The following is a 56,588-nucleotide window of genomic DNA, read 5'->3' on the forward strand; positions in this document are numbered from 1 at the left end:
GCGTCATGACTCAGGCGATGGCTCCGGCCATCGCCGCCGAGGACGCCGCGCCAGCGGCGGAAGCGGCGCCGGCCATGGACGCCGCCCCGGCGCTCGCGGCCGCGCCGGCGGCCGAAGCCGCTCCCGCCCGGGAGGCCGTCGCGGCCGCGCCCGCTCTGTCGCCCCTGACCCCGATGGCTCCCGCGGCGGCGGCGGCGGCGTCCCCGCCCTTGGCCGCGCTCGCGCCCATGGCGCCGACGCGGGTGCGCGCGGGACCTAACCCGAACCCACGGCCTGATCCGCATCCCGATCCCCATCCCGACCCACACCCGAACCCGCGCCCCAATCCCCAGCCCAATCCTCGCCCCAAGTCGAAGCTGACCGGCCTCGAGTTCCGGGCCGACAGCCAGGAGACCTCGCTCAAGGAAGACAAGGTGGTCTTCATCGGCGACGTCGAGGTGCGGGGCCGGCTGGACCCGGTGAACGTGGTCGTCAGGGTCAACGGCGCGACGGCCTCGCCCGGGTTCCAGCCCGCCGACCTGCGCGTGGGCGTCATCCAGCGCGTGGAAGTGACCAACGCCAAGTCCGGCAATCCGACCGTCAACGTCGTTCTGAACGACCCGCTGAAATAGATCTCGAGCTCGTGGAGTGATCCCATGAACGCGCTCTTCGCCTCCGCCGCCCTCGGCCTGGCCGCCGCCTGGCCGGCCAGCGGCCTGGGCTGGGTGCTCGGCAAGGCCGCCGACAAGCTGACCGGCGATCCCCTGACCCGGGTCAAGGCCTGGAACCGGGCGGTGGCCCTGCCGCCGACGGTGCTGGCCCTGATGGTCGGCGTCTCGGCCCTGCCCCAGGAGACCACCGATCCGGTCTATCAGGTCGCCATGACCACCCGCGCCGCGGCCACCGCCGGCGCCGTGGTCCATGACCTGTCGACTCGCGCCCTGCCGGCGGTCAATACCGGCGAGATGCTGGGCACAGTGCTGATCCTGGGCGCGCTGGGCGGCCTGGCCGTCGCGGGCGCCCGCCAGATCGCCGGCCGCGCCAAGCTCGAGCGCATCGTCCGCGACGCCCGTCCCGTCTCACAGGAGCTGGCCCTGGCCGTCCGCGCCGCCGCCCGCCGGCTGGACACCGGCCGGCCCGAGGTGAAGGTCAGCGACGTGATCGACCAGCCCCTGCTGGCCGGCCTGACGACGCCGGTCATCCTGCTGCCCGCTGAGTTGGTCGAACGGCTGGACGTCCACCGCCTCGTGCCGATCTGCGCCCACGAGCTGGCTCATCTGAAACGTGGCGACAATTGGCGGCTGCTGGCCGAGCACCTGCTGGGCGGGCTGTTCTGGATGGTCCCGCCGTTCGCCGCCATCCGCGCCCGCGCCGCCGCCACCCGCGAGGAGCTGAGCGACGCCCTGGCCCTGGACGGCGCCAGCCCCGCCGACCGCCACGGCTATGCCGAGGCCCTGATCGCGGTGTTGCGCGGCCGCGCCGCACCCGCCCTGCATCCCGCCTTCACCGGCAAAGGACGAAAGCCGACCGCCATGCGCCTGCGAGCCATCACCCATCCCCAGGACCCCGCCAGCTTCACCCGCCGCGCCCTGCTGGGCCTGGCCAGCCTGCTCGCCATGGCCTTGATCGCCGGCGGCTCGATCGCCCTGGCCCAGCAAGGCGAGAACCAGCGCGGCAGCCGGACCGTCATCAGCGACAACGGCAGCGGCCAGTATGTCGAGATCCGCTCGGACATGGTCCGCGTCAGCAACGCCGAGATCGTCAAGGGCAGGCTGAAGGTTCCGGACGGCCAGGTCTCGACCTATCACGGCCACGTCCAGGTTCGCGGCCGGCTCAGGGCCCCCGAGACGACGGTGCTGCTGAACGGCGACACCCCGCCGGCCGGCTTCGATCCCACCACCCTGCCCGACGGGGCGATCGAGCGGCTGGACGTCGTCAACCACTCGACCGGCGGCAAGTCGCGCGTGACCCTGAACGTCTTCCTCAAGCCTGGCGTCTAGCGCCGCGAAGGCGCACGGCTAGGCGGCGGAGGTCGCGCCCCCGCCGCCGGCGCCGAGCCGTGTCAGGCCGGGCTGAGGACCTTGAAGTCGGCCTTGGCGCGAGCGGCGTCACCGGTCTTCACGGTGAAATCGTAGTCGCTCCAGTAGATCGCGATGATGTTGGGCGAGCTGCTGTTGAACGACACGGTGTGGGACTCACGCCGTGAGGAGTAGATGCTCAGATAGTAGACGTCGTGCGTCTCGTCCTCGAAGGCCAGGTACATCGAGCCGCTGAAGGCGCCGCTGGGCCCTTGGGCGTCGACGCGAACCTGGTAGCTGTAGAAACCGGCGTTCGACAGGAGCTCGATCCCGAACACCGTCCCCTTGTCGTTGGCCACGACGCAGTTCTGCGGCGAGTTGCCGTTCACCGTCGCCGACTGCCCCACCTGCATGCCGCCGGGACAGGTCGCCTTGTGGTACTTGCCCCGGTCGGAGCATTCGCCGCAATCACCCGCAAAGTTCGCCACACCACTGGTCATTTGCTTCTCCCATCGGTTTTTCGTGAGTGATCGGCGCGTCCCATTCCGGGGATCGACGCCGAGCGCCAAGGTACCAGCCACCCCTCAAAATACAATCTATAAGGTTTTTCAAATCTAATTCTATTCAAACGAGCATTTGAGCTTGAGTGTTAAGCCCGGCGGCTTTGCCCAGCCCGACGTTTCCGCTAAACCCCCCGCCATGTCGCACAACACCTTCGGTCACCTGTTCCGCGTCACCACCTGGGGCGAAAGCCACGGCCCGGCGCTCGGCTGCGTCGTCGACGGCGTGCCGCCCGGCATCGCCCTGACCGCCGAGATGATCCAGGCGTTCCTCGACAAGCGCCGCCCAGGCAATGGCAAGTTCGTCACCCAGCGCCAGGAGCCGGACGCCGTGCGCATCCTGTCGGGCGTGTTCGAGGACGAGCGCACCGACGGCCAGCGCACGACCGGCACGCCGATCAGCCTGATGATCGAGAACACCGACCAGCGCTCCAAGGACTATGGCGAGATCGCCCAGGCCTTCCGCCCGGGCCACGCCGACTATCCCTATTTCGCCAAGTACGGCGTGCGCGACTATCGCGGCGGCGGGCGCAGTTCGGCACGCGAGACGGCGGCGCGGGTGGCGGCCGGCGCGGTGGCCCGGCTGGTGATCCCCGGCGTGACCATCCGCGCCGCCCTGGTGCAGATCGGTCCGCACGCGATCAACCGCGACAACTGGGACTGGAGCCAGACCGAGCAGAATCCCTACTGGTCGCCAGACGCCGAGATCATTCCCGTCTGGGAAGAGCACCTGGAGACGATCCGCAAGGCCGGCTCCTCGACCGGGGCCGTGGTCGAGGTCGAGGCCGTCGGCGTGCCCGCCGGCTGGGGCGCGCCGCTCTACGGCAAGCTGGACGCCGAACTGGCCGCCGCCCTGATGTCGATCAACGCCGCCAAGGGCGTCGAGATCGGCGAGGGCTTCGCCAGCGCCGCCCTGACCGGCGAGGACAACGCCGACGCCATGCGGCTGGGCGACAACGGTGAGCCGGTATTCCTGTCCAACCACGCCGGCGGCGTGCTGGGCGGCATCTCGACCGGCCAGCCGGTGGTGGCGCGCGTGGCCTTCAAGCCGACCTCGTCGATCCTGATCCCGCGCCAGACCCTCAACGAGGCCGGCCAGGAGATCGACCTGCGCACCAAGGGCCGCCACGATCCGTGCGTCGGCATCCGCGGCGTACCGGTGGTCGAGGCCATGACCGCCTGCGTGCTGGCCGACGCCTTCCTGCGCCATCGGGGCCAGACGGGCGGCCACGTGTTCGCGCCCGGCGCGAGCCGCTAATAAGAGTGACCAAAGGTCGAAAACCACGATTTCCGAGCCCTGGTCACTGATTAGGCTCAGCTTTTCGGGTTGACGTGCATACGATTGCAAAGGTATGGCTCAATACGCGTATCCCCTGGCGCGCGAACGACACACGCCATGGTTGTGATACGTTAGGCGAGGACGGGGGGGCTCGGCGCGTGCGGTTCGATCTCCTGAAAATCCTGCTGGTCGACGACAACCAGCACATGCGGATGTTGCTGATCGAGATCCTGCGGGCGATCGGCGTGCGCTATGTGTTCGAGGCCATGGACGGCGCCGAGGCGCTGGCGATCCTGCGCTCCACCGCGATCGACGTGGTGTTCACCGACCTGTCGATGAACGGCCTGGACGGCATCGATTTCGTCCAGCTGGTCCGCCAGTCGCCCGACAGCCCCAACCCGTTCGTGCCGATCGTGATGATCACCGGCCACTCGACCGAGCGCCGGGTGCATGAGGCCCGCGACGCCGGGGTCAACGAGTTCCTGACCAAGCCGGTCACGGCGCGCGGGGTCATCCACCGCCTGACCCTGCTGATCGAGAACCCCCGCCCGTTCGTCCGCGCGGGCGACTATTTCGGCCCTGACCGTCGCCGCCGCGCCGATCCGCGCTACCGGGGCGAGCGCAGGCGCGAAGACGACAAGCGGGCGCTCTATGTGGACGACGCCGAGGCGGGTCGCGGCCATCCGACGCGGAGAATTTAAACCTTTGGCCGGCTAGAACGTGGTGAACAGCGTTTTGCGAGCTTCACCATGACCCTTCGCCGCCTGGCTCCGCCTTCCCGCGTCGCGCCCCTGGCCGCCATCCTGACGATGGTCGCGCTCTCTCAGACCGGCTGCCTCGCCGCGGCCGCTGTCGGGACCGTGGCCGGTACGGCGATCGGCGTCACCGGCGCGGTCGTCGGCGGCGCGGGCAAGGCGGTCGTCGCCACCGGCAAGGCGGTGATCCCGGGCGACGGCAAGAAGGACCGCGATCGCGACGACTATCGCCGCTAGCGCTAAGGCCTAGGGCAGGCCCAGATACTTGTGCGTCTGGACGCTCAGGCGCCATTGCGGGTGCGCCAGGCAATAGGCGACCGCCAGCTGGGTGTTCCGGTCGCGATCCGGACCGTCCATCGGCTGCAGGTAGAACCGCTCGAAATCCAGACCCGCGAAGCGCTCCGGCATGGCCTTGTCCTGCGGGAAGACCAGCTTCAGCTCCTGGCCCGAGGTCTGGACCACCGGCGCGTCGGCCTTGGGGCTGATACAGATCCAGTCGATCCCCGCCGGGGCCTCCAGCGTGCCGTTGCTCTCGCAGGCGATCTGGAAACCGCGCGCGTGCAGCGCCGCGATGACGGCGTCATCCAGTTGCAGGAACGGCTCGCCGCCGGTGCAGACCACCAGCCGGTCGTCCGGTCCGCCGGTCCACTGGGCCTCGACGGCGGCGGCCAGGGCCTCGGCCGTGGCGAACTTGCCGCCGTTCTCGCCGTCGGTTCCGACGAAGTCGGTGTCGCAGAAGGTGCAGACGGCCTTGGCGCGGTCCTGCTCGCGGCCGCTCCACAGGTTGCAGCCGGCGAAACGGCAGAACACCGCCGCCTTGCCCGCCTGGCCGCCCTCGCCCTGCAGGGTCAGGAAGATTTCCTTGACGGAGTAAGTCATGCGCCGACCGCCTTGGCCCGTCCTCGTCCTTCGACAAGCTCAGGATGAGGACTATTGCGGACGGTCAGGCTGAGAACCTCATCCTGAGCCTGTCGAAGGACGAGGTTCTCACGCACCGAGCGCCTCGCGTCCCGCCGCGACCCACTCGACATAGCCCTTCTCGCGCAGCTCGCACGCCGGGCAGGTCCCGCAGCCATGGCCCCAGGCGTGGAGTTCGCCACGTTCGCCCTGGTAGCAGGTGTGGCTTTCCTCGATGATCAGCTGAACAAGGTCTTCGCCGCCCAGCGCCTTGGCCAGGGCCCAGGTCTGGGCCTTGGTCAGCCACATCAGCGGGGTCTCGACCCGGAAGTCGCGGTCCATGCCCAGGTTCAAGGCGTTCTGCTGGGCGTCCAAGGTGTCGCGTCGGCAGTCGGGATAGCCCGAGAAGTCGGTCTCGCACATGCCGCCGACCAGGGCCTCGATGCCCCGACGGTCGGCCAGGGCGGCGGCGTAGATCAGGAACACCAGGTTGCGGCCCGGCACGAAGGTCGAGGGCAGGCCGCGCTCGGTCATCTCGATGGCGCGGTCGGCGGTCAGGGCCGATTGGGCCACGGCGCCGAAGCTCCGGATGTCCAGCACGTGATCCTCGCCCAGGCGATCGGCCCATTGCGGGAAGCGGGCGGCGACCTCGCGGCGCACGGCCTGGCGGGCCTCCATCTCGACGACGTGGCGCTGGCCGTAGTCGAAGCCGACCGTCTCGACGCGCTCATAGCGTTCGAGGGCCCAGGCCAGGCAGACGCTGCTGTCCTGGCCGCCGGAGAACAGAACGAGCGCGCCAGTGGACGTATTCGGGCTCATGCGAGCCTCTCAAGGTGGAAAAGGGGGAACATGGCCCCTCCTCTACACGAGGCAAGGCCAAGCCGGAACCGCCAGGGGCGGCATCGGGAGCGCGCCAGGCCGACTCATGCGATACTCAATCGACGAATGAGAGCGAGATCTTTTACCCGCCAAACCCAGTCATATCTCGCCATTGCGAGATATATTGGCGCCCCTTGGCGCCGAGTTCCGTTACGGAAACACCAAACTTGATCTTCTAATCAATCAAAACGCACCCGTACCGGGAGAACGCCGCCTCCTGGAAAGTGAAAAGGCGTAACCTATCGCTGTTCACTTACGAACGCGCCAGTTGACAGCTTTCAAACGCAAGTATGCAATCTCGGAATGCTGCGATGGGTTCGCCGTACGCCCGCGTGGTGAGAACAGTACGGCGCCGAGGAAACATCGGCCCTCGCAGGCTCCATTCATAAGGCGCCGCCCGGGTCCAGGGAGGGAATTCAATGTCGCAAACTCTGCGTATGCGGAGCCTATTGGTCATGGGCGCTTCGGCGGTCGCGATCTCCGGCTTCGCCGTCCCCGCGTTCGCCCAGCAGGCCGCCAAGCCGGCGCAGCAGAACACCACCGTCATCGAAGAGCTGGTCGTCACCGCCCAGAAGAAGGAAGAAGCGCTCCAGGACGTGCCGATCGCCGTGTCGGCGTTCAGCCAGGACTCCCTCGAAGCGCAGAAGATCGACGGCGGTCCGAACCTTCAGCAGGCGATTCCGAACGTCAGCTTCGCCAAGAGCAACTTCACCAACAGCTTCAACTTCCAGATCCGCGGCATCGGGGCCAAGGCCGTCGGCGCCTCGGCCGACCAGGGCGTCGGCGTCCACCTGAACAACGCCCCGATGCAGTCGGGCAACCTGTTCGAGGCCGAGTTCTACGACGTGGAGCGCGTGGAAGTGCTGCGCGGCCCGCAGGGCACCCTCTACGGCCGCAACGCCACCGGCGGCGTGGTCAACGTCATCACCGCCAAGCCGACCGACCAGTTCGAGGCCAATATCCGCGCCGAGTACGGCAACTACAATTCGGTCAAGCTGCGCGGCATGGTCAACGTGCCGATCTTCGGCGACAAGCTGGCCGTCCGCCTATCGGGCGCCTCGCTGAAGCGCGACGGCTTCGTTACCAACACCTTCAACAACCACGTCGTCGACGATCGGGACCTCTACTCGACCCGCGTCCAGGTGATGTTCAATCCGACCGACAAGCTGCGCACCAACTTCCTGTGGGAACGCTTCCACGAGAACGACAACCGCGCGCGGACCGGCAAGCAGCTCTGCACCAAGGACAACGGCCCGGCCACGGTCGGCGGCGTGCCGACGGGCGCGGCGCGCGGCTTCCTGACCCAGGGCTGTCTGCCGGCCTCGCTGTACGGCTCCAGCGCCTATGGCACGGTCAACACCTCGGGCACGCTGACGGGCCTTCTGGGCAACATCTTCGGCTTCACCTCGGGCGATACGAACCTGGGCGACACCACCTCGACGAACCTGCGCGAGATCGAGACGGCGCTGGATCCGCTCTACCGGTCGGGCTCGAACGTCTATCAGCTCACCCTGGCCTACGACCTGACCGACGCCCTGACGGCCACCTCGATGACCGCCTACAGCAAGGGCAGCGTCTATACGAAGCAGGACTACAACCGGAACGTCTCGCCGGTCCCCTTCAACAACACGCCCTTCACGCCGGGCGGGTTCTTCAACGACCCGCAGGTGGGCAATACCAACAAGTTCACGACCATCGACGTCTCGTCGGGCCGTTCGGAACAGTTCAGCCAGGAACTTCGCTTGCAGTCGGCCTTCGACGGCCCGCTGAACTTCACCGTCGGCGCCATCCACTTCACCTATCGGACGCTGACCGACTACTACGTGATCGGCAACTCGCTGACCCTGTCGTCGCTGGCCCTGAACTTCTCCAAGACCGGCAATCCGAACTGCAACCCGGCGACCACCGCCAACTGCATCGGCATCGACACGGCGGCCGACCCGACCGGCGACGGCCACAACTACTATGACAACCGCACGCCCTATACCCTGGTGTCGGACGCGGTGATGGGCGAGCTCTACTATCAGGCCAGCGAGGACCTGAAGTTCACCCTGGGTCTGCGCCAGACCCGCGACAAAAAGGCGGTCAAGAACTACTCGACCGTCCTGCTGGCCCCCGGCTACGGCCTGACCTTGAACCCGACCAACCCGGACCAGCGCGCCCGCTTCAACGAGACCACGGGCCGCATCGGCGTGGACTACAAGGCCCACCTGGGCTTCACCGACGACACCCTGCTCTATGCCTTCTATTCCAAGGGCTACAAGGGCGGCGGCATCAATCCCGGCGTCCCGGCCGGGGCGGTGGGCATCCGCCAGACCTTCGACCCGGAGTTCGTCAACGCCATCGAGATCGGCGCCAAGAACACCCTGGCCGGCGGCAGCGTGCTGATCAACGCCACGGGCTTCTCGTACGACTACAAGGGCTATCAGATCTCCAAGATCGTGAACCGCACCTCGGTGAACGAGAACGTCGACGCCAAGGTCTACGGCTTCGAACTGGAAAGCATCTGGTCGCCGGTGCGGAACCTGAAGCTGAACGCCAATATCGGCTATCTGCACACCAAGATCGGCGACGGGGTCACCTCGATCGACACGATGAACCGCACCCAGTCCAACCCGGCCTATACGGTCGTGAAGGTGGGTCCGAACTCGTCGGCCGTCGGCGCCAACTGCGTGCTGGCCACCGCCGGGGTCGCCACCATCCTGGGCGCCGGCGCCGGGGCCACCCTGCCTTGGGCTTGCTCGGGGGCGGCGGCCTATCAGGCGTTCCTGTCGACCCCGGCCGCGCTCGGCGGCGCGGGCCTCCCCGCGCCCACGGCCGCCTTCCTGGCCAACGCCACCGGGCTCTACACCTATGGGGCCGGCTACTCGATCGAAGGCGCGGCGGCGAACCTGTCGGGCAATGAGCTGCCGAACTCGCCGCACTGGACCACCTCGCTCGGCGCCCAGTACACCTTCGAGCTGCCCTCCGGCTGGTCGGCCACCCTGCGCGGCGACTACTACCGCCAGAGCCAGCAGTTCGCTCGCGTGTACAACACCGAGTACGACCGCCTGAAGTCGTGGGACAACGGCAACATCACCCTGAAGGTGGAAAAGCCGGAATGGGGCGTCTCGATCGACGCCTATGTGAAGAACATCGGCAACAAGACGCCGATCGTCGACGCCTACACCACCGACGACAGCTCGGGCCTGTTCACCAACGTGATCACCGCCGAGCCGCGCCTCTATGGGGTGTCGATCACCAAGTCCTGGTAGGTCTGGTTACGCAAGAAAATGGAGGGGACGGCGGGTCATCCGCCGTCCCTTTTTCGTCGGAGCTCCGGAGGCTCGGCGGAAAGGTGAGCGATTTCCCACGATTACCGCGCCGCGACCGCGCCCAACTTAACGACTCCGCAAGGCCGGCTAGGGCAAGCTGTCCTTCCAAATCCCAGCGAAACGCCGCATGGAAACGCTTTACCGTCTGATCGATCTGAGCGACCCGATCGCGCCCGGCACGTCCTGCGCCGAGGCGGCCGCGATGTTCGACGCCGATCCGGCCGTGCCGGCGCTGGCGATCGTCGACGCCGGCCGCGCGCCGGTCGGCCTGGTGTATCGCGACGTTCTGCAGGGCATGATGCGGGTCGCCGAGGAAGCTATCGCCGGCAAGCCGATTTCCGAGGTCATGGACACCGCGCCGCGTATCGTCGCGGCCCAGACCGACGCCAGCAGCTTCGTCAACACCCTGGCCGACAGCCCCACGCCCGTCTTCCGCACCGCCTATATCGCCGTGGACGCCGCCGGCCGCTATGTGGGCGTCGGCGGCCTGGGTTCGCTGCTCGCCTCTCACCGTCGGCGTCAACGCGACGCCCGCGACGCCATGGGCATGGCCGAGCGCATGGCCGTCGACATCGGCGCCCACCTGGACGGCGTGCTGGCCATCACCGAACGCCTCGAGCAGCAGCGTCTGACGCCGGACGCCTCGGCGTTCGTGCGCGCCATCGGCGACACCAGCCGCGACATGGGCGCGACGGTGAACCGCGCCATCGACCTGCACCGCTCGTCCCGCGGCCAACTGACCTTCGCCCCCACCCCCACCCGCCTGCGCGACCTGGCCGACGCGATCGAGGCCCGCTGGGCCGAACGCGCTCACGAGGGCGGCTCCACCCTGTTGGTCTCCTACAACGGCGATCCGGAATGCGGGGTCGAGGTCGACGGCGAGCGCCTGCTGCAGGTGTTCGACATCCTGATCGAGAACGCCCTGGCCGCCGGCCGCGGCATGATCGAGACCCGCCTGACGGCCCGCGCCGAGGGCGACCAGATCCGTCTGGAAGGCCTGGTGCGCGACAACACCGAGGGCCACGCCGACGAGCGCCTGGCCCGGATCAACGACCCGCTGGGCCCGTCCAGCCTGCAAGACCGCAACGAGATGGCCCTGGGCGTGGGCATGGCCCTGGCTCACCGCGTCCTGCGCGCCATGGGCGGTCCCTTGCACGCCGAGGCCAATCGCGGCGCCGGCCTGACCGTCGGCTTCGGCCTGACGCTCGCGGCGGCCGCCGCCGAGGCCGAGATCCACGAGGAGCAGGCCGTCGCCTCCCGCGCCGCCCACATCCTGATCGTCGACGACAACGCCACCAACCGCATGGTCGCCGAGGCGCTGTGCGACATGTTCGAGTGCACCTCCGAGCAGGCCGTCGATGGCGTCGACGCCGTCGAGATGGCCAAGGGCGGCCGCTTCGATCTGATCCTGATGGACATCAAGATGCCGCGCATGGACGGCATCGCCGCCACCCGCGCCATCCGCGAGATCGGCGGCCGCGCTGGCGGCGTGCCGATCGTGGCCCTGACCGCCAACGCCGATCCGGCCGACGTCCAGACCTACATCGCCGCGGGCATGCAGGACGTGGTCGAAAAGCCGATCAAGCCCGAGCGCCTGGCCACCGTGCTGAGCGCCCTGTTGGGCGAGGACGAAGACGGCGAAGAAGCCGCCGCCTAGAAACCAGATCAACAGGCTCTAATTCATAGACTTAGAGCGCGGTCGAGCGGTTTACCCGTTCACACCTAAACCTAACGCGCTCTAGCCGCGCCCGCGCATCCGGCGACAATTGGACGCCGCTTTCCGACGCTACCCTGGATAGCACACGCTTGGCGCCGAGGCGTATCCCAGCCTAGCTTCGCTCTCAGCGTGAGTACGGAGCGTCTCGAGTGCTGAATACGGCGGAACAACAGGCCTGGGCGTTTCTCAGCCAGGCGCCGCACCTGGGCTCGGCCCATGAGGTGGAAACCCATTTCGCCCAGGCGATCGGGGCCTTCGGTTACGACAAGTTCTGCGCCACCCTGGTCAATGCCGAGCACTATGGCAAGGAGCCGCCGACGCTGAGCCGCCGCGACTTCGAGGGCTGGGACCAGCGCTATTGGAGCGAACGCTACGTCGTCCACGATCCGTGCGTGAAGCTCCTCCTGAAGTCGCCGCGCTCGTTCGCCTGGACCGACGCCAAGCCGCTGGGCGACGGCCGCGCCCAGTCCATGTGGGGCGAGGCTTCCGAGCTGGGCATGAACGACGGCTATGTCGTGCGCGTCTTCGGCCCGGCCGGCCAGGAAGTGCTGATCCGCATGTCGACCGAGGCCCCCACCACCGACCCGACCGCGCGCGCGGTCATCGACAGCCTGGCCACGGTGTTCGGCGCGATCATGCTGAAGCACTGGGAAATGCAGGACGACAATCCCGACTACGGGGTCATCTCCGAGCGCCAGGCCCAGTGCCTGTACTGGGCCAGCCGCGGCAAGACCGACTGGGAGATCGGCGCGATCCTGCAGTTGTCGCCGCGCACGGTCCATCACCACATCGAGGCCGCCAAGAAGCGGCTGGGCGTGGTCAAACGCCAGGAAGCCGTGCTCAAGGCGGGTGAGCTGGGGTTGCTCTCAAAACTCTAACCCAGACCCCCGCGGCCCTGACAAGCACCCTCCGCGCGCAAGGCTTAGGCCGTTTGGCCTATCGTCCGTTCGCCGGATCATGCCCCCTAATGCAGGCCGTTCCTGTTTTCGCCAGCTTTGGGGGCCGGCCATGATCCACATCATCACTTCCGAGAACCGTCATCTGTACGGCCCGCAGCTCTGGGCCATGCACGAAGAACGCCGGCGCCAGTGCGTCGAGAAGAACGGCTGGGTCGACCTCGTCGTCCTGGATGGCGGCGAGGTCGACGACTATGACGACCACCGCGCCATCTATCTGCTGGGCTTCAACGACGCCCTCGAGCTGGAAGTCGGCCTGCGCCTGCGGCCCACCGACGACCGCTGCATGCTGGCCGATAAGTTCGCTCACCTTATCGCGCCCAGCGAAACGCCCAAGAAGGGCGCCGACATCTGGGAGGCCTCGCGCCTTTTCACCACCGAGGCCTATCGCCGGCGCAAGGGCCCCGGCCGGGGCGAGCGCGTGTTCGAGTGCTGGGCCGCCGCCTTCGAACTGGCCCTGCGCCGGGGCGTGACCCGCTTCGTGGGCATGATCGACATGCAGCTCTATCCGGGCATTCTCAACTCGCCGATCGACACTCGTCTGGTCGGTATTCCGCGCCCCTATGCGTACGGCGTGGTGGCGGGCTCCGAGATCGCCGTCTCGCAGGCTCTGCTGGACCGCGTGCTGGAGGCGATCGGCCGTGAATCGCCGATCGGCTACGAGATCGACGCCCTGGACATGATGGCGTTCGGCGATCTGGCCTCGGTGCAGCGCCAGGTCACCCGCGCCATGACGCCGCAGCTGACCGCCGGCGCCCCGCGCGACGAGACCCTGGCGGCCGAGACCCTGTTCCGCCTGCACGACAGCACCGGCGAGGCGCGGCGCATCTGGGAGGGCCGCGCCGACGGGTCGCCCCTTCACGCATAAGAATTTGCGGCGTGCGGTTCGTTCCGATAGGAACGGGCCGCACACGGACTTTGGCCACTCGCGCTGGGCGGCAGCGGATCGCCCTTCGGTTGGCGGCGAATCGTCTCCTTGGCGGCTAACTTCCTCGGATCGGGGAGGCCAGCTGGACCATCGCGACGTAACGCCGCGCTATGAACGCCCCAGCTTCCGCCGACGTCACGGTCGTGTCATTTTCTCCGAACAACCGTTGGAGGCGGAAAACAGATGAGCGAAGAAACAGAAGGCCGACGCCCCAACCCTGTCGACCTGCACGTGGGCGGCCGTGTCCGCATGCGTCGCAAGCTGCTGGGCGTGAGCCAGGAACAGCTGGCCGACAGCCTGGGCCTGACCTTCCAGCAGGTGCAGAAGTACGAGCGCGGCGCCAATCGCGTCAGCGCCAGCAAGCTCTACGAGATCGCCAAGACCCTGCAGGTCCCGGTGTCGTTCTTCTTCGACGGCCTGGCCGATCCGATGAGCGGCGCGCAAGTCGACGACGCCGCCCAGCACGCCGAAAAGGTGGTTCAGGAGTTCCTGACCACGCCGGAAGGCCTGGAGCTGGCCGAGGTGTTCCCACGCATCGGTCGCGGCCGCGTTCGTCGTCAGGTTCTGGACCTGGTGCGTGCGATGGCCGACGAAGCCTCTCGCGAAACCGCCTGAGGCCGGAGCCCTTTAGCTCTAGATGGAACCATCTTGAGCATTCAAAAGGGCTCTAAACGTTTGATTCTACAGCCTGTTTATCCCGTTTAGACGGATCCATCCAAACGGGACAGGCTCTAGGTGCGCTCCGCTCAAGCGCGCCCCGCTCTAGCGAAAAATGAGAAGACCTCGGCTCGCGGGCCGAGGTCTTTTTCATATTTACCCTGTCGAGACACCGGATTGCGAGGCCAGCCAGATCCGCTTGGCGGCGCCCGCGATGGCGGGGGTGAGGCCGCGAAGGTCGTAGGTGCGGACGATGCGCATGCCCACCTCGCGATCGCGCTGCCAGGCCACGGTCACGTCGTGGGCCAGGCCAGCGACAAGATCGACCAGCTGCGCCTTTCCCGGCGGGGCGGCGCCGGACAGCATCTGGATGCGCGCGCCGCTGCTCGACAGGTCGCGGATCACGCAATCCCATGCGAAGGCGCCACACAGGATCTTGCCGGATCTCTGAGTCTGAATACGGACGGCTGTCCGTCGATCGTGATCGCCGCCTGACGCGTACTTCGCCATGCGGGGATAAACGCACGCCGCGGTTAATCGGCCGTCTAAATTTAGGATTTAGTCGTGAAGGTTAACGCGGCAGGAGCGGGAGGCGGGGTTTGACTTTGGTGGTGACAACCCTGTCATAACGCCGTTCTTCAGGGATATCGCCATTTGCCGGTCCATGTTACCGGTACAACAGAGTTCACCGAAGCCGGACAGAAGATCCGGCCGTACGAGGAAACGACATGGCTAAGGGATCGGTCTTGCTGGCCGACGTGAACGGGCGCGACCTGGCGTTGGCGGTCGTGCGTCCTGGCGATCCGCCCCGCGCGCACCAGGAATTGGCCTGCGGGTCCCTGCGCGAACTGGAGCTGCACCTGGCCACCGCCCTCGCCAAGGGCGGCCATGGCGAGTTGATCGGCGCGGCGGTCTGCGGCGCGGGTCCGGAGATCGACGGCGCGATCGCTCTGACGGCTGGCGACTTCACGGTGACCCAGTCGTGGCTGAGAGCGGTGCTCAAGACCCCACGCGTGACCCTGCTCAACGATTTCGCCGCCTGCGCGCTGGGCGCGCCGCGACTGGCGAACACCGCCATGACCCTGATCCACGCCGGCAAGCCGGCCAAGAACGCGCCGATCGCGGTGATCGGCCCCAATCTTGGCCTCGGTGTCGCGGGCCTGTCGCCACATCGCAACGACGGCTGGGTCCCGGTGGTCAGCGAAGGCGGCCACATCGACTTCACGCCCGGCGAGGCGCGCGAGGTCCCGGTCTTCTCGGCCCTGCAGATCAAGTACGGCCGGGTCTCGGCCGAACACTTCCTGTCGCAGCAGGGACTGGCGGACATCCATATGGCGCTGGGCGGCGATACCGACAGCGACGATGTGATCCTGTCCCGCGCCCGCGACGGCGACGCGCGGGCCCGCGAGGCGGTGTCGATCTTCAGCGCCCTGCTCGGCGCCTTCGCCGGCGACGCGGCCCTGATGTTCGCCGCCCGCGGCGGCGTCTACATCAACAGCCCGCTGATGGAGCGCTTCGGTGACCTGCTGGACCGCGCGGCGTTCGCCAGACGGTTCTCCGACAAGGGCCGGATGGGCGCGTATGTGCAGGGGATTCCGGTGTACCTGGCCGTCGGCCGCTGCACCCTGCTGGGCTTGTCCGGGCTCTTCAGCGCCAGCGACATGAGGTACGCGGCCGACGAGGTGAAGTTCCTGGACTGCTGAGATCGCCCCCTGCGTCAGGCGGAGACGGCGCCCTCGGTCGGCCTCGGGGGCAGGTCCCCCGGCGGGGGAGCGGCAATCGCCAGCGCTCCTTCCAGATCGCCCAGAATATCCGCCACGTCCTCCAGCCCGACCGACAGCCGCACCAGCCCCTCGCCGATGCCCGCCGCCGCCCGCTCCTCGGGCGAATAGGGCGAGTGGGTCATGCTGGCCGGGTGCTGGATCAGGGTCTCGGCGTCGCCCAGCGACACCGCCCGGCGGATCATCGTCAGCCGGTTCATCATCGCCACACCCGCCGCGTGGCCGCCCTTCAGCTCGAAGGCGATCATGCCGCCGCCGCCGGCCATCTGGCGTTCGGCCAGGGCGTGCTGCGGAAAGCTCCTCAGGCCCGGATAGAACACCCGCGCGACGGCCGGGTGCGCCTCCAGCCAGCGGGCGACGGCCTCCCCGCTCTGGCTGTGGCGGGCCATGCGCAGCGCCAGGGTCTTCAGGCCCCGCATGACCAGAAAGGCGGTGAACGGCGACATCACCGCCCCGGTCATGTCCTTCACGCCGACCAGGCGCACGCGGCCCATGTCCTCGACGCCGCCGACCGCGACGCCGCCCACGAGGTCGCCGTGGCCGCCCAGATACTTGGTCGCCGAGTGGACGACGATGTCCGCGCCCAGGCTCAGCGGCCGGGTCAGGACCGGCGTGGCGTAGGTGTTGTCGACCACCACCTTGGCGCCGGCGTCGCGGGCGATCCGGCTGATCGCGGCGATGTCCACCAGGCGCATGTTCGGATTGGCCGGAGTCTCGAAATAGACGATCCGGGTCTTGTTCGAGATCGCGTCGGCCAGGGCTTCGGGCCGGGTCATGTCGACCGTCCGCACCGTCACGCCGAACCGGGTCAGGCCGTCGCGCAGAAAGGCGAAGGTGCAGCCGTAGAGTGTCTGGTCGGTGATAACCTCGTCGCCCGCCCGCAGGAAGCTCCACAGCGTGGCGGTGATCGCCCCCATGCCCGAGGCCGTGGCGACGGCCGCCTCGCCGCCCTCCAGGCTGGCCAGCCGGCGCTCCAGAAGGTCGGTCGTGGGGTTGGAGATCCGCGAGTAGAAGTGCCCCTCCCGCGTGCCAGCGAACATCTCGCCGCCGGCCTCGGCGCTCTCGAACGCGAAGGTCGAGGTCAGGTGCACCGGCGGCGTCAGCGCCCCGTGCTCGTCGGCGGGATCATAGCCCGCGTGGATCGCCCGCGTGGAAAAGCCGCCCTGGTCGTTACGCATGTCTCACTCCCTGTCGGGTGAGAGTGGCGCGAACCTGGACGGCATGGATTGCAAAGTCTGCCATGATGAGCTTCAATTTTGGCAGATTCTGCTCAAGAGGCGCGCATGGACACCAAGGACCGCCAGATCATCCGCGAGCTGCAGAAGGACGGCCGCCTGACCAATCAGGAGCTGGCCGAGCGGGTCAACCTGTCGCCCTCCCCCTGCCTGCGCCGGGTGCGCAACCTGGAGGCCGAGGGGGTCATCACCGGCTATACCGCCCTGGTCGACCAGAAAGCCTACGGCCTGCCGATCACCGTCTTCGTCCGCGTGCGCCTGAACAGTCCCAGCCAGGACCTGATCACCGGCTTCGAGGCCCAGGTGCAGCGCATCGACCAGATCCTGGACTGCTTTCTGCTGGCGGGCAGCGACGACTATCTGTTGCGGGTGATCGTCGACAGCCTGGAGGCCTATGAGGCCTTCATGCGCCGCAAGCTGCACGCCATCCCCGGCATCGCCTCGATCGACACCAGCTTCGCCTATGGCGTGGTCAAGCAGACGCGGGTGTTTCCGGTGGCCAGCTGAGCCCAGTCGCTTCGCCCTGGCAGGTGCGGCAATTCGTCCAACAACCTGTCACGGGAAATTCAGCGCCGGTAGCGACCGAGACCGCTACCATAAGGCGCGATGAGCAACGAAGCGCCGCCCCAGTCCAGGCCTCAAATGGCCGGCTCGCCCAGCGTCACCACGGCGCTGAAGCACGCGCCTTTAGGCATCGCGATCTTCGACAACCAGATGCGCTACCTGGCCGCCTCGCGGCAGTACCTGACCGACCAGCACCTGCCGCCCGACATGCCGCTGATCGGCCGGCGACACTACGACGTCTTCCCCGAGATCCCGCAGAAGTGGCGCGACCTGCACGCCCGGGTCCTGGCCGAGGGCGTCGAGCTGCGCCACGAGGGCGACCCCTACGTCGACCGCGACGGCCGCACCGAATGGATCCGCTGGTCGATGGCGCCGTGGCGCACGGACCCCACTGACGATGGGGGCGGCGAGATCGGCGGCCTGGTGCTCTACACCGAGGTGGTCACCGCCAACGTCGAGGCGCGGCTCAAGCTGGAGGCCGCCGAGGCCCGTTATCGCGCCGTGTTCGACCAGGCGGCCATGGGCGTGGCGCGCCTGACGCCCACCGGCGAGATCCTGGAAGCCAATGACAGCTTCTGCGCTCTGCTGCGGCGCGACCGCGACGCCCTGCTGGGCGTTGCCCTGCAGAGCCTGGTGCATCCGGACATGCTGGATCAGACGCTCCTGTCGAGCGCGGCCCTGCTGTCGGGCGAGATCGAGACCTGCGCGGCCGAGCGGCGGTTCCTGGTCGGCAATGGCGACCTCTGGATCCACCTGACCGCCTCGATGGTCCGCGTCGACGGCCAGCCGGCCTACATCCTGGCGATCATCTCCGACATCAGCGCCCGCAAGGAGGCCGAGGACGCCCAGGCGCGCCACCAGAGCCAGCTGCGCCTGCTGATCAACGAGCTGAACCACCGGGTCAAGAACACCCTGGCCACCGTCCAGTCGATGGCCGCCCAGACCCTGCGCAACGAACCCGACCCGGTCGTGGCCTTCGAGAAGTTCGAGGCGCGGCTGCTCGGCCTGTCGGGGGTGCACGACATCCTGACCCGCGAGAGCTGGCACGGCGCGGAGCTGCGGGAAGTGGTCGAGCGCGCCCTGCGCCCCTTCGACCAGGCCAGCGAGCGCTTCACCATCGAGGGGCCGGCCGTGCGCCTGCAGCCGGGCGGGGCCCTGACCATGGCGTTGATCCTGCACGAGATGGCCACCAACGCCCTGAAGTACGGGGCGTTGTCGAACGCCGCGGGCCGGGTGTCGCTGTCGTGGACCTACGACCCCGATAGCCGCGCGCTGGAACTCCTCTGGACCGAGACCGGCGGTCCCGTGGTGACCCCGCCCACCCGCAAGGGCTTCGGCTCGCGCCTGATCGAACGCAGCCTGGGCGGCGAGTTGAAGGGCGCGGCGACCATGGACTACCGCCCCGAAGGCCTGAGCTGCGTCCTGCGCGCCCGCCTGCCCGAGGCCCCGGCGAACGAAACCTCGACCGGCTAGGTCGGTCGCCCTCTCGCCCAGGCCCGCGGTCGCCGTTAGGTTGGGTTCCATGACGCTCGCCCGACTCACCCGCCGCTCCGCCTTCGCCGCCCTCGCCGCCGCCGGCCTCGCGCCTGGCCTGGCCTTGGCCGCGCCCAAGAAGAGCCAGCCGAAAGAGGACTGGAAGGCCCTGGCCGCCGACGTCCGCAAGGAGTTCCAGTGGGCCTGGCAGGGCTATGTCGCCAAGGCCTGGGGCAAGGACGAGATCAATCCCGTCAGCGGCACGTCGCAGTCGTTCTTCGTCGAGGGCCACGATCTCGGCCTGTCGCTGGTCGAGGCGCTGGACACCCTGTGGATCATGGGCCTGGACGCCGAGTTCCAGGCCGGCGTCGACTGGGTGAAGTCGTCGCTGAGCTTCGACGTCAATGGCGAGGCCCAGGTCTTCGAGACCAATATCCGCCTGGTCGGCGGCCTGATCTCGGCCCACCTGGCCTGCGGCGACCCCGTGCTGCTGGCCAAGGCCAAGGACCTGGCCGACCGCCTGCTGAAGGCCTTCGACGCCTCGCCCTACGGTCTGCCCTGGCGCTACGTGAACCTGAAGACCGGCGCGGTCCGCGATCCCGAGACCAATCTCGCGGAGATCGGCACCTACATCACCGAGTTCGGCGTGCTGAGCCAGCTGACCGGCGACAAGCGCTATTTCGACGTCGCCAAGAAGGCGATGAAGCATGCGCTCGACAAGCGCTCGAAGATCGGCCTGATGGCCGCCAACATCGATGCGCGTACGGGCGAATGGATCAGCCGCACGGCCAGCATCGATATCTATGCCGACAGCTTCTACGAGTATCTGTGGGACGCCTGGGAACTGTTCGGCGACGAGGACTGCAAGCGCTGGGCCCAGGAGGTCACCGCCGCCCAGCTGGCCCACCAGGCCAAGCGCTATGACGGCCGCCTGTGGTTCCCGATGGTCGACTATGAGACCGGCGCGGTGCTGAACACGTCGCAGAGCGAGCTGGCCGCCTACTATGCCGGCCTGCTGGCCCAGGTCGGCTTCAAGACGGAGGGCGACGACTACCTGGCCTCGTTCACCGAGATGCAGGCGATCTATGGCGTCATCCCGGAATCGATCGACGTCGCCACCCGCCAGGCGCGCCGCAAGGCCACCGGCCTGCGCCCCGAATATGCCGACGCCTGCCTGAACCTGTGGCTGCTGGACCGCGACGACCGCTATCGCCAGCTGACGGCGATCCACTATCGCGAGATGAAGGCGACCAGCCGCGCCGCCTATGGCTATACCGCTCTGAAGGACATCACGACCAAGCCGATGACCCAGGGCGACAACTGCCCCGGCTACTGGTGGTCCGAGCAGATGAAGTACTACTACCTGATCTTCTCGGACACGCCGCGCATCGACTACGCCAAGCTGCAGCTCAGCACCGAGGCCAATGTCCTGCGGGGCTTCCGAAAGGTCTAAGGCCGCTCGCTCAGGACAACTTGTCGCACTGAAAGCCTGAGGCGCCTCCGCCTTGGCGACGTCATCCCAATGAGTCCGAACCGCCGCACGGCTGTCGCCTGAATCAGCGATGCAGTGGGAAGGGCTGGGGAGCTTTGACCATGCGACTTGATGCGCTTTCGATCGCTTTAGCCATCGCGACGCTGGCGGGTTCGGCGCATGCCGCCGACCCGCGCCAACGCCTCTACGATCCGGCCGACGGCGTCATGGTGGTGGCTCACCGCGCCTGCCACGCGCCCGCCCCGTCGCGCGGCCTGACGAGCGCCGTCCCCGAGAATTCCATCGCCGCCCTGGAACGCTGCATCGCCCTGGGCGTCGACGTCGTGGAGATCGACGTGCGCCGCACCCAGGACGGCGCCCTGGTCCTCATGCACGACGCCAAGGTCGACCGGACCACCACCGGCAGGGGTAAGGTCTCGGACCTGACCCTCGGCGAGCTGCAGGCCCTGCGCCTGAAGGCCGGCGACCAGGCCACCGACGCCGCGCCGCCCACCCTGGGCGCCTTCCTCAAGGCCGCCCGCGGCCGCATCCTGGTCAATATTGACCTGAAGGAAGGCTCGCCCGCACGGGTCGCCCGCCTGGTCAATGACGTCGACGCCGCCGACTGGGTGCTGTTCAAGGCCCGGGTCGGTCTGGGCGACGCGCCGATCGCGGACCAGCCGCTCTACAAGAACCTGGCCTTCATGCCGATCGTCGGCGGCAAGGGCGCCCCGCGCGCCGTCCAGTTGGCGGAGATCGCCACCGCCCAGGCCTCGGGCGCGCGGGCGATCCCGGCCATCGAGCTGGGCGCGCTGAAGAAGGACGGCTTCATGGCCGTGCGCGACGCGGCCCGCGCCGCCCGCGTCCGCCTCTGGACCAACACCCTGGCCGGCAAGGGTCCGAAAGGATTGCCCGACGCGGCCGGTGATACGCGCGCCCTGATCGATCCCGGCAAGGCCTGGGGCGGCCTGATCGCGCAGGGCGTCAGCGTCGTCCAGACCGACTATCCGGCGGCGCTGCTGGACTATCTCGATGGCCAGGGCCTGCGCGGCGGCGCGGCGATCACCGTCGCAGACGCGCGATCGTCTTTTCCAGAGCCGCGCGGCGCTTCGCCCCGGAGCCGCTGAGCGCGACGGCCTCGGCGTCGAGCCCGCGGCGACGCTGTTCAAGGTCGGCCTCGGCGTCGCGTTGTTCGGTCTCGGCGGCGTCGAGCACGGCTTCGGCCTCCGCCAGCGCCCGCTTCCGCCTGGCCTCGGCCCGGTCGTCAACCTTCTTGGCCTTGGGCTTCGGCAGCCTGTCGACCGCCGACTTCAACCCGCCCTCGGCCCGCCGGATCACCGCGCCGGGCGCGGCGAGAGCGGCCTTGGCGTCGGGCGCCTCCGGCGCCTCCTCGGCGACGCCCTCCTTGAACAGATCGCGATCGGTCTCCCAGGCGGCCAACGCCTTGACGCGCGAGGTCTCGGCCACCGTGTAGCGGTGGAAGCCGTCCGACCACGTGAAGACCTTGAGCGCGCGCGCCATGGGGCGAGAACGGGCGACGCCGAGAAGCCGTTGCCTGCTCGCGTCGATCGCGCTATTTTCGTAGCTACAAAAAATCATATCGCAAAGGGCGATATTTATATCAATGCAATCTATGGGATAGTTATGTCGGAGGGAGTGCTTCCGACATGGATATCGAATTCGATGAGGAGAAACGCCGAAGAACGCTAGAACAGCGGGGTCTGGATTTCGTCGACGCGGTGAAGTTGTTCGAGGGCGCCGAGTTCACTCTTCCCGACGACCGAGCGGACTATGGCGAGGAGCGCTTTTTTACCGTTGGTTTCCTAGACGAGCGAATGGTCCTGATTGTTTGGACGCCCCGTGGCGAAACCCGCCGTATCATCTCGATGAGAAAATGCAATGCCCGAGAACAAGCCAGATTCAGAGGACTCGTGGGTCGATCCGGATGACGCGCCGGAATGGACTGCTGATCATTTCGCAAGGGCGCAGTTTAGCATCGGCGGGAAGGTCATCAGACCCGCCAATGGCACTTACATGCGCCCTGGCCGCCCAAAATCCGCCAATCCCAAGAAGCAGGTCACCTTGCGCCTGGACCAGGAGGTGATCGAAAAGCTGCGCGAAGGCGGGCCTGGCTGGCAAAGCCGCGCGAATGAGATCCTCAAGAAGGCCGTCTGCGCCTAACTCGGAAGAGATTGAATTTTAAGGAGAAAATATTCCGTCCTGGTGGCGGGGGGCGGGATCGAACCGCCGACCTGTGGGTTATGAATCCACCGCTCTAACCATCTGAGCTACCCAGCCATAGCCAGGACGGACGGGGGTCATACTCCCGGGCGCGGTTGGCATCAAGCCTTAGAATTGACGAGCATTCCGTCCAGCGCGGCCTCCAGACGCCGCGCCAGTTCGTCGGGTCCGTATTCGGTCAGCACCAGTTCGCGCGCCGCCGCGCCCAGCCGTCGGGCCGTATCGCGGTCGCTGATCAGCTCGCCCAGGGCCTCGGCCAGACGGTCGGGGTCGTCGTCGGGCACGAGGCGGCCGGTGATCCCCTCCTTGAGGATCTCGACCGGCCCGTCGATCTCGGTGGCCACCACCGGCAGGCCGACCGCCATGGCCTCCAGCAGGGTCAGCGGGAAGCCTTCCTGATGCGAGGGAAAGGCGAACAGGTCGCCCGTGGCCAGAAAGCCCGCGATATCGTCGGTCCAGCCCGTCAGCTTCACGCACGGATCGAGATCCAGCGCCTTGATCAGCGCCTCCAGGTCGGCGCGCTCGTCGCCCTCGCCGGCGATCTCGCAGGTGACGTCGACGTCCCAGGCGCGCAGCTTGCCGACCGCGCGGATCAGGACGTCGAAGCCCTTCTTGGCGTGCAGCCGGCCAGCGGCGACGATCTTCACCGGCCTGTCCTCGCGGGCGAAGGGCCTGGCTCGGACCTTTGGCGGCCGGACGGCGTTCTGAACGACGTGAACGTGATCCGCGGGCGCGCCGCGCTCCAGGGCCAGATTCGCCAGGTGCTGGCCGACGCACAGATAGTGGGTTCCCGGCGTCACGTCGAAGCTGGGCTTGTGCACGCAGACGGCCTGGATAACGCCGGCCGGGGCGGCCTTGGCGAACACCCGCGCCGGACGCTGGCCGTGGCTGAGGATGATCGCCGGCCTGTTCGCCCGAACCACGGCGCGCGCCGCGCCGAGGGTGATCGGATCCCAATCGGTAAAGGCCGGCATGGCGGTCAGGGGCGGGGTCCGTCCGGCTTGCGCGGCGGCCACCTTGCCGCCCTTGCGCACCACGCCGACGCACCGGCCGCCGCGCTTGGCGGCCCAGGCCTCGAGGATCGGCTGGTAGTCGAGAAACACCTGCTCCAGGCCGCCCAGACCCTTGCCCAGCATGGCGTGCAGCAGGTTGGTCAAGGCGAACTCCGGGGGCAGCGTATAAGGCGGCGGACCATCGGCGGGCGCCGATCCAGTGTCAACGCGAAGCTAGATGGCCGGCTCCTTCAGAAGGCGAGCGGCGACCGTCTCGCCGATCGCCAGCGAACTGGTCAGGCCCGGGCTCTCGATGCCGAACAGCGCCATCAGGCCTTCGAAGTCGTGGTCCTCGACGCCACGCAGCTGGAAGTCGGGCTGCGGTTCGTCCGGTCCGTGCAGCTTGGGCCGCACGCCGGCGTAGTCGGGCTGCAGAGCGCCGTCGGGCAGACCCGGCCAGAACTTGCGGATATAGGCGGCGAAGGCCTCGGCCTTGGCCGGATCGACCGAATAGTCGGGCGCGGGGACGTATTTCAGGTCCGGCCCGAACACCGCCTGGCCGCCCAGGTCGTTACGGTAATGGATGCCCAGCGCCCCGTGGATCGGCGGCGGATAGATCAGACGCTGGAACGGCGCCTTGCCGGTCAGCCGGAAATAGACCCCCTTGCCATAATGGGCCGTGGGGATGTGGTCGGCCGGATAGCCCTCGATGCGGCCGGCGACCTCCTGCGACGACAGCCCGGGCGCGGTGACCAGCAGGCGGCAGGTCAGGGTGGTGGGATCCGCCCCGCCCGCGCGCACGGTGAAGCCGCCGCCCGGCAGCGCCTGCGCGCCCTCGAACGGCGTCGACAGCACCACCGCCCCGCCGGCGGCCTCGATCTCGCCCTGCAGGGCCAGCATGTAGTCGTGGCTGGCGAAGACGCCGCTCTGCGGCGACAGCAGCGCCGCGTGGGCGTTGAGGCCGGGCTCCAGGGCGCGGGCCTGCTCGCCGGTCAGCCGCGCCATGCCCTCGACATCGTTGGCCAGGGCCTGGTCCCATATGGCGTCAAGGCGCGGGATCTCGTCGTCGGACGTCGCCACCACCAGCTTGCCGCAGCGCTTGTAGGCGACGCCGTGCGTGTCCAGGAACGCGTACAGCAACCGCCGCCCTTGCACGCACAGCCGCGCCTTCAGCGATCCGGTCGGATAGTAGAGCCCGCCGTGAATGACCTCCGAATTGCGCGACGAGACGCCCTGGCCGATGTGGCTCTCGGCCTCCAGCACGGCGACGATCAGGCCCCGCATGGCGAGCGCATAACCACAGGCCAGGCCCACCGCGCCCGCCCCGACAACGACAGCGTCGAAATCGAAATCAGCCATGGGAACACCTAGGATCCGGCCTGGGCCTTCAGGTCCGCCAGCATGTCGGACAGCGAACGCTTGCCGCCGACCCAGTCGGCGGGGTCCTGCGTCTCGACCACTTCCAGCTTGTCCAGCAGAGCCTCAAGCTTCTCCGGACCGCCGACAATCTCCGCCGCCCGCCGATAGTTCAGCTCGGCCAACTCCGCGGCGACGCCCTCATCCAGCGAGGCGAACTCGCCCCGTTCGACCCGCGCCTGCAGGTCGGCGGCGTCCTCGGCGTTGAGGGTGACGGTCACGGGGTTCGGAGGCTTGTTCATGGCGGGAACCTAGCACGAACCCCGGAGCGCGCCACGCAGGTCCCTGATCATTTCAGCGCCACCGGCCTGCGCGCGCCACGCCGGACACTGAGGATGAGGATGTCCGTTGCTCGTATCCGATACAGGATCACATAGGGCGAAACTGTTACACCGCGCACGGCGGAGCCGTATTGCGGCTTCAGTCCGTAGCCTTCAGGCGCGTTGGCCACACTCTCGCAGCGCTGAAGCAGCTGAGCCACGAAAGCCACTGCGGCCTGGGGCTTATCGCGCTCTATGTCCTCGCCTATCCGGCGGATTTCCTTAGCGGCCAGCGCGCTGAGACGCACTGGCTTCAAGCGCGGTCGTCCTGGGCGGCAAAGCGCTCATATTCGTCTTTCAGCGCATGCAGGAACTCGAAAGCGTCGACCTCGCCGACATGCGCTTCGGAATCGGCTTCGATCCGCCCCGCCAGAGCCTGAAACGCCGCCTCGCCCCCAACCAATTCGACGGCGCGAAAGTGCTCAAGCTCCAGGAGCGCGGCCGTGACGGCCTCATCCAGACTGCCGAACTCTCCCGAGGCGACGCGCGCGCTAAGTTCCTCCACCGCGCTGCTGGGAAGGGTCACTGAAACCGAAGCGTCGCGAACCGGCTTGTTCATGGCGGAAAGTCTATCACAGACTTCCCGCCACGATACGGTGGTCAGCTACCGCCCCACTGCGCCCACAGCTTGGCCTCCGCCGCCTTGGCCGTGACCACCGAGGCGTCCTTGACGTGGCCGTAGCCGCGGATCTGCTGCGGGATCTCGGCGATCTTCACCGCCAGCGGCAGGCTCTCCGGGGAGAGGCTGGCGGCCAGGCGGTCGAGGGTCGTCTCGTAGGACGCCATCAGGCCGCGCTCCATCCTGCGCTCCTCGGTGTGGCCGAAGACGTCGAGCGCGCCGCCGCGCAGGCCCTTCATCCTGGCCATCATCGGGAAGGCGGCGTCGAGCATCCAGCCGCCGAAGGCGATCTTCTTGGGCTTGCCGTCCGGCCCCTTGGGGGCCAGCAGCGGCGGCGAGAGCCAGACCTTGGCCTTGCCGCCCTTGAAGGTCCCGGCCAGCTCGGCCTTGAAGCGACCATCAGTATACAGACGAGCGACCTCGTACTCGTCCTTGTAGGCCATCAGCTTGTAGAGATTGATCGCCGCCGCGCGGGTCAGGGCCTCGCCGCCAATGCCGGCTTCGGCCGCGCGGACCTTGGCCACCTTGTCGGCGTAGCGCTGGGCGTAGGCGGCGTTCTGGTAGGCCGTCAGCTCCTTGATGCGGTGGGCGATCAGGTCGTCCAGCGGCATGGTCTCGGGCGTGGCGACCTTGTCGTCCTTGACGGCGATCGAGGTCGGGTCGTGGGCCACGCGGCGGCCCAGTTCGAAGGCCTGCAAATTGGCCTCGGCGTCGACGCCATTCAGCTTGATGGCGCGATAGAGGGCGCGGCTGGAAACCGGGATCACCCCGCGCTGCCAGGCGAAGCCCACCATGATCATGTTGGCGTAGATGGCGTCGCCGAACTCGGTCTCGGCCAGGCGCTGGGCCGGACAGGCGTCGAAGGTGTTGGTCGCGCCCTTCACCCGGCGGGCCATGGCATTGCTGTCGAACTTGACGTCACGGCTGGTGACGAAGTCGGCGGTCGGGGCGAAGTCGCTGTTGCCGAAGGCGCGGGTGCGGTCCTTGGCGTAGAGCGACAGGCCTTCGGGCGAGGCCGCCACCAGCAGGTCGCAGGCGATCAGCACGTCGGCGCTGGCGGCCGGGACGCGGCCGCCGACGATAGTCTCTTCCGTCTCGCCGATCTTGACGTGGCTGAACACCGAGCCGCCCTTCTGGGCCAGACCCGTCATGTCCACCACGCTGCCGGCGCGGCCGTCGATGTGGGCCGCCATGGCCAGGATCGAGGCCACGGTCGTCACGCCCGTGCCGCCCACGCCCGTGAACAGGATCTTGCGCACGCCGGTCAGCGGCTCGAACTCGGGCAGCGGCGTCGACTCGGCGGTCAGGGCCGCCGGCGTCTTCTTGGACTGGGCGCTCTCGGCCCCTTCCAGGGTGATGAACGAGGGACAGAAGCCCTCGACGCAGCTGTAGTCCTGGTTACAGGACGACTGGTTGATCTTGCGCTTGCGGCCGAACTCGGTGGCCAGCGGCTCGACCGAGACGCAGTTGGACTTCACCGAGCAGTCGCCGCAGCCTTCGCAGACCAGCGGGTTGATGAACACGCGCTTCGTCGCCTTGGGCATGGAGCCGCGCTTGCGGCGACGGCGCTTTTCCGTGGCGCAGGTCTGGTCGTACAGCAGCACCGTCACGCCAGCCGTGTCGCGCAGCATCTCCTGCACGCGCATCAGGTCCGAACGGGGGAAGACCTCGACGCCCGGGGCCAGGTCGGTGACGCCCTCGTAGCGGTTCAACTCGTCGACGACGATGACGGTCTTGGTCACGCCCTCGGCCGCCAGCTGGCGGGTGATCTGGGCGGGGGTGAAGCCGCTCTCGGCGCGCTGGCCGCCGGTCATGGCGACGGCGTCGTTATAGAGCAGCTTGTAGGTGATGTTGGCCTTGGCCGCGATCGCGCCGCGAATGGCCAGCGAGCCGGAGTGGTTGTAGGTGCCGTCGCCCAGGTTCTGGAAGACGTGCTTCTCGCTGGTGAATGGCGCCGCGCCCACCCAGGTCAGGCCCTCGCCGCCCATGTGGGTGTTGAGGTCGGTCATCGGGTCGTTGAACCCGGCCATGTAGTGGCAGCCTATGCCGGCCAGGGCGCGCGAGCCCTCGGGCAGCTTGGTCGAGGTGTTGTGCGGGCAGCCCGAGCAGAAGAACGGCTTGCGGGCCTGGTCGGCGGCCAGGCTGACCGCGGCGACGCCGGCGGCCGAGACACGGTTCAGATAGGCGCGCGCCCGCTCCATGTGCGGGCCGTCCGGCAGGCGGTCGTAGATGGCGAGGGCGATTTCGGCCACCGACAACGAGCCGAGCTCCGAGAGCAGCGGCGCGCCGCGCTCGTCGACCTTGCCGATGATGCGCGGCCGAGCTTGCGCGGGAAGGTCATACAGCGCCGCGCGCGCCTGGGGCTCGATCAGGCCGCGCTTGTGCTCGATGACCATCAGGGTCTCGAGGCCGGCGGCGAAGGCGCGCAGACCCAGCGGCTCCAGCGGCCACGGCATGCCGACCTTGTAGATGGAGACGCCCAGGTCGGCGGCTTCCTGCAGGGTCATGCCCATGGCCGTGAAGGCCTCCAGCACGTCCTTGTAGGCCTGGCCCTGGCAGACGATGCCCAGGCGCGCCTTGCCCACCCGCACGTGCGAGGCGCCCAGCACCACGCGGTCGATGTGGTTGGCGCGGGCGAAGGCCAGGGCGGCCGGGAGCTTGTGGAGCCGCATGCGCCGCTCCTTCTCCATCGGCTGGTCCTTCAGCCGGATGCCCAGACCGCCGGGCGGGAATGGGAAGTCGGGGATGACGGCGTTGTGGCGATCCAGCGAGACGTCGATGGTCACGCCCGAGTCCATGGTGTCGGCCAGGGCGATCATGCCCGTCCACAGACCCGAGAACCGCGACAGGGCGATGCCGAGGACGCCATAGTCCAGCACCTCCTGGACGTCGGCCGGCGACAGCACCGGCATCTCGAAGTCCTGGAAGGCGAATTCCGACTGCGACGGCAGGGTCGAGCTCTTGCAGCCGTGGTCGTCGCCGGCCACCGCCAGCACGCCGCCGGTCGGGAAGGTTCCGGCGAAGTTGGCGTGCTTGAAGACGTCGCCGGTGCGGTCGACGCCAGGCGCCTTGCCGTACCACATGCCGAACACGCCATCATAAAGCGCGCCGGGGAACAGATTGGCCTGCTGGCTGCCCCAGACGGCGGTGGCGGCGAGGTCCTCGTTGAGGCCTTCCTGGAAGACCACGTCGTGCGCGGTCAGCAGCTTCTTGATGCGCGCGGCCTGCTGGTCGAGGCCGCCCAGCGGCGAGCCGCGATAGCCGGAGAGATAGCCCCCGGTGTTCAGGCCCGCGAGGCGATCAAGGCGCTTGCGATCCAGCAGGACCCGCAGCAGCGCCTGAACGCCAGTGATGAAGGCTCGACCATTTTCGAGCACATATTTGTCGTCGAGAGTGACTTCAGAGTGCCGCATGGCAAAAATTTTCCTCCGGGGTCTTCTCGCCCGTAACGCAATATCTTATAGAAGCGCGGAAATTGTTTGCCCAAGGCGTGCCCGACTCAGGCCCCCTTTGCGCAAAATTGGAGCGTCAACGCCCGCTTGGGGGAGGAATTTCTTGTCCGAACAACTCGACGCCGTGGATGCCAAGATCCTCGATCTCATCCAACACGACGCCGGACTGTCCGTCGCGGAGATCGCCGAACGGGTCGGCCTCTCGTCCAGCCCATGCTGGCGCCGGATCAAGCGCCTGGAAGACGCTGGCGTCATCCAGCGTCGCGTCACGATCCTGGACCGCGAGAAGCTGGGTCTGGGCTTCGAGGTCTATTGCACCGTCAAGCTGTCCCTTCCGACCAAGGAAAATCTGGACACGTTCGAACAGGCCGTCGCCAAGTGGGCCGAGGTCGTGCAGTGCGCCACCGTCACCGGCGCGGCTGACTATGAGATGCGCATCGTCACCCGCGACATGCGCGCCTTCGACGAGTTCCTGCGCGAGAAGCTGCTGTCGCTGGGTCTGGTCAGCAACATCGAGAGCCGCATCGTCATCCGCGGCGTCAAGAACTCGACGGCCGTGCCGCTGGGTCTGGTGAGTCCGTACGTCAGCCCGCTGGGCTGATCCTTCACGATGGCGCGTGGCGGCCCTGGAGCCGTCCGCGTCGGTCTTCCGACACCTTGGGGAGAGGCCAGATGGCCCCATCGAGCGCCGCCGGCGCGTCGACGCGACGCGTGCTGGCCGCCAGCCTGATCGGCACGGCGGTCGAGTTCTACGACTTCTATATCTACGCGACCGCCGCCTCGCTGGTGTTCGGGCCGCTGTTCTTTCCCGCCAGTTCGCCGGCCATGCAGCTCCTGGCCTCCTACGCCAGCCTGAGCGTGGCCTTCATCGCCCGCCCGCTGGGCTCGATCGTGTTCGGCCATTTCGGCGACCGCATCGGGCGCAAGTCGACCCTAGTGGCCTCGCTGCTGATCATGGGCGGCTCGACGCTGCTGGTGGCCTTCCTGCCGACCTACGCCACGGCCGGCTGGGTCGCGCCGTTCCTGCTGTGCCTGCTGCGCTTCGGCCAGGGCTTTGGCCTGGGCGGCGAGTGGGGCGGCGCGGCCCTGTTGGCGGTGGAGAACGCCCCGCCCGGCTTCCGCGCGCGCTTTGGCATGTTCCCGCAGCTGGGCGCGCCGGTGGGCTTCATCGCCGCCAATGGCCTGTTCCTGGCTCTGGGCGCCGTCCTGACGCCGGAGCAGTTCCAGGCCTGGGGCTGGCGCCTGCCGTTCCTGGGCAGCATCCTGCTGGTCGGAGTCGGCCTGTGGATCCGCCTCAAGCTGACCGAAACCCCCGCCTTCCAGGCCGCCGCCCACGCGGCCCCGCCGCCGCACGTGCCGGTGGCCGAGCTGCTGAAGACCCACGCCCGCGAGACGATCGGCGGCACGTTCGCCGTCGTCGCCTGCTTCGCCCTCTTCTACCTGACCACCGCCTTCTCGCTGGGCTACGGCGTCACGGCCCTCGGCTATGACCGCCAGGTGTTCCTGGGCGTGCTGCTGGTCGCCATCCTGTTCATGGCCGGCGGCATCGTCTGGGCCGGCTACTGGGCCGACAAGACCAGCCCCCGCCGCGTGCTGATGGCCGGCTCGCTGCTGACCATCGCCGCCGGCGCGGCCCTGGCGCCGATGATGGGCTCGGGCTCGCTCTGGACGATCGGCGTCTTTCTGTCCCTGGCCCTGGTGGTCATGGGCCTGGTCTATGGCCCGCTGGGGGCTTGGCTGCCCAGCCTGTTTCCGGCGCGGGTGCGCTATACCGGCTCGTCGATCGCCTTCAATGTCGGCGGGGTGATCGGCGGCGGCATGACCCCGGCCATCGCCCAGGCCCTGGCCACCCATGGCGGCCTGAAGCTGGTCGGCCTGTATCTCGCCGGCGCGGGCGCGATCAGCCTGCTGGCGCTGCTGCCGCTGAAGAAGGCCGCCGACACGCTGTAGGGATCAAAAACGCGAACCTTGCATTGCCGGCTTTGCACAAGACGCGGCGGTCTTGTCCCAGCTAAGTTCCGCGTATTCCTTCCCGGAGCCGACCCATGATCGACCTCGTCATCGAAGCCCGCCGCCACGACATCGGAAACTTCGAGGTTGGCCGCGTGCTGCCCTTCCACGCCAAGCGCATGGTCGGCCCGTTCACTTTCCTGGACCACATGGGGCCGGCCGACTTCGCGCCGGGCTTCTCCAGGAGCGCCGACGTCCGCCCGCATCCGCACATCGGCCTCTCCACCCTGTCCTACCTGTTCCAGGGAGAGATCACCCACCGCGACAGCGTCGGCTCCGAGACCGTGATCAAGCCGGGCGAGGTCAACTGGATGACCGCCGGCTCGGGCATCACCCACTCCGAACGCTTCGAGACCCTGCGCCGCCAGGGCGGCCGCATGGACGGCATGCAGGCCTGGATCGCCCTGCCCAAGGAATATGAAGAGATCGCCCCCAGCTTCAGCCACCACGAAGGCCAGGCCGAGCTGCCGTCCTACGAGAGCGGCGGGCTGAAGGCGCGGCTGATCGCCGGCGAAGCGTTCGGCGCCAAGGCCAATGTGCCGGTGTTCTCACCGCTGTTCTACGTCCACTGGGAGCTTGAACCGGGCACGACCGCGGCCCTGCCGGCCGAATATTCCGAGCGCGCGGCCTATGTCGCCGACGGCCGGGTCGAGGTCGACGGCCGCGAGCTCTCGGCCCTGCAGATGGCCGTGTTTGCGCCGGGCGAGACCGTGGTGTTCAAGGCGCTGGAGCGCTCGACCGTCATGCTGCTGGGCGGTGAGCCGATCGGCCCGCGCTTCATGGAGTGGAACTTCGTCTCCTCGTCCAAGGACCGCATCGAGCAGGCCAAGGCCGACTGGAAGGCCGGCCGCATGAAGCTGCCCGACCTGGACCACGACGAGTTCATTCCGTTGCCGGAAGGCCCGCCGAAGACGCCGCAACCGCTCTAGGCAGGCGCCTGTCCTCTCCGCACTGGCGGCGGACGGACGGGTCCTGCACATAAAGCTTGGGATGACAGTTGAAAGGCGTCGCTAGGGAGGCTCATAACGTCCGCATGATCGACACCGCCTCCATCGAATTTGTCCGCGGCCTCCCGAAAGCCGAATTGCACATGCACATCGAGGGCAGTCTCGAGCCCGAGCTGATGTTCGAGCTGGCCCAGCGCAACGGGATCACCCTGCCCTTCAAGTCGGTGGACGAGATCCGAGCCGCCTACGCCTTCTCCAACCTGCAGGACTTCCTGGACATCTATTACCAGGGCGCGGGGGTGCTGATCACCGAGGCTGACTTCAAGGACCTGGCCCTGGCCTATTTCAAGCGCCTAGCCGCCGACGGCGGGACCCACGCCGAGATCTTCTTCGACCCCCAGACCCACACCGATCGCGGCATCGCCTTCAACACGGTGATGAAGGGCCTGCTGGCCGGCATGGACGAGGCCGAGAAGACGCTGGGCGTCACCTCCAAGCTGATCCTCTGCTTCCTGCGCCACCTGTCGGAAGAGGCCGCCTTCGAGACCCTGGAACTGGCCAAGCCCTGGCTCGACAAGATCGCCGGCGTCGGCCTCGACAGCTCCGAAGTCGGCCACCCGCCGGCCAAGTTCGCCCGGGTGTTCCAGGCGGCCCGCGACCTGGGCCTCAAGATCGTGGCCCACGCCGGCGAGGAAGGCCCGCCCGAATACGTCTGGGAAGCCATCGACGTGGTGAAGGTCGACCGCATCGACCACGGCAACCGCGCCCTGGAGGACGAGGCCCTGACCGCGCGCCTGATCGCCGATGGAACCACCCTGACGGTCTGCCCGCTGTCGAACCTGAAGCTGTGCGGCGTGCCCAGCCTGGACGTCCATCCCCTCAAGAAGATGCTCTCCCTGGGCCTGAAGGCGACCGTGAACTCCGACGACCCGGCCTATTTCGGCGGCTACCTGCTGGAGAACTACATGGCCACCGCCGACGCGGTCGGTCTTACGCGGGACGAGATCGTCACCCTGGCCAAGAACAGCTTCACCGGCTCTTTCCTGACCGAGGCCGAGAAGGCCCGGCGGGTGGCGCAGGTCGAAGCCTACGCGGCCGCCCACTAGAGCCGTGAGCCCCTTCCAGTGAGTGTCGTCGCCGCCAGCGCCTATGTCGCCGGCCAGGCCGTTCGTCCGGTCAGCCTGGACGATCCGGACAGTCTGCGGCCGCGCGAGGGCGAGTTCGTCTGGATCGGCCTTGTCGAGCCCGACGAGGCCGAACTGCGCGTGCTGCAACAGGCCTTCCACCTCCACCCGCTGGCGATCGAGGACGCGCTCAATGCGCGCCAGACGCCCAAGGTCGATGTCTATGGCGACCAGTTGTTCGTCGTGGCCAAGACCGCCCATCTGGACAATGACCACATCGAATATGGCGAGACCGACTTCTTCGTCGGCCAACGCCACCTGATCACCGTCCGCCACGGGTCTGCCCGCGCCCACACCGAACTGCGGGCCCAGCTCGAGGCCGCGCCGGTCCTGCTGGCCCACGGCGTCGACTACGTGCTGCACGCGGTGCTCGACTTCATCGTCGACGGCTACATGCCGATCGTCGACGCCATCGAGGAAGAGCTGGTCGCGTTCGAGCGGCGGGCGCTGGACGCCTTCCTCAGCCGCGCCGAGATCGCCCGCATCTTCAACCTTCGCCGGGCGCTGATGAAGTTCAAGAAGCTGCTCGGGCCCATGACCCAGGTGGTCAGCGCGCTGGAGCATCACGATCTGCCCTGCATCGACAGCGAGGTGCGGCCCTATTTCCGCGACGTCCGCGATCATATCCAGCGCACCGAGATCCTGGTCGACGGCCTGCGCGAAGTGCTGACCTCGGTGTTCGAGATCTCCAGCCTGCTGGAACAGCAGCGCCAGGGCGCGATCACCCGCCAGCTGGCCGCCTGGGCCGCCATCCTGGCCGTGCCGACGGCCGTGGCCGGCATCTACGGCATGAACTTCGAGCACATGCCCGAGCTGAAGTGGCAGTATGGCTACTACGGCGTGCTGGCCGTGATCGTGGTGGTCTGCGGACTGCTGTACCGGCGATTCCGGAAGACGGGCTGGCTCTAGGCTCGCCTTGACGGCAAAGAAATTATACCCATAAATACACACTCATGAATAGTCGTGAGGTCATCTCCGCGCTGGAGGCCGACGGCTGGGTCGAGGTGGCCCGGCGCGGCTCCCACGCTCAGTTCAAGCACCCCACGAAACCCGGTCGCGTGACCGTTCCGCATCCCAAGCGAGACCTTCCGCTCGGGACGCTACGGTCGATCGAACGGCAATCGGGCCTGATCCTGAGGTGAGCCAATGACAAGCTATATCGCCCTCATCCACAAGGACGCCGACAGCGAGTTCGGGGTCTCCTTTCCCGACCTGCCCGGGTGCGTCAGCGTGGGCGCGACCCTGGAGGAGGCCCGCGCCAACGCCGAGGAGGCCCTGCTCTTCCACATCGACGGCATGGTCGAGGATGGCGAGTCCATTCCCGCGCCCTCGACCCTGGACGAGGTGATGGCCAATCCCGTGAACCGCGACGGCGCGGTGATCATCGTGCCCCTGAAGACCGCCCAGCCCAGGACGGTGCGGGTCAATATCACCCTGCCCGAGACCACCCTTCGCGATATCGACGCCTATGCCGAGACCCACGGCTTCACACGCTCGGGCCTGCTGGCGCGCGCCGCCAAGCGAATGATCGACGCGGCGTAGCGGGCCAGCCCTACTCCCCGCAAATCTCCAGGATCTCGTGGTGCCGCGCGGCGTCGATGCCGTCGCGCTGGTCCTGCGCCAGCCGGCTCTTGTCGCCGTCCAGCAGCATCAGGGTCGGGCGCTCGTCCGGGGTCTGGAACTGGATCAGCATCCGCGTGCCCAGCGTCGTGCCAGGATAGGGCGCGAGGCGATTGGCCAGCTTGGCCGGGTGCGGCGGCTCCTCGCGGCCGTCGGCGTCATAGAGGTCGAGATAGCGCTCGAAGACCTCGGCATCGACCTCGGCCCAGGCGCCCCAGCCGAAATAGTCGTCCGTCCCCTTCAAGGGCACGGGCAGGATGCAGCGGATGAAAACCCGGTCGCCCCACTGGCAGAGGTCGTCGTTGTAGCGGACCTCCGCGTCGCGCTCGTCCTCGGGGATCGCCCAGACCTCGTCGGGCAGGGTGAAGCCCCAGTCGAGGGACAGGGATTCCAGGGACTGGGGCTCTTGAGACTCTTCGGCCATCGCAACCTTCGGCGTGAATACGCGCCGATGCTTAGGCCAAGTCGGCCGCCGCCTCTAGGCCACCGCGTCGCGCAGGGCGTCGCACAGGCGGTCCAGACCCTCGATGTCGAGCCCCGGATCCAGGGTGATGACCACGGTCGAGGCCGCCAGGTGGTCGGCGGTCGGGGTGTCGTCGGCGGCCAGGGCGCGGTCGCGGACCGAGCAGCTGGCAGGGATCCCGGCCGCCTGGAGCTTCCAGGCCACGGCGCCGGCGTCGTCGGTCGGCAGGGACAGGGCGCAGGTCTGCGAGATCCAGCTCATGCCCCAGCCCGGCTGGAAGCCGACGCCGCTGTCCAGCAGCAGGACGCGCAGTTGCTGGGCCGTGCCGCACAGACGCTGGCGCAGGCCCGGCCAGGCGGCGAGGCCGTCGTCGCCGGAGAAGGGCGCGGCGTCGATGGCGTTGATCGGAGTGGCGTCCTCGCAGGCGACGAAGACGCCCGACCCAGAGGGCAGGCCCACGAGAACGGGGACCGGCGCGGCGATCACCACGTCGAAGGCGCCGGCGGCGTCGATCAGGATCGGCAGGCCGGTCTCGGCGCGGAAGGCGGCCCAGGCGCGCATGTCGGGCGCGCGGCCGTGGGCGGCGGCGGGAACGATGGCCTCCAGCGGGCCGGGCGCATCGGGCAGGCGCGCGCGCAGGTGGCCGGTGTCGAACATGGCGCTGAACGGGTCGACATCGACCAGCCAGGCCTTGAGCCCCGCGGCGGCGACGCCGGCCAGGGTTTCCGGATCGGCCAGGGCGGAGACGACGCAGACGCCGCCCTCGCGCGCGCCCAGCGCCTTCAGCGCCGCGGCGGTGGCCTCGACGCGGTCGGCGAAGGCGCGAACGGCGACGGGACGGGCGAACCGGGCGGCCAGGCGCTGATCGAGGTCCGAGCTGTGTCCGGCGACGCCGAGCGCGGCGGCGACCGCGTCGAAATCGATGGGGCCGCCAGAAGCGCGGATGAACGTCTTCGCTTGAGGAGCGGCGATCGGAGCGGCGGCGGCGGGCTTCGGGAGCATGGCTTTAGAACGCATTCCACGACGAACCGGGCGACCTCCATGGCCGCACCATATGGTTAAGCAACCGTATTCATCGATTCCGCCTGGCCTAATGCGGCGCGCCGTCGCGGCAAAAAGTTCACTGACTAGGCGAAACTTGCCCCGAAACTTGCCCCGAAACTTGCCAAGCGTCCCGCAGTTCGCGCTTAAGCACCTTGCCGATATGGCTGCGCGGCAGGCTGTCGACGATCTTCACATCGGCCAGGCGCTGGGTCTTGCCCACCTGGCCGTTGACGAAGGTCTTGATCGCCTCGGCGTCGGCCTCGCCCTTCACCGCCACGAAGGCCACAGGCGTCTCCCCCCAGGCGTCCGAGGGCACCCCGACCACCGCCGCCTCGACCACGGCCGGATGCTGGACCAGCACCGCCTCCAGGTCGGACGGATAGATGTTGAAGCCGCCGCTGATGATCATGTCCTTCTTGCGGTCCATCAGCGTGAGGAAGCCCTGCTCGTCGAAGCGGCCGACATCGCCGGTGCGGATGAAGGTCCAGCCCTCGGGCGAGGTCCAGATCGCCTCGGCGGTCTTGTCCGGGCGGCCGTGATAGCCGCTCATGGTCGCGGCCGAGCGGCCGACGATCTCGCCGACCACGCCGGGGCCGACCTGGACGCCGTCCTCGTCGATCAGGCGGATGTCGTGGCCCGGCGCGGGCTGGCCGACCGTGTGCAGCTTGTCCGGGTGCTCGTGGCACATCAGGATGCAGGTGCCGCCGCCCTCGGTCATGCCGAAATACTCGACCAGGCCGCCGGGCCAGCGCTGCAGCACCTGGGCCTTCAGCTCGGCGCCGAACGGGGCGCTGGTGCAGAACTTCAGATGCGTCGAGGACAGGTCGTAGCGGTCGAAGTCCGGCCGCTCCATCAGGCGGCGGTACTGCACCGGCACCAGCATGGTGTGGGTCATGCGGTGCTTCTGGGCCAGTTCCAGATATTTGCCGGCGTCGAACTTCTTCATCAGCACGACGGTCCCGCCGCCCGCCAGGGTGGGGAAGAAGCAGACCAGGGTGGTGTTCGAATAGAGCGGAGTCGACAGCACGGACACCGCATTGGGGCCGTAGCCGACCGCGTCGCCCCGGAAGACGTGCTTCCAGCGCATGCCGTGCGACTGGACGATGCCCTTGGGCGTGCCGGTGGTGCCGCTGGAATAGATGATGTTGAACGGATGCTCGGGCGTGATCGCGACCGGGCGCGGCGTCGCGCCTTCCGGAGCCAGCCAGGCGTCGAAGGCTTCGCCGGCGCCTGAACCGTCCAGGGCGATCTGGCGCACCGGGATCGGCGCGGGCCTCTGCGCTTCGGCGACGCCGGCGTCGAGGAAGAACAGCCTGGCCCCGCAGTCGGCGACCATGCCGGCGATGGCCTCGGGCGTCGAGGACGGCGCGATCGGGGCCACCGCGACGCCGACCCGCAGGCCGCCGAGGAACACCGCCGCGTAGGGGATCGACGACAGGGCGCAGACGGCGATGGCCTCGCCCGGCGCGATCCCGTCACGCTGCAGGGCGGCGGCGACGCGGTCGACCAGGGCGTCGAATTCCGCGTAGGTCACCGCCTCGCCGGTCTCCATGATCACGGCCGGATGGTTGGGGCCTTCCTGGGCGCGCTGGCGAAGAATGTCGCCCATCACGCCGTAGTCGGCGGACATCATGGCGGCGATGGTGGTCATGGGTAACTCCGATAGCAGGTCTGCGCAGCCCCCTCCGGCCCTTCGGGCCACCTCCCCCATAAAGGGGGAGGAAGGGCGCGGTTCTCCTCCCCCTTTATGGGGGAGGTGTCGGCGAAGCCGACGGAGGGGGCAGCGCCGCCCTAAGCGTCCTTGAAGCCCTTGCCCTCGGCCACCAGCCGCTCCAGCAGGGCCGAGGGTTTGAAGTCGTCGCCGTGCTTGGCGTGGAACTCCTGCATCTTGGCCAGGATCTTATCCAGGCCCACCAGCTCGCCCCAGAACATCGGACCGCCGCGATAGACCGGCCAGCCGTAGCCGTTGATCCAGACGATATCGATATCGGACGCCCGGATGGCCTTGCCCTCTTCGAGGATCTTCGCGCCCTCGTTGACCATCGGATAGAGGCAGCGCTCCAGGATTTCCTGATCGCTGATCTCGCGGCGCTGGATCTGGCGCTTCTCGGCGAAGTCGCGGATCACCTCTTCCACGACCGGCGACGGCTTGGCGTTGCGGTTCTCGTCGTAGTCGTAGAAGCCCTTGCCGTTCTTCTGGCCGCGACGGTCCATCTCGCACAGCACTTCGCGCACGGTGGACGAACTGGTCTTGGCCGGATCCCAGCCGATGTCGAGGCCGGCCAGGTCGCTCATGGCGAACGGCCCCATCGGCAGGCCGAAATCGTACAGCACCCGGTCGACGTCCCAGGGCATGGCGCCTTCCAGGATCAGCTTCTGGGCCTCGCGCTGGCGCTGGGCCAGCATGCGGTTGCCGACGAAGCCGTGGCAGTTGCCGACCAGCACCGCGACCTTGCCGATCTTCTTGCCGATCTGCATCGAGGTGGCGATCACCGACTTGTCGGTCTTGGCGCCGCGCACGATTTCCAGCAAGCGCATGACATTGGCCGGCGAGAAGAAGTGCAGGCCGATCACGCTCTCGGGCCGGCTCGTGCTGGCGGCGATCACGTCGATGTCCAGGTACGAGGTGTTCGAGGCCAGGATCGCGCCGGGCTTGGCGATCTTGTCCAGCTTGCCGAAGACCTCCTTCTTGATCTCCATCAGCTCGAACACGGCCTCGATGATCAGGTCGCAGTCGGCCAGGTCCTCGAGGTTCATCGAGGGGGTCAGCAGGCCCATGCGCTTTTCGACGTCGTCCTGGGTCAGGCGACCCTTCTTGGCGGTGTTCTCATAGTTCTTGCGGATGATCCCGACGCCGCGCTCCAGGTTCTCCTGTTTGGCCTCGATGATCGTCACCGGGATGCCGGCGTTGAGGAAATTCATCGAAATGCCGCCGCCCATGGTGCCGGCGCCGATCACGCCGACCTTCTTGACCGGGATGATGGGGGTGTCGTCCGGCACGTCGGGGATCTTGGCGGCCTGGCGTTCGGCGAAGAACACATAGCGCTGGGCGGCCGACTGGGTGCCGGTCATCAGCTCCATGAACAGCCGGCGTTCTTCCTTCAGACCCTCCTCGAAGGGCAGGTTCACCGCCGCCTCGATGCACTTGATGTTGTTCTCCGGGGCCATGAAGCCGCGGAACTTCTTGGCGTTGGCCTTGCGGAAGTCGGCGAAGATCTCGGGCCTGCCGCGCGCGGCCTCGACCTTGTCGTTCAGCTCGCGGACCTTCTTCAGCGGCCGGCCCTCGGCCAGCACGGTCTTGGCGAAGGCGATGGCCCCGGCGCGCAGGTTTCCTTCGTCGACCAGAGAGTCGAACAGGCCCATGGCCAGCGCCGCCTTGGCCGGCACATGCTGGCCGCTGGTGACCATCTCCAGCGCCTTCTCGACGCCGACGATGCGCGGCAGGCGCTGGGTGCCGCCGGCGCCGGGCAGCAGGCCGATGTTCACTTCCGGCAGGCCAGCCTTGGCCGAGGGCACGGCGACGCGGTAGTGGGCGACCAGCGCCACCTCCAGGCCGCCGCCCAGGGCGGTGCCGTGGATCGCCGCCACGACGGGCTTGGGCGAGTTCTCGATGACCGCCTGGACATCCTGCAGGCTGGGGCCGGTCATGGCCTTGCCGAACTCGGTGATGTCGGCCCCGGCGATGAAGGTCTTGCCCTCGCAGATCAGCACGATCGCCTGCACGGCCGGATCGGCGATGGCCGCGTCGAACGCGCCCTTCAAGCCTTCGCGGACGGCGGCCGACAGCGCGTTGACCGGCGGCGAGTTCAGCGTGACGACGCCGATGTCGCCTTCGACGGAAAGATCGGTGACGGCGTTGATCGCGGCCATGACGTTTCGACCCCTGCTCTTATGAATGCCGTTTTGGCGTTTGAACGGTTGTTTGAAGCCAGCCTGCACGGTCGCGCGAAGATGTCCAGACCTCCGTGACGACACGTGCTTTCGGAGCGCTTCGAGACGGGGCGGCGTTGACGAATTTCATCACATACTACAAATTCGAAATCACGGTTTCAGCCGAGATCATCCGTGGGGGTGGGTGCGGCGTCGAGGGGCTGCTCGGCGCCGCATTTGCCTGAAATCCAGAGAGAATGATCCGCGCTGGGGAGGGCGTTCGCGGGAAGTCATGGACTTTGGATGCGCCTTGCACGCGTCCTCACAATTCGAAGTCGGTGAATTCCGCGAGCGTGGCGCGTTGCTCGCAATGCGTCGGACTTTGGTAAAGCGCAACTCGGCGCGGGAGCTGTCTCCCGCGCCGCTTTCTTTGACGAGAGGCTCCCCTACCCCGCCGCTTCCGTGAAGCTCGAATAGACCAGCGTCCGCAGCTCCCGACGGATCGGATAGGAGGTCGACGGCATCAGCTGGGTCATGAACACCACCGCCAGGTCCTCGACCGGGTCGATCCAAAACGCCGTCGAGGCCATGCCGCCCCAGAAATATTCGCCCAGCGAGCCCAGGTTCTTGGTCCGGGCCTGGTCGATGGTCATGGCGAAGCCGAGGCCGAAGCCCAGGCCTTCGAACACCGCCTCGCTGAACAGCGACTTCGAGACCTGAACCAGCTCCTTGCCGCCCGGCAGGTGGTTCATGGTCATCAGCTTGAGGGTCTTGGGGCTGAGCAGGCGCGCGCCGTCCAGCTCGCCGCCATTCAGCAGCATCCGGCAGAAACGCATGTAGTCGTCGGCGGTCGAGATCAGGCCGCCGCCGCCGGACTTCACCGACGGGTCCATGAAAAAGCGGCTCTTCTCCGGATCGTTCTGCAGCACCACCCGGCCCGAGGGGGTCAGGGCGTAGCAGGCGGTGAAGCGGTCGCGCTGGCTCTCCGGCACGAAGAAGCCGGTGTCGACCATCTTCAGCGGATCGAAGATGCGGGTCTTGAGGAAGACGTCGAACGGCATCCCCGAGATCTTCTCGACCAGATAGCCCAGCACGTCGGTCGAGACCGAGTAGTTCCAGGCCTCGCCCGGCGAGAACTCCAGCGGCACGGTCCCCAGCGCGTCGACGAAGCCCTGCAGGCCGCCCTCGCTGTCGATCCCGTCCAGCTTCAGCTTGCGATAGGCCGCGTCGACATTGGTCCGCTGCTGGAAGCCGTAGGTAAGACCCGAGGTATGCCGCAGCAGGTCGATCGTCCGCATCGGCTCGCCGGCGCGCTTGGTCTGGAACGCCCCCTCGACCCCGGCGGCGAACACGCCCAGGTCGCGCCAGGCCGGGATGAAGCGGTGAACCGGATCGTCCAGCGACACCAGGCCGTCCTCGACCAGCATCATGAAGGCCACGCTCGTGACCGGCTTGGTCATTGAGTAGATGCGGAACAGACTGTCGGCCTTCAGCGGCTTTCCCCGCTCGACATCGGCGCTGCCCAGCACCGAGGTATAGGCCAGCTGGCCACGCCGCCAGACTTGGGTAAGCGCGCAGGGCAGTTTTCCGGTGTCGATATACTTGGACTGGATGAAACTATCGATGCGCTTCAATCGCTCGCTCGACAGTCCGACGGCTTCTGGCGTGCTCAAGTTCCTGGTCTCCCCTTGCGACCTGCTCTGGTCGTGTTTGCGTACCGTTAGATCGAAATCGAAGACGGGGCTTTTTTCCGCAACGTAAACTTTACCCGATCCTGCGAGTATCGATTGAAAACGAGGAAACGGGGATGGGCAAGGTCTTGGACGCCGAGGCTGCCTCCAGAATTGAAGCCGCGGCCGCCGACTGGTTCTTCCAGAGCAGCCTCGACATGTTCGTCGTCCTGGACGACCGGGTGATCGCGCGCGTCAACCCCGCCTGGGTGCAGCTGACGGGCTGGTCGCCCGACGAATCGGTCGGTCGGCACATGCACGACTTCTTCCACCTGCATGACAGGCTGATCATCGAGGACATCGGGCGGACGCTGGAGGCGCGCGGCCAGGCGTCCGGCGAGCATCGCCTGGCCCGCAAGGGCGGCGGCTGGCTCTGGGTGCGCTCGAAGTCCAAGGTCCTGGAGGGCGGCGGCCTGATGATCGTCTTCCAGGACTTCAGCGAAGACCGCGCCCGCGAGATCACCCGCCAGCAGGCCGAGCGCTCCAACGAACTGCTGCGCAGCGCCGCCGGCGTCTACGTCTGGCGCTTCAACCCCCGCAAGGGGATCTATGTCTTCGACCAGGACATCCCCACGCCCAATTCGCCGCAGGGCGGGGTGCGGACCATGACGGTGGCGGAGATGACCCTGTCGATCCACGCCGACGACCGCGTGCGCGTCTGGGACGCGTTCTCGCGCACCCTGCGCGGCGGCGAGCATGTCGAGATCGACTACCGCTACCTGGATCCGGCCACCAGCAACTGGACGCACATGCACTGCGCCTGGCGCGGCGTGCGCGGCTCCAGCCCCGACGCCTACGACGTCATCGGCATCAGCCAGAACGTCACCGAACTGGTCGAGGCCCGCGACGCGGCCCTGAGCGCGGCCGAGGCCAAGAGCCAGTTCCTGGCCAATATGAGCCACGAGATCCGCACGCCGATGAACGGCGTGCTGGGCGTACTGCACCTTCTGAAGACCGAGAGGCTGACCGACGACGGCCGCCGCCTGCTGAACGAGGCGCTGGGCTGCGGCGAGATGCTGTCGGAGCTCCTGAACGACATCATCGACTTCTCGAAGATCGAGGCCGGAAAGCTCGAACTGGGGTCCGAGCCGGTCGATCCGGCCGAGTTGCTGGTCGGCGTCGCCGACATGCTGCGACCGCAGGCCGAGGCGAAGGGCCTCTATCTTCGCGTCGAAGCGCCCTCCAAGGGAGACGAGGGCGACCTGGGCTGGGCGGCCACCGACCCGCTGCGCCTGCGTCAGGCGCTGTTCAACCTGCTGGGCAACGCCGTGAAATTCACCCTGGAGGGCGGCGTCGTGGCGCGGCTCTCCGGCAGGCGTACGGATGGAAAGCTCCGCCTGCGCTTCGAGATCGCCGACACCGGCGTCGGCATCGACGAAGAGGCCGGCAAGAGCCTGTTCGAGCGCTTCCGTCAGGGCGACGGCTCGACCACCCGCCGCTTCGGCGGTTCGGGCCTGGGCCTGTCGATCTGTCGGCGCCTGGCCGAGATGATGGGCGGCGAGGTCGGGTTCGAGAGCAAGGTCGGCCAAGGCTCGACCTTCTGGCTGCAGGTCGAGGCCGACGCCTGCGCCGCGCCGCATCTCGGACATGGAGCGGCCCACGTCGACGAACCCGACACCTCGTTGTTCGACGGCCTGCGCGTGCTGTTGGTCGAGGACAACGCCACCAACCGCCTGATCGCCGGCCGCATGCTGGAGGCGTTGGGCGCCCAGGTGAGCTCCGCCGAGGACGGCGTCCAGGGCGTCGCCGCGGCCCGCGCGGGTTTCGACCTGATCCTGATGGACATCCAGATGCCGGTCATGGACGGGATCGAGGCCACCCAGCGCATCCGCGCGCTGCCCGGCCCCGCAGGGGCCGCGCCGATCCTGGCCATGACCGCCAACGCCCTGTCCCACCAGCAGGCCAGCTATCTGGCGGCCGGCATGGACGGGGCGATCGCCAAGCCGCTGTCGCCGCAGGCCCTGACCCAGGCCATCGTCCGGACCCTGGCCGCCAGGCCGTCGGCCGCGCTGGAGGCGTCCTGATCGGGATTGCCGTCGCGGGCGCGATGCGCTTGGTTGCGGGCCATCTTTCCTGGGAGGCGCCGATGGCCCTTTTGATCCTGAGCGTCATCGGCAGCGACCGGCCCGGCCTGACCCAGGCCATAGCCAGCGCGGTGCTGTCGGCCGGCGGCAACTGGCTGGAAAGCCACCTCAGCCAGTTGGGCGGCCTCTATGTCGGCTCCGTGCTGGTGGAGGCCGGCGACGCCGACGCCCTGCGCGCCGCCGTCAGCGCGGTGGACGCCCAAGGCCTCGACGTGCGGATCGCGCCGGCGGTCGAGACGGTCGGCCCCGAGGGCCAGGCCGTCGCCTTCAGTTTGGTCGGCCAGGACCAGCCGGGCATCGTCCATCAGGTGACGGCCGTGCTCGCTGGCCTGAACGCCAATATCGAGGCCTTCGAAACCCGTATGAGCGTCGAGCCCTACTCCGGCGCGCCGCTGTTCCATCTGGACGCCCGCCTGCGCCTGCCGCCCGCCCTGGACACCGAGGCGGTCAAGGCGGCGCTGGAGAACATCTCGGCCGAGATCATGGTCGACATCTCGCTGACCCCGGCCGAGTGAACGCCCGACCGGCCAGCGCTTCCGGCCGCCTCGGCTGATCCGTTCTCAATCACCGAGCCATACCGGGCCTCTGTTCAAAGCGCCGCCGCGCCGCTAACCCTCGGCCGGAGGTCGAGCAAGCGCGACACCCTGGGGGACCATGCTCTTTTCGTCGCCGCTGTTCCTGTTTCCGCAGCCACGGCCTGCCGCAATTGGGCGCCGTTCTCGGCGCCATGGCCCAGCCCGCGCTGGACGGCCAGTTCCTAGCGGTGCGCAACCACGAGGCCACCGCCATGAGCATCGGCCTGCTGGGCGCCCTGTTCGAGGAGAGCTATATCGAGGCCCATTGCGGCCTCAAGCTGAAGGTCGACATCGCGGCCATGCCCGACTACGCCCGCCGCCTGCGGCGCGCGCAGGACTGGTTCGAAGCGCGCGGCCAGAAATTCGTCTACGTCCTGGCCCCGATCAAGACGACCTGGTTCCCGGACCTCGTGCCGCCGAGCTACCCCTGCGCGGCCAGGCGCGACAGCGTCTATCCGGCCGCTCGTAGCGCCCTGACCGCCGCTGGCGTCCACTGGGTCGACGGCCGCGCGACGCTGGAGGCCCAGCGCGGCAAGCTCGGCTACGAGATGTTCCCCCGCAACGGCATTCACTGGAACCAGCTGGGCGTCGCCCTGGCCGCCCGCGCCTTCGTTGGCGAGCTGAACCGCCAGGGGCTCGAAACGCCGGCGCTGGACTGGGACGTCGCGCAGGCCCCGGACGAGACCGGCCTGGACCGCGACCTTTCCAGCCTGCTGAACCTGCGAAAGCCGCCCAAGGGCTGGAAGGCTCCGGCTGTCACCGCCCATCCCGTCGGACCGCCTGGCTCGGGCGTGTTCACGCTTGCCGCCGTCAACGACAGCTTCTTCGATCCGCTGGCCCTGTTCCTGACCCAGGCGCGCCTGGCCGGCCGCGCCCGCAACTACGGCTATCTGACGCTCGCGCCCATCGAGTACCGCGACGGCGGCGCCTATCCCCTGACCGCCACGCCGCGAAGCGTGCTCAAGGACCTGATGGCCGCCGACGTGGTGGTGCTGGAGCAGGTCGAGAGCCAGACCGGCGGCGCGGTCGGCCGCAAATTCCTCGACCTGGTCGAAACCCAGATGGCGGCGGAAGGCCCGTCAAAAGCGGGCGTCCTGAAACATTCCTGACAAACCCCGACGCTAGGTGAGCGCCAATTGTCCCTCGACGGACGGAGCGCCCTTTAAGCCGGCCCTCCACACGCCTAGATTGGACCCGATAGTCCAGTGCCTGGCGCGGCCGCCGAAGGTGAGTGGACTTGGGGATTTTGTTATGGACGACGGTCGGGTGGCGGGGGCGGCGACAGCGCGCTACGCCCGCAAGAAGGAGACCATCCTGGCGGCGGCCACGGCGATCCTGAACCGCCAGGGCGTGCGCGGCATGACCCTGGCAGATGTCGCCGCCAATGTCGGGCTGAACACCACCAGCGTCACCTACTATTATCGCAGGAAGGACGATCTGGCCGCCGCCTGCTTCATGCGCGGCCTGGAGCGCTTCGAGGCCATGGTCGAGGAGGCCGCCGCCGAGGCCGCGCCCGCCGCGCGCATCCTGAAGTTCCTGGACCTCTATCTCGACCTGAACCGCCGGGTCCGCCTGGGCGAGGCCACGCCCCTGACCAGCTTCGCCGAGATCAAGGCCCTCAAGGAGCCCCTGCGCGGCTCGGTGGTCGGCGCGTTCAACGATCTGTTCCGCCGGGTGCGGAGCTTCTTCGACGACCCGTCCCTGGCCCACCTGGACAAGCGCCAGCGCACGGCCCGCACGCACTTGCTGATGGAGCAGGTGTTCTGGTCGGGCCGCTGGCTGCGCCGCTACGACGTCGACGACTATGGCCGCGTGCGCGACCGGATGGGCGACATCCTGCTGAACGGCCTGCCCGCCGCCGGCCAGGTCTGGGCCCCGCGCGCCCTGCCCGACCCGACCCCGGTGTCGCCCGAAGGCCTGGAGTGGCGCGAGACCTTCCTGGTCGCCGCCACCCGCCTGATCAATCAGCGCGGCTATCGCGGCGCCTCGGTCGAGGAGATCTCGGCGGCGCTGAACGTCACCAAGGGCTCGTTCTATCACCACCACGACGACAAGGACGCCCTGGTCGCCGAGTGCTTCGAGCGCACCTTCACCGTCACCCGCCGCTCGCAGCTGGACGCCCGCGACCTGCCGGCGGACAACTGGACGCGGCTGGTCTCGACCGCCGCCGGCCTGACCAGCTACCAGCTGTCCGAGCACGGGCCGCTGCTGCGCGCCTCATCGCTGGGCGCCCTGCCCGACACCCTGCGTCACGACATGGCCGACGGCTATATGCGCGGCTGGCAGCGCTTCGCCTCGATCATCTCCGACGGCGTCGCCGACGGCTCGATCCGGCCGATCGACCCCAGCATCGCCGCCCACATGATCAACTCGATGCTGAACGCCGCCGCCAGCCTGGGCGCCTGGGTCCCGGGCCTGGAACGGGACGAGGCGGCCGACCTGTTCGCCAGGCCGCTACTGACGGGGGTCTTGAACTAAGCCGAGGAACCGAAAACCCCGTCCTTCGACAAGCTCAGGATGAGGTTTTCTACTGCGACGGCGAGAAAGTAGTCCTCATCCTGAGCTTGTCGAAGGACGAGGACGGGCCAAAGGTTGCGACCTATTAACCATAGTCTCGCCTCCCCCCACTGACGGCTGTACCCTGAGGCGACTGAGTCGCTTCGAGCCCCGCCGTCATGACGACGATCAATCCGTACTCGTCGAACTACGCCCCCGGCCTGACCGCCGGGCAGACGGCCGCGCAGCGCGCCCAGCAGGCCGCCGCCAACGGGACGACCCGCGACCAGAGCCCGACGATCAACACACCGGCGGTCAATGTCACGCTCTCGGCCGCCGCCCAGGCCGCGCTGAAGGCCCAGACCGACTCCCGGACGATCGACACGGTGGTCTCCGACGCAAGAAGCCAGATCGCGAGTCTGCTGAAGGCGGCCGGAACCAAGAGCGCCCTGAACAACGGCGACGCCACCATCGACCTCTCCAGCATGGACCGCCGCAGCCTCTACGCCGTCGCGTCGAACAAAGGCGGCCAGTTCCCAATGGACCAGCAGGTCGTCGCGGCCCTGGCCCTGAAGGACCAGCACGACACCGCCCTGGCCAGCCCCGCCGCCCAGGCGCGGCTGACCGGCGACTATGCCAGCCTCTACCAGACCGCCCTCGACCAGATGGACGCCGCCGGGCCGGAGGAAAAGGCCTCCACCGCCTGGGCCACCGAGCGCGCCGCCCTGGTCGAAGGCCGCAAGCAGGCCATCGCTCGTCCGGGCCTGGCGCCCGCCGGAATCCAGAACGACAGCGTCGCCGCTTACATGAAGGAGACCGGCAGCGTCGTCGCCGGCGCCAAGACCCGCGACTTCGGCAAGGTGGCCGGCGACGTCCGCACCGCGCTGGACAAGCAGTACGAGCTGGCCGTCGCCCCCGACGCGGCCAAGGACGGCAGCAGCGGCGCGATCGACTTCCGCCGCTTCGACGACCGCTCGCTGTCGGCCGTGGCCCTGAACAAGGACGACCAGTTCTCGACCCACGAGGTCGCCCAGGCCAAGGCCGAGATCCGCCAGCGCGACAGCGACGCCATCAAGGCCAGCTACCAGTCGACCTCGGACGCGGACGGCGGCTTCGGCAAGGCGATGATCACCCGCTACGCCGGCATGACCGCCGAGGAACGCGACGCCTCCGGCTGGACCCCGGCCGTCTATTCCAAGCTGGTCGAACTCCAGGCCGCCAGCGACAAGCTGGCCCAGATGTTCAACGCGGATGGCTCGGTGGCGGGGCCGCCGAGCATGCTGGATTACCTGTAGGCCCTACCTCCGCTCCGCCGCCGTCTCGGCGCGGATGGCCTTGAACTCCGAGCCCGCCTTCCAGTCCGGCCAGTCGCGGGAGTTGGCCAGGGCCTTGCCGGCTTCATAGGTCAGGGCGACGTCCTGGGCGGCGCCGCGCAGGTCCCAGTCGGGGCTCCAGGCGTCGCAGGGCTGGTGGTAGCAGCGGCTGGTGTAGTCGGCGACCCAGGCGTCGCCGGCGGCGCGGCCGCCCTTGATCAGGTCCGCCCCGCCGCCCAGGCCCATCAGCAGCAGCACCGGCACGCCGCGACGGGCCAGCGAGAAGTGATCGGCGCGGTAGAACAGCGCCCGCTCGGGCTTGGCGTCCGGGGTGATGGTCCGGCCCTGCCTGGCGGCCTGGGCGGCGAGGCCGTCCTCCAGCGCGTTCTGGCCCGCCCCGACCAGCACCACGTCGCGCGCCGGCCCCACGGTCTGCAGCACGTCGAAGGTGTAGTTGGCCACCGTCTTGCCCAGCGGCGCGGTCGGGTGGTTGGCGTAGTATTCCGAGCCCAACAGGCCACGCTCCTCGGCGGTCCAGGCGGCGAACAGGATCGAGCGCTCCGGGCGCGGACCTTGGGTGAAGGCGCGGGCGGCCTCGATCACCGCGGCCACGCCGATGGCGTCGTCGGCGGCGCCGCGCCGGATGGTGTTGCCTTGAGCGTCCGGCGCGCCCACGCCATAGGCGTCCCAGTGGGCGGCGTAGACCACGGTTTCGTCCGGATGCTTGGCGCCCGGCAGACGCGCCAGGACGTTGGCGCTGTCCATCGCCTGGTGGCTGACGGCGTAGTCGGCCGACAGGCTGGCGCCGGTCAGGGCCACCGGCTTGAAGGCGGCGGTGCGGGCCGCGCGCTTCAGCGCCTCGAAATCCAGGCCCGAGCGCTTGAAGAGGTCGACCGCCACGTCGCGCTGGATCCAGCCCTGCATCAAGAGCTTGTCCTTAGCGGGGTCCGCCCGGACGATGTCGTAGCCCTCGCCGTTCGAGGCCTTGACCGTCGTCCAGCCATAGCCGGCCCCGAGGCTCTCGTGGACGATCAGCGCGCCGATCGCCCCGCGCCGGACGGCCTCCTCGTACTTGTAGGTCCAGCGGGCGTAGTAGGTGGCGGCCGAGCCGCCGAACTTGCCGGCCACCGGCTCGCCCGGCGCGGCCTCCAGGTCCGGGTCGCCGATCAGGAAGACGGCGATCTTGCCCTTCAGGTCGACGCCCTTGAAGTCGTCCCACTTCCGCTCCGGCGCGGCGACGCCGTAGCCGACGAAGACCAGCGGAGCCTTGTCGATCTTGACCTTGTCGACGGGGCGCAGGGTCATGACCTGCGACTGCTCGCCCTGGTTCAGGGTCAGGGGGCCGGCCTTGGTGGCCACCGTCAGGGTCGCCGGGCCATCGAGGCGTGTGCGGACCAGCGCCACCTTCTGCGTCCACGCGCCGTTGTCGCCGGCCGGCTCCAGGCCCAGCGCCTTGAACTGGGCGCTGATGTACTCGATCGTCGGCGCCTCGCCCTCCCCGCCCGGCGCGCGGCCGGCGAAGCGGTCGGAGGCCAGCTCCCGCGTGATGTCCGACAGCCGCGCCGGATCGATCGGTCCGCTGTCCTGGGCTTGGGTCGGGGCGGCCGCGGCGCTGGCGAGGATCAGGCCTGAGGCCAGGGCGAGGAGAGCGGCTTTGGACATGGACGAACCTTCGATCGACGGATGACGATTGGTAGCCCGATCCCGCCTCCCGCCACAAGAAATCGGCGCGCCCCGCGAAGGGCGCGCCGCAAGTTACCCACGTGCTCGAGGGAGTTCGCGACCTAGAACTTCTTGCGCAGGCCCACCTTGTAGGTGCGGCCCAGCGGATCGCCGGTGAACGGGTCATAGCCCAGGTCGAGGCGGGCGTAGGACGGGTCCTTGTCGAACAGGTTGGTGATCGCCAGGGTCGCCGTCGTGTCCCAGGGCAGGAAGACGCGGTAGGCCAGGTCCGTCAGGATCTGCTTCTTGATCGTCTTGCCCGCGCTGACCGTGACGCCCGCGCCGGTGGTGTCCTTGTAGGCGTTGGCCGCGAACGGGGCGGTGCGCTGGTCGGTGTACGAACCGATGTAGTGGACCGACAGCCGCAGGTTATGCGGACCCCGGTTCCATTCGGCGAAGACGTCGCCCTTCCACTTGGGGATCGGCACGACCGTGGTCTGGTAGTTCAGCAGGCCCACGGCGTCGAAGGCCTTCTCCACCGTAATGCCTTCCACGACCGTGGCGCCGACCTTGTATTTCTGGATGTAGGTGGCGTTGCCGCCCAAGGTCAGGTCGCCGCCGGCCACCTCCCTGAACCGGTACTCGGCCGAGAAGTCGAAGCCGGCGTTCTTCACCGGCGCGCCGTTGATGTAGCCGGTGCGCAGGCGGGCGATGCTGGTGGTCGGGGTCCCGCAGGCGCCGTTGAAGGTGAAGCGCGACACGAGGCCCGCATAGGCCGGGTTGGCGCAGTTGTTCGCGCCGGCCGCGCCGTTCGGATAGAGCGAGGCGACCATGCCCGCCACCGGCTCGGCGACGATCGGGTTTTTGAAGTCGAAGTAGAAGTAGTCGATGCTGGCCTTGAACTCCCCGGCCTTGAACAGCGTGCCGAAGTTGTAGGTCTTGGCCTTTTCCGGCTTCAGGTTCGGGTTGCCGAAGATGTCGACGGCGCGGAACACGCCCAGGATGCCCTGCAGCGAGGTCACCGAGGTGGTGGTGGTCAGCGGATCCGGCGGCCCGCGGAAGGTCGAGCCGGCCGAGGCGCGGAACGCCAGCCACGGCATGGCCTGCCAGCGCAGCGAGGCCTTGGGGTTGAAGGTCGAGCCGATGCCGTTGCCGTATTTCTCGTAGCGGGCCGCGAACTGGGCCTGGAAATCGTCGGTGATCGGCACGGACAGCTCGCCGAAGCCGGCCATCACGTCGCTCTGATTATCGGCCTCGTTGCCGACGCCCAGGAACATGAAGGGGCCGTTGCGGGCCGAGCCGGTGCAGGTGGTCACCCCGAAGTCGGGGGTGTTCACGCACGGATTGATCGCGGCGTTGCTGATGTCGTTGTAGTCGGCCTTGAAATAGGTGCGGCGGTACTGGACGCCGGCGGCCCAGGCGACGTCGCCGCCCGCCAGGGTGATGCTGGTCTTGCCGTTCAGCACCGCCTCGCCGACGAACAGGCGCGAGGACTGCTTGGTCGACAGCTTCTTGAAGAACCAGTCGACCAGATCCTTGTTGTTCTGAAGCGTCGCGTTGTAGCCGGGATTGGCCACGCCGGTGATCACGTTGGACGGGATCGCGCTGGCGAAGGGGTTGTAATACATGCAGCCGCCGACGCCCGGCGTGCCCTGGATGCCCGGGGTCGAGGGATTGCTGTCGCACAGCGGTCCGCCCAGGCCTTGCAAGGCCAGGGCGAAACGGTTGACCAGGGTGTCGTAGCCCGTGCGGGTGCCGACTTCCTGCGAGTAGGTCAGGGCGATGTCCCAGCCGACGCCGTTCTCGAACTCGCCCGACAGGTCGCCCGAGACGCGGAAGGCGTCGAACGAGCGCGAGCCGATCGAGGGGCCATAGCCGAACTTCGGATTGCCGCCGATGCCAAAAGGCCGGTTGGCCACGTCCAGCGCCCCGCCGGCGAAGATCGCGCCCGGCGCGGTGGAGGTCGCTCCCGTCGCCAGGCTGGTCAGTTGCACCGTCGGATTGGCGGCGATGAAGGCCGCGAGCCCCGGATTGCTCGCCGGCACGAAGTAGCGGCCAGCCAGGGCCGCGATCGGCGCCACTTCCGCCGTCGGCACGGCGAGCGCCGCATAGGACGGCGAGGTGTTCCAATCAGGCACGTCGGTGTGGGCGTACAGCACCTCGGCGTGGAACTTGGTCTTGGCCGACAGGTCGGTATTGACCTCGGCATAGGCCTGAACCGCGTTGGACTTCTCAACCAGGTTGTCGAACGGCGTGTAGTGCCAGTAGCAGACCGGCGTCAGGCCGCTGAAGCCGGCATAGCCGCCCAGGCCCGAGCAGCCCGGATCGCGCATGCCGCTGGAGGTGCTGGCCAGGGGAATGAAGGTCGAGGGATTGCCCGCCGCCGACCATCCCGCCTCGGGGTTTGAGAGATATGACTTGTTGGCCCAGTCGCGGTCGGCCACCGACAGCTTGGAGCGATGCTGCCAGCCCACGCTGGCCAGGACGTTGCCGTTGTCCCAGGTCTGGCCCCAGGTCAGGCTGCCGCCGTAGTCGCCCTTCGAGCCGTCGATGTGACGGTAGTCGGCGGCCGCTTCCAGGCCGTTGAAGTTCTTCTTGGTGATGAAGTTGACCACGCCGGCGATGGCGTCCGAGCCGTAGGTCGCCGCGGCGCCGTCCTTCAGCACCTCCAGGCGGCCGATGGCGGCGGCGGGAATGATGTTGGTGTCGACGATGCCCGCTCCGGCCGCGCCGAACGGGTTGATCGCCAGGCGACGGCCGTTCAGCAGCACCAGGGTGCGCTGCGAGCCCAGGCCCCGCAGGTTGACCGAGCCCGAGCCCTCCGAGCCCTGGGCCCGGCTGTCGAACTGGTTGGTGTCGCCCAGCACGCCATTGGAGATCGAGAGGGCCTTCAGCAGCTCGACCGTCGAGGGCGAACCGCGCTTCTGGAGTTCCTCGGCGCTAACGACGTCGACCGGCAGCGCGGCGTCCTCGGGCGTTCCCCGGATGAAGGAGCCGGTGACGACGACTTCTTCGACCTCGGTCGGCGCGTCGTTGGGTTTCTGCTGGGCGGCCGCCGCGCCCGCCATGCCGCTCGTCAGGGCGAAGGCCAGCGCGAGGCAGGAGCCTCCGCGCAGGAAGCTGGTTCGTCTCATGATTTCCCTCCCTCGATTGTTTTTGATGGGCCGATCGTCTGCGCGATGCCCTGGTGGGTATTGGGGTCGTTCAGCTGGGCGGTGGTCTCCCGAATTCGGCGCGCGCGGCCGCCCGCGCGCCAAAGCCCGCGCGCCGCGAAGTGCGTTCTTTTTCGAAACTTGGTGATGCGCCTTCTGGAGCCGACAAGCCTTGGTTCCCCTGGAGGCCGGACACTTGAAAAGCCACGCGTACTGCGCCGGTTTCAATAACCGTCACGGATGCCGAAAAATGATCTCGAACATCTGTTTCGATGATGCGGTATGTTTTTGCCTCACGTCAACCGCCCGCCGCACGGGATCGCTTCGGCGCGTCGACACGTCGCACCAACCATCGGTATGGCCGCGCAAGGCTCAAAGGACGCGTGCGCCGCAACATAAGCTTCGCTAAAGCGTTGGGCTGGGACTTTCCCACCGGCGCGGGGGCGCCTAAGTGGGAAACCATTGGTCGCCAAGTCCAGCCCGCAGGGCGAGAACAATCGGATTCGAACTCTATGCGTTTCGCCAAGACCGGCGCTTCCAGGCGTCCAGGCCGGCCTTCCATTCTGCTCGTCTCGACAGTCGTGCTCGTCGGCGCCGGTCTGTCGGCCTGCACCACCCCCGCGCGCCGGGCCGACGTCAAACTGCCGTCCGCCTTCGAGGCGCCGGCGGGATCGCCGCTGGCCTCTCAGGCTCTGGATCAGTGGTGGACCGCCTTCAACGATCCGGTCTTGAACGATCTGATCACCACGGCCCTGGCCCAGGCTCCCGATGCGCGCCTGGCCGCCGCCCGGCTGGAAGAGGCTCGCGCCGTGCGCAAGGGCCAGATCCGCCAGATCTACATCCCGCAGACCCCGCTGACCGGCTCGGCCAAGCGCACAGACACCCACATCATCGACCAGAGCGGCGCGGGCGGCTTCACCCAGGGCGGGGTCAGCAAGACCTATTCGGCCGAGTTCGACGTCTCCTGGGAGCTGGACCTGATCGGCCGGCGCAGCGCCGCCCGCCGCGTGGTCGACAGCGACCTGGCCGCCGCCCGCTTCGCTTACGAAGGCGCCCGCGCCGCGCTGGCGGCCAATGTCGCCCAGTCTTACTTCGAGGCGCGCGGCTACGCCGTGCAGCTGGAGGACGCCCGCGCCAACGCCACCATCGCCGAGAACCTGTTCAAGGTCTCCGACGAGAAGGGCCGCCGGGGCCTGTCCGCCACCTCGGAAGGCGACCGCACGGCCGCCGACCTGGCCCAGGCCCAGGCCCAGGTCGCCCAGCTGGAAGCCCAACTTCAGGCCTCGCGCCGCAGCCTGCTGATCCTGGTCGGCAAGGGCGTCGACCCGCTGGCCAGCCTGCCAGTCGAGCCGATCCTGGCCAAGGCCCCGCCGGTCCCCGCCGCCGCCCCGGCCGAGCTGCTGGCCCGCCGCCCCGACATCCGCGAGGCCGCCGCGCGCCTGGCCTCGGCCTCGGGCAATCTGAACATCAGCGAGCTGGCCCTGTTCCCGACCCTGACCCTGACGCCTGGCGTCGGGATCTCAAAGGCGATCAACCCCAGCTTCCTGCAGACCGGCTCGTCGGTCTCGACCACCAGCTCGGCTTGGACCCTGGGCGCGAACCTGTCGATCCCGGTGCTGAACATCCCCAAGCTGATGTCCGACATCAAGGTCAGCGGCGCCCAGGTGGAGCAGGCCGCCGTGACCTACGAGCAGACCGTCCAGAAGGCCTTTGGCGAGACCGAGAGCGCCCTGGTCCAGCAGGACGCCGACGAGCGTCGCGTCACCCTGCTGGCCGCCGGCGAGCGTCGCGCCGCCGTGGCCTACGAAGCCAGCCGCAAGGGCTACGCCATGGGCCTGATCGACCTGACCACGGCCTTGCAGGCCGAGCAGTCCTGGCGTGGCGCCCGCACGGCCCTGACCGGGGCCCAGACCCAGGCGCTGCAGCGCGCCGTCCAGACCTACAAGGCGCTCGGCGGCGGTTGGTCGCCCGCGTCTATTCCCAGCAAGCCTTCCGCCCAATGAGACCCGCCCCGATGACGACCCGCTCTACGATCGCCACCGCCCTGGTCTGCGGCGCCCTGCTTGTCGCGGGAACAGGCCTCACCGCCTGTGGCGGCAAGAAGGACAAGGAAGCCCCCGCCAAGACCGCCGCTTCCCAGGCGCGCACGGTCAGTATCGGCAGCGTCGAGACCCGGCCGCTGGGCGGCGGGGTCGAGGCCTCGGGCCTGCTGGTCTCGCGCGAGGAGGCCGCCGTCGGCTCGGAGCTGACCGGCTACCGCGTCGCGCGGCTCTACGCAGACGAGGGCGACTGGGTCCGCGCCGGCCAGCCTCTGGTCCAGTTGGACGACACCCTGTTGCGGGCTCAGGTCGAGCAGCAGGCGGCCGTCACAGCCCAGGCCCAGGCCGAAGCGGCCCGTGTCTCCGGCCTCGACGGCCAGGGCATCCTGTCCCAGGAGCAGATCGAGACCCGCCGCTACCAGGCCAAGGCCCAGGAGGCGGCGTTGAAGGAACTGCGCACCCGCGCCGCGCGCATGACCATCACCTCGCCCGTCAGCGGCCGGGTGCTGTCGCGCGGCGTGCAGCCGGGCCAGATCGCCGGCGGCGGGACGACCCCGTGGTTCACCATCGCCCGCGACGGCCTGGTCGAGCTGGACGCCGAGGTCAACGAAGCCGACCTGGCCGGCATCCGCGAGGGCCAGGCGGCTCAAGTGTCCCTGCCCGGCGGCCAGTCGATCTCGGGCGTCGTGCGCCTGATCAGCCCGCGCGTCGATAGCGGGAGCCGCCTGGGCAAGGTGCGCGTGCGCCTGCCCGTGCGTCCGGACCTGCGTCCCGGCGGCTTCGGCCGCGCCACCTTCGGGGCCTCGGGCGCGGCGGTGACCGCCATCCCGGAATCCGCCATCCGCTATGAGGCCGACGGCCTGTTCGTGATGACGGTCGACGGCGACAACCGCGCC

General features: G+C 68.2%; 49 protein-coding genes, 1 tRNA gene and 2 pseudogenes (1 of these 52 running past the window's edge). 31 read left to right on the forward strand and 21 right to left on the reverse strand.

Features of this window, described 5'->3' with window-relative positions:
- Together AC07R7_RS22295 and AC07R7_RS22300 are read left to right on the forward strand one after the other, a co-directional pair.
- The coding region (locus AC07R7_RS22295; RefSeq protein ID WP_494636627.1) for a hypothetical protein at positions 1-611 on the forward strand (611 nt) is incomplete at its 5' end.
- Positions 612-635: 24 nt separating this feature from the next.
- Positions 636-1,979 (forward strand): M56 family metallopeptidase, encoded by a 1,344-nt coding sequence (locus AC07R7_RS22300; RefSeq protein ID WP_494636628.1) that lies wholly within the window; start codon positions 636-638, stop codon positions 1,977-1,979.
- A 62-nt stretch (positions 1,980-2,041) separates the two neighbouring features.
- On the opposite strand, the gene AC07R7_RS22305 is transcribed toward AC07R7_RS22300, so the two are convergent.
- Positions 2,042-2,497, reverse strand: coding sequence for a hypothetical protein (locus AC07R7_RS22305; RefSeq protein ID WP_492886676.1), 456 nt, complete (start codon positions 2,495-2,497; stop codon positions 2,042-2,044).
- A 199-nt stretch (positions 2,498-2,696) separates the two neighbouring features.
- On the opposite strand from AC07R7_RS22305, the gene aroC reads away from it, so the two are divergent.
- From aroC to AC07R7_RS22320, 3 genes are all read left to right on the forward strand, one after another.
- A complete protein-coding gene (aroC, locus tag AC07R7_RS22310) occupies positions 2,697-3,815 on the forward strand; it encodes a chorismate synthase (RefSeq protein ID WP_494636629.1) in 1,119 nt (372 codons plus the stop codon).
- Positions 3,816-3,994: 179 nt separating this feature from the next.
- The gene (locus AC07R7_RS22315; RefSeq protein WP_492886680.1) at positions 3,995-4,537 is read left to right on the forward strand and encodes a response regulator; all 543 of its coding nucleotides are present in this window, start codon (positions 3,995-3,997) and stop codon (positions 4,535-4,537) included.
- Positions 4,538-4,585: 48 nt separating this feature from the next.
- On the forward strand, positions 4,586-4,828 hold the full coding sequence (locus tag AC07R7_RS22320) for a hypothetical protein (protein ID WP_492835912.1): 243 nt from the start codon (positions 4,586-4,588) through the stop codon (positions 4,826-4,828).
- A gap of 9 nt (positions 4,829-4,837) precedes the next feature.
- On the opposite strand, the gene queE is transcribed toward AC07R7_RS22320, so the two are convergent.
- From queE to queC, 3 genes and pseudogenes are all read right to left on the reverse strand, one after another.
- On the reverse strand, positions 4,838-5,470 hold the full coding sequence (queE, locus tag AC07R7_RS22325) for a 7-carboxy-7-deazaguanine synthase (protein WP_494636630.1): 633 nt from the start codon (positions 5,468-5,470) through the stop codon (positions 4,838-4,840).
- A gap of 17 nt (positions 5,471-5,487) precedes the next feature.
- A pseudogene (locus tag AC07R7_RS22330) lies at positions 5,488-5,622 on the reverse strand (hypothetical protein); the annotation flags it as partial.
- Positions 5,579-6,307, reverse strand: coding sequence for a 7-cyano-7-deazaguanine synthase QueC (queC, locus tag AC07R7_RS22335; protein ID WP_492886684.1), 729 nt, complete (start codon positions 6,305-6,307; stop codon positions 5,579-5,581). The pseudogene AC07R7_RS22330 and the gene queC, both read right to left, overlap by 44 nt.
- Before the next feature lie 479 nt (positions 6,308-6,786).
- On the opposite strand from queC, the gene AC07R7_RS22340 reads away from it, so the two are divergent.
- The 5 genes from AC07R7_RS22340 to AC07R7_RS22360 all read left to right on the forward strand — a co-directional run bounded on the left by AC07R7_RS22340 (position 6,787) and on the right by AC07R7_RS22360 (position 13,897).
- Entirely contained in the window at positions 6,787-9,621 is a 2,835-nt protein-coding gene (locus AC07R7_RS22340) for a TonB-dependent receptor (RefSeq protein ID WP_494636631.1), read from the forward strand.
- 187 nt (positions 9,622-9,808) lie between these two features.
- Positions 9,809-11,338: a response regulator gene (locus AC07R7_RS22345; protein ID WP_494636632.1), complete on the forward strand. Its 1,530-nt coding sequence runs from the start codon at positions 9,809-9,811 to the stop codon at positions 11,336-11,338.
- 209 nt (positions 11,339-11,547) lie between these two features.
- Complete coding sequence (locus AC07R7_RS22350; protein ID WP_494636633.1) at positions 11,548-12,276, forward strand: helix-turn-helix transcriptional regulator; 729 nt, start codon at positions 11,548-11,550, stop codon at positions 12,274-12,276.
- A gap of 130 nt (positions 12,277-12,406) precedes the next feature.
- Positions 12,407-13,222: an acyl-homoserine-lactone synthase gene (locus AC07R7_RS22355; RefSeq protein WP_492835920.1), complete on the forward strand. Its 816-nt coding sequence runs from the start codon at positions 12,407-12,409 to the stop codon at positions 13,220-13,222.
- A 243-nt stretch (positions 13,223-13,465) separates the two neighbouring features.
- Entirely contained in the window at positions 13,466-13,897 is a 432-nt protein-coding gene (locus tag AC07R7_RS22360; protein WP_492835922.1) for a helix-turn-helix domain-containing protein, read from the forward strand.
- 198 nt (positions 13,898-14,095) lie between these two features.
- On the opposite strand, the gene AC07R7_RS22365 is transcribed toward AC07R7_RS22360, so the two are convergent.
- On the reverse strand, positions 14,096-14,449 hold the full coding sequence (locus tag AC07R7_RS22365; protein ID WP_494636634.1) for a PilZ domain-containing protein: 354 nt from the start codon (positions 14,447-14,449) through the stop codon (positions 14,096-14,098).
- A 218-nt stretch (positions 14,450-14,667) separates the two neighbouring features.
- On the opposite strand from AC07R7_RS22365, the gene AC07R7_RS22370 reads away from it, so the two are divergent.
- Positions 14,668-15,642, forward strand: a complete 975-nt coding sequence (locus AC07R7_RS22370) for a glucokinase (protein WP_494636635.1) — start codon at positions 14,668-14,670, stop codon at positions 15,640-15,642.
- 14 nt (positions 15,643-15,656) lie between these two features.
- Here AC07R7_RS22370 and AC07R7_RS22375 read toward each other — a convergent pair whose 3' ends face one another.
- A complete protein-coding gene (locus AC07R7_RS22375; RefSeq protein ID WP_494636636.1) occupies positions 15,657-16,898 on the reverse strand; it encodes a methionine gamma-lyase in 1,242 nt (413 codons plus the stop codon).
- A gap of 105 nt (positions 16,899-17,003) precedes the next feature.
- Here AC07R7_RS22375 and AC07R7_RS22380 point away from each other — a divergent pair, with 105 nt between their 5' ends.
- The 4 genes from AC07R7_RS22380 to AC07R7_RS22395 all read left to right on the forward strand — a co-directional run bounded on the left by AC07R7_RS22380 (position 17,004) and on the right by AC07R7_RS22395 (position 21,590).
- On the forward strand, positions 17,004-17,462 hold the full coding sequence (locus AC07R7_RS22380; RefSeq protein ID WP_395445708.1) for an Lrp/AsnC family transcriptional regulator: 459 nt from the start codon (positions 17,004-17,006) through the stop codon (positions 17,460-17,462).
- 99 nt (positions 17,463-17,561) lie between these two features.
- On the forward strand, positions 17,562-18,992 hold the full coding sequence (locus AC07R7_RS22385; protein ID WP_494636637.1) for a sensor histidine kinase: 1,431 nt from the start codon (positions 17,562-17,564) through the stop codon (positions 18,990-18,992).
- 49 nt (positions 18,993-19,041) lie between these two features.
- Positions 19,042-20,445 carry a glycoside hydrolase family 47 protein gene (locus AC07R7_RS22390; protein ID WP_494636638.1) on the forward strand — a complete coding sequence of 468 codons (1,404 nt, stop codon included), beginning with the start codon at positions 19,042-19,044 and terminating at the stop codon, positions 20,443-20,445.
- A 140-nt stretch (positions 20,446-20,585) separates the two neighbouring features.
- Positions 20,586-21,590 carry a glycerophosphodiester phosphodiesterase family protein gene (locus AC07R7_RS22395; RefSeq protein WP_494636639.1) on the forward strand — a complete coding sequence of 335 codons (1,005 nt, stop codon included), beginning with the start codon at positions 20,586-20,588 and terminating at the stop codon, positions 21,588-21,590.
- Here AC07R7_RS22395 and AC07R7_RS22400 read toward each other — a convergent pair.
- On the reverse strand, positions 21,526-21,984 hold the full coding sequence (locus AC07R7_RS22400; protein WP_494636640.1) for a hypothetical protein: 459 nt from the start codon (positions 21,982-21,984) through the stop codon (positions 21,526-21,528). The two genes, AC07R7_RS22395 and AC07R7_RS22400, sit on opposite strands and share 65 nt — an antisense overlap.
- A 146-nt stretch (positions 21,985-22,130) precedes the next feature.
- On the opposite strand from AC07R7_RS22400, the gene AC07R7_RS22405 reads away from it, so the two are divergent.
- Positions 22,131-22,412 (forward strand): BrnT family toxin, encoded by a 282-nt coding sequence (locus tag AC07R7_RS22405; RefSeq protein WP_494636641.1) that lies wholly within the window; start codon positions 22,131-22,133, stop codon positions 22,410-22,412.
- Complete coding sequence (locus tag AC07R7_RS22410; RefSeq protein ID WP_494636642.1) at positions 22,363-22,644, forward strand: BrnA antitoxin family protein; 282 nt, start codon at positions 22,363-22,365, stop codon at positions 22,642-22,644. Before AC07R7_RS22405 ends, AC07R7_RS22410 begins: the two co-directional genes overlap by 50 nt.
- Before the next feature lie 40 nt (positions 22,645-22,684).
- Here AC07R7_RS22410 and AC07R7_RS22415 read toward each other — a convergent pair.
- From AC07R7_RS22415 to AC07R7_RS22445, 7 genes are all read right to left on the reverse strand, one after another.
- Positions 22,685-22,761, reverse strand: a tRNA-Met gene (locus AC07R7_RS22415).
- Positions 22,762-22,805: 44 nt separating this feature from the next.
- The gene (locus AC07R7_RS22420) at positions 22,806-23,861 is read right to left on the reverse strand and encodes a glycosyltransferase (protein WP_494636643.1); all 1,056 of its coding nucleotides are present in this window, start codon (positions 23,859-23,861) and stop codon (positions 22,806-22,808) included.
- 69 nt (positions 23,862-23,930) lie between these two features.
- The gene (locus AC07R7_RS22425) at positions 23,931-25,055 is read right to left on the reverse strand and encodes an NAD(P)/FAD-dependent oxidoreductase (protein ID WP_494636644.1); all 1,125 of its coding nucleotides are present in this window, start codon (positions 25,053-25,055) and stop codon (positions 23,931-23,933) included.
- 8 nt (positions 25,056-25,063) lie between these two features.
- Entirely contained in the window at positions 25,064-25,354 is a 291-nt protein-coding gene (locus AC07R7_RS22430; RefSeq protein WP_492835946.1) for a hypothetical protein, read from the reverse strand.
- Positions 25,355-25,401: 47 nt separating this feature from the next.
- On the reverse strand, positions 25,402-25,680 hold the full coding sequence (locus AC07R7_RS22435) for a type II toxin-antitoxin system RelE/ParE family toxin (protein ID WP_494636734.1): 279 nt from the start codon (positions 25,678-25,680) through the stop codon (positions 25,402-25,404).
- A gap of 5 nt (positions 25,681-25,685) precedes the next feature.
- The gene (locus tag AC07R7_RS22440; RefSeq protein WP_494636645.1) at positions 25,686-25,991 is read right to left on the reverse strand and encodes a hypothetical protein; all 306 of its coding nucleotides are present in this window, start codon (positions 25,989-25,991) and stop codon (positions 25,686-25,688) included.
- 41 nt (positions 25,992-26,032) lie between these two features.
- Positions 26,033-29,464 (reverse strand): indolepyruvate ferredoxin oxidoreductase family protein, encoded by a 3,432-nt coding sequence (locus AC07R7_RS22445; protein WP_494636646.1) that lies wholly within the window; start codon positions 29,462-29,464, stop codon positions 26,033-26,035.
- Between the two features lie 142 nt (positions 29,465-29,606).
- Here AC07R7_RS22445 and AC07R7_RS22450 point away from each other — a divergent pair, with 142 nt between their 5' ends.
- From AC07R7_RS22450 to AC07R7_RS22480, 7 genes are all read left to right on the forward strand, one after another.
- On the forward strand, positions 29,607-30,104 hold the full coding sequence (locus AC07R7_RS22450) for an Lrp/AsnC family transcriptional regulator (protein ID WP_125155882.1): 498 nt from the start codon (positions 29,607-29,609) through the stop codon (positions 30,102-30,104).
- A 71-nt stretch (positions 30,105-30,175) separates the two neighbouring features.
- Positions 30,176-31,453 (forward strand): MFS transporter, encoded by a 1,278-nt coding sequence (locus AC07R7_RS22455; protein WP_494636647.1) that lies wholly within the window; start codon positions 30,176-30,178, stop codon positions 31,451-31,453.
- Positions 31,454-31,548: 95 nt separating this feature from the next.
- Positions 31,549-32,442, forward strand: a complete 894-nt coding sequence (locus AC07R7_RS22460) for a pirin family protein (RefSeq protein WP_494636648.1) — start codon at positions 31,549-31,551, stop codon at positions 32,440-32,442.
- A 104-nt stretch (positions 32,443-32,546) separates the two neighbouring features.
- Positions 32,547-33,566 carry an adenosine deaminase gene (locus tag AC07R7_RS22465; RefSeq protein ID WP_494636649.1) on the forward strand — a complete coding sequence of 340 codons (1,020 nt, stop codon included), beginning with the start codon at positions 32,547-32,549 and terminating at the stop codon, positions 33,564-33,566.
- Positions 33,567-33,584: 18 nt separating this feature from the next.
- Positions 33,585-34,553: a magnesium/cobalt transporter CorA gene (gene corA, locus AC07R7_RS22470; RefSeq protein WP_494636650.1), complete on the forward strand. Its 969-nt coding sequence runs from the start codon at positions 33,585-33,587 to the stop codon at positions 34,551-34,553.
- 44 nt (positions 34,554-34,597) lie between these two features.
- Positions 34,598-34,786 carry a type II toxin-antitoxin system HicA family toxin gene (locus AC07R7_RS22475; RefSeq protein ID WP_004620875.1) on the forward strand — a complete coding sequence of 63 codons (189 nt, stop codon included), beginning with the start codon at positions 34,598-34,600 and terminating at the stop codon, positions 34,784-34,786.
- Between the two features lie 4 nt (positions 34,787-34,790).
- Complete coding sequence (locus AC07R7_RS22480) at positions 34,791-35,186, forward strand: type II toxin-antitoxin system HicB family antitoxin (RefSeq protein WP_494636651.1); 396 nt, start codon at positions 34,791-34,793, stop codon at positions 35,184-35,186.
- A gap of 10 nt (positions 35,187-35,196) precedes the next feature.
- Here AC07R7_RS22480 and AC07R7_RS22485 read toward each other — a convergent pair whose 3' ends face one another.
- The 5 genes from AC07R7_RS22485 to AC07R7_RS22505 all read right to left on the reverse strand — a co-directional run bounded on the left by AC07R7_RS22485 (position 35,197) and on the right by AC07R7_RS22505 (position 42,314).
- Entirely contained in the window at positions 35,197-35,688 is a 492-nt protein-coding gene (locus AC07R7_RS22485; protein WP_494636652.1) for a DUF2199 domain-containing protein, read from the reverse strand.
- Positions 35,689-35,742: 54 nt separating this feature from the next.
- Positions 35,743-36,729, reverse strand: a complete 987-nt coding sequence (locus tag AC07R7_RS22490; protein ID WP_494636653.1) for a DegT/DnrJ/EryC1/StrS family aminotransferase — start codon at positions 36,727-36,729, stop codon at positions 35,743-35,745.
- A gap of 118 nt (positions 36,730-36,847) precedes the next feature.
- Entirely contained in the window at positions 36,848-38,422 is a 1,575-nt protein-coding gene (locus AC07R7_RS22495; protein WP_494636654.1) for a class I adenylate-forming enzyme family protein, read from the reverse strand.
- Positions 38,423-38,562: 140 nt separating this feature from the next.
- Positions 38,563-40,641, reverse strand: coding sequence for a 3-hydroxyacyl-CoA dehydrogenase NAD-binding domain-containing protein (locus tag AC07R7_RS22500; RefSeq protein WP_494636655.1), 2,079 nt, complete (start codon positions 40,639-40,641; stop codon positions 38,563-38,565).
- A gap of 446 nt (positions 40,642-41,087) precedes the next feature.
- Positions 41,088-42,314 (reverse strand): serine hydrolase domain-containing protein, encoded by a 1,227-nt coding sequence (locus AC07R7_RS22505; protein WP_494636656.1) that lies wholly within the window; start codon positions 42,312-42,314, stop codon positions 41,088-41,090.
- A 134-nt stretch (positions 42,315-42,448) separates the two neighbouring features.
- Here AC07R7_RS22505 and AC07R7_RS22510 point away from each other — a divergent pair, with 134 nt between their 5' ends.
- The 5 genes from AC07R7_RS22510 to AC07R7_RS22530 all read left to right on the forward strand — a co-directional run bounded on the left by AC07R7_RS22510 (position 42,449) and on the right by AC07R7_RS22530 (position 48,821).
- Positions 42,449-44,395 (forward strand): hybrid sensor histidine kinase/response regulator, encoded by a 1,947-nt coding sequence (locus AC07R7_RS22510; protein ID WP_494636657.1) that lies wholly within the window; start codon positions 42,449-42,451, stop codon positions 44,393-44,395.
- Between the two features lie 62 nt (positions 44,396-44,457).
- Positions 44,458-44,970 carry a glycine cleavage system transcriptional repressor gene (locus AC07R7_RS22515; protein ID WP_494636658.1) on the forward strand — a complete coding sequence of 171 codons (513 nt, stop codon included), beginning with the start codon at positions 44,458-44,460 and terminating at the stop codon, positions 44,968-44,970.
- Between the two features lie 212 nt (positions 44,971-45,182).
- Positions 45,183-46,139 carry an alginate O-acetyltransferase AlgX-related protein gene (locus AC07R7_RS22520; RefSeq protein ID WP_494636659.1) on the forward strand — a complete coding sequence of 319 codons (957 nt, stop codon included), beginning with the start codon at positions 45,183-45,185 and terminating at the stop codon, positions 46,137-46,139.
- 142 nt (positions 46,140-46,281) lie between these two features.
- A complete protein-coding gene (locus tag AC07R7_RS22525; protein ID WP_492886741.1) occupies positions 46,282-47,508 on the forward strand; it encodes a TetR/AcrR family transcriptional regulator in 1,227 nt (408 codons plus the stop codon).
- 197 nt (positions 47,509-47,705) lie between these two features.
- Positions 47,706-48,821 (forward strand): hypothetical protein, encoded by a 1,116-nt coding sequence (locus AC07R7_RS22530; protein ID WP_494636660.1) that lies wholly within the window; start codon positions 47,706-47,708, stop codon positions 48,819-48,821.
- Between the two features lie 3 nt (positions 48,822-48,824).
- On the opposite strand, the gene AC07R7_RS22535 is transcribed toward AC07R7_RS22530, so the two are convergent.
- Positions 48,825-50,501, reverse strand: coding sequence for a M20/M25/M40 family metallo-hydrolase (locus AC07R7_RS22535; protein ID WP_494636661.1), 1,677 nt, complete (start codon positions 50,499-50,501; stop codon positions 48,825-48,827).
- 122 nt (positions 50,502-50,623) lie between these two features.
- Positions 50,624-53,937 (reverse strand): annotated as a pseudogene (locus AC07R7_RS22540) (TonB-dependent receptor).
- A gap of 228 nt (positions 53,938-54,165) precedes the next feature.
- Here AC07R7_RS22540 and AC07R7_RS22545 point away from each other — a divergent pair.
- Together AC07R7_RS22545 and AC07R7_RS22550 are read left to right on the forward strand one after the other, a co-directional pair.
- Positions 54,166-55,656 (forward strand): efflux transporter outer membrane subunit, encoded by a 1,491-nt coding sequence (locus AC07R7_RS22545; RefSeq protein WP_494636662.1) that lies wholly within the window; start codon positions 54,166-54,168, stop codon positions 55,654-55,656.
- Positions 55,653-56,588: the 5' portion of an efflux RND transporter periplasmic adaptor subunit gene (locus AC07R7_RS22550; protein ID WP_494636663.1), read on the forward strand. 162 nt of this gene lie beyond the right edge of the window; 936 of the gene's 1,098 nt are visible here — the first part of the coding sequence; it begins with the start codon at positions 55,653-55,655; the stop codon falls past the right edge of the window. The genes AC07R7_RS22545 and AC07R7_RS22550 overlap by 4 nt, the downstream gene beginning before the upstream one ends.

It is taken from the genome of Caulobacter sp. GW821-FHT05F04, assembly GCF_059419665.1.

Bases quoted from the DNA above. Each gene is read 5' to 3' on its own strand.
- AC07R7_RS22300 (WP_494636628.1), top strand. From the start codon at position 636: ATGAACGCGCTCTTCGCCTCCGCCGCCCTCGGCCTGGCCGCCGCCTGG.
- AC07R7_RS22305 (WP_492886676.1), bottom strand. From the start codon at position 2,497: ATGACCAGTGGTGTGGCGAACTTTGCGGGTGATTGCGGCGAATGCTCC.
- aroC (WP_494636629.1), top strand. From the start codon at position 2,697: ATGTCGCACAACACCTTCGGTCACCTGTTCCGCGTCACCACCTGGGGC.
- AC07R7_RS22320 (WP_492835912.1), top strand. From the start codon at position 4,586: ATGACCCTTCGCCGCCTGGCTCCGCCTTCCCGCGTCGCGCCCCTGGCC.
- queE (WP_494636630.1), bottom strand. From the start codon at position 5,470: ATGACTTACTCCGTCAAGGAAATCTTCCTGACCCTGCAGGGCGAGGGC.
- queC (WP_492886684.1), bottom strand. From the start codon at position 6,307: ATGAGCCCGAATACGTCCACTGGCGCGCTCGTTCTGTTCTCCGGCGGC.
- AC07R7_RS22340 (WP_494636631.1), top strand. From the start codon at position 6,787: ATGTCGCAAACTCTGCGTATGCGGAGCCTATTGGTCATGGGCGCTTCG.
- AC07R7_RS22345 (WP_494636632.1), top strand. From the start codon at position 9,809: ATGGAAACGCTTTACCGTCTGATCGATCTGAGCGACCCGATCGCGCCC.
- AC07R7_RS22355 (WP_492835920.1), top strand. From the start codon at position 12,407: ATGATCCACATCATCACTTCCGAGAACCGTCATCTGTACGGCCCGCAG.
- AC07R7_RS22360 (WP_492835922.1), top strand. From the start codon at position 13,466: ATGAGCGAAGAAACAGAAGGCCGACGCCCCAACCCTGTCGACCTGCAC.
- AC07R7_RS22365 (WP_494636634.1), bottom strand. From the start codon at position 14,449: ATGGCGAAGTACGCGTCAGGCGGCGATCACGATCGACGGACAGCCGTC.
- AC07R7_RS22370 (WP_494636635.1), top strand. From the start codon at position 14,668: ATGGCTAAGGGATCGGTCTTGCTGGCCGACGTGAACGGGCGCGACCTG.
- AC07R7_RS22375 (WP_494636636.1), bottom strand. From the start codon at position 16,898: ATGCGTAACGACCAGGGCGGCTTTTCCACGCGGGCGATCCACGCGGGC.
- AC07R7_RS22380 (WP_395445708.1), top strand. From the start codon at position 17,004: ATGGACACCAAGGACCGCCAGATCATCCGCGAGCTGCAGAAGGACGGC.
- AC07R7_RS22385 (WP_494636637.1), top strand. From the start codon at position 17,562: ATGAGCAACGAAGCGCCGCCCCAGTCCAGGCCTCAAATGGCCGGCTCG.
- AC07R7_RS22390 (WP_494636638.1), top strand. From the start codon at position 19,042: ATGACGCTCGCCCGACTCACCCGCCGCTCCGCCTTCGCCGCCCTCGCC.
- AC07R7_RS22395 (WP_494636639.1), top strand. From the start codon at position 20,586: ATGCGACTTGATGCGCTTTCGATCGCTTTAGCCATCGCGACGCTGGCG.
- AC07R7_RS22400 (WP_494636640.1), bottom strand. From the start codon at position 21,984: ATGGCGCGCGCGCTCAAGGTCTTCACGTGGTCGGACGGCTTCCACCGC.
- AC07R7_RS22405 (WP_494636641.1), top strand. From the start codon at position 22,131: ATGGATATCGAATTCGATGAGGAGAAACGCCGAAGAACGCTAGAACAG.
- AC07R7_RS22410 (WP_494636642.1), top strand. From the start codon at position 22,363: ATGCCCGAGAACAAGCCAGATTCAGAGGACTCGTGGGTCGATCCGGAT.
- AC07R7_RS22425 (WP_494636644.1), bottom strand. From the start codon at position 25,055: ATGGCTGATTTCGATTTCGACGCTGTCGTTGTCGGGGCGGGCGCGGTG.
- AC07R7_RS22430 (WP_492835946.1), bottom strand. From the start codon at position 25,354: ATGAACAAGCCTCCGAACCCCGTGACCGTCACCCTCAACGCCGAGGAC.
- AC07R7_RS22440 (WP_494636645.1), bottom strand. From the start codon at position 25,991: ATGAACAAGCCGGTTCGCGACGCTTCGGTTTCAGTGACCCTTCCCAGC.
- AC07R7_RS22445 (WP_494636646.1), bottom strand. From the start codon at position 29,464: ATGCGGCACTCTGAAGTCACTCTCGACGACAAATATGTGCTCGAAAAT.
- AC07R7_RS22455 (WP_494636647.1), top strand. From the start codon at position 30,176: ATGGCCCCATCGAGCGCCGCCGGCGCGTCGACGCGACGCGTGCTGGCC.
- AC07R7_RS22460 (WP_494636648.1), top strand. From the start codon at position 31,549: ATGATCGACCTCGTCATCGAAGCCCGCCGCCACGACATCGGAAACTTC.
- AC07R7_RS22465 (WP_494636649.1), top strand. From the start codon at position 32,547: ATGATCGACACCGCCTCCATCGAATTTGTCCGCGGCCTCCCGAAAGCC.
- AC07R7_RS22475 (WP_004620875.1), top strand. From the start codon at position 34,598: ATGAATAGTCGTGAGGTCATCTCCGCGCTGGAGGCCGACGGCTGGGTC.
- AC07R7_RS22480 (WP_494636651.1), top strand. From the start codon at position 34,791: ATGACAAGCTATATCGCCCTCATCCACAAGGACGCCGACAGCGAGTTC.
- AC07R7_RS22485 (WP_494636652.1), bottom strand. From the start codon at position 35,688: ATGGCCGAAGAGTCTCAAGAGCCCCAGTCCCTGGAATCCCTGTCCCTC.
- AC07R7_RS22490 (WP_494636653.1), bottom strand. From the start codon at position 36,729: ATGCTCCCGAAGCCCGCCGCCGCCGCTCCGATCGCCGCTCCTCAAGCG.
- AC07R7_RS22495 (WP_494636654.1), bottom strand. From the start codon at position 38,422: ATGACCACCATCGCCGCCATGATGTCCGCCGACTACGGCGTGATGGGC.
- AC07R7_RS22500 (WP_494636655.1), bottom strand. From the start codon at position 40,641: ATGGCCGCGATCAACGCCGTCACCGATCTTTCCGTCGAAGGCGACATC.
- AC07R7_RS22510 (WP_494636657.1), top strand. From the start codon at position 42,449: ATGGGCAAGGTCTTGGACGCCGAGGCTGCCTCCAGAATTGAAGCCGCG.
- AC07R7_RS22515 (WP_494636658.1), top strand. From the start codon at position 44,458: ATGGCCCTTTTGATCCTGAGCGTCATCGGCAGCGACCGGCCCGGCCTG.
- AC07R7_RS22520 (WP_494636659.1), top strand. From the start codon at position 45,183: ATGGCCCAGCCCGCGCTGGACGGCCAGTTCCTAGCGGTGCGCAACCAC.
- AC07R7_RS22525 (WP_492886741.1), top strand. From the start codon at position 46,282: ATGGACGACGGTCGGGTGGCGGGGGCGGCGACAGCGCGCTACGCCCGC.
- AC07R7_RS22530 (WP_494636660.1), top strand. From the start codon at position 47,706: ATGACGACGATCAATCCGTACTCGTCGAACTACGCCCCCGGCCTGACC.
- AC07R7_RS22535 (WP_494636661.1), bottom strand. From the start codon at position 50,501: ATGTCCAAAGCCGCTCTCCTCGCCCTGGCCTCAGGCCTGATCCTCGCC.
- AC07R7_RS22545 (WP_494636662.1), top strand. From the start codon at position 54,166: ATGCGTTTCGCCAAGACCGGCGCTTCCAGGCGTCCAGGCCGGCCTTCC.